Origin of the sequence: Actinocrispum sp. NPDC049592, from assembly GCF_040675465.1 — a bacterium.
Lineage (GTDB): Bacteria > Actinomycetota > Actinomycetes > Mycobacteriales > Pseudonocardiaceae > Kibdelosporangium.
In genome coordinates this window covers 217210-272528 of the sequence record NZ_JBFAPA010000015.1, presented here as the reverse complement: position 1 = coordinate 272528, position 55319 = coordinate 217210, and the positions used below count along the sequence as shown (strand labels likewise).

The 55319-nt window shown below is 67.2% G+C and carries 59 protein-coding genes and 4 tRNA genes (1 of these 63 running past the window's edge); 22 read left to right on the top strand and 41 right to left on the bottom strand.

What is annotated here, in order from left to right; genetic code table 11:
• The 5 genes in view from AB0J95_RS33335 to AB0J95_RS33315 are tightly spaced (at most 37 nt apart) and all read left to right on the top strand, a layout consistent with a single transcriptional unit that may run on beyond the window.
• Window positions 1-245: the final stretch of an SCO2523 family variant P-loop protein gene (locus tag AB0J95_RS33335; protein WP_364766882.1), read on the top strand. 667 nt of this gene lie to the left of the window's left edge; only the last 245 of its 912 coding nucleotides appear in the window; the start codon falls outside the window, past its left edge; its stop codon occupies window positions 243-245.
• Entirely contained in the window at window positions 242-1144 is a 903-nt protein-coding gene (locus AB0J95_RS33330; RefSeq protein WP_364766879.1) for an SCO2522 family protein, read from the top strand. Before AB0J95_RS33335 ends, AB0J95_RS33330 begins: the two co-directional genes overlap by 4 nt.
• A gap of 37 nt (window positions 1145-1181) precedes the next feature.
• Entirely contained in the window at window positions 1182-2159 is a 978-nt protein-coding gene (locus AB0J95_RS33325) for an SCO2521 family protein (RefSeq protein ID WP_364766876.1), read from the top strand.
• A complete protein-coding gene (locus AB0J95_RS33320; RefSeq protein ID WP_364766874.1) occupies window positions 2146-3192 on the top strand; it encodes a DUF6879 family protein in 1047 nt (348 codons plus the stop codon). Before AB0J95_RS33325 ends, AB0J95_RS33320 begins: the two co-directional genes overlap by 14 nt.
• Window positions 3189-3671 (top strand): N-acetyltransferase, encoded by a 483-nt coding sequence (locus AB0J95_RS33315; protein ID WP_364766871.1) that lies wholly within the window; start codon window positions 3189-3191, stop codon window positions 3669-3671. Before AB0J95_RS33320 ends, AB0J95_RS33315 begins: the two co-directional genes overlap by 4 nt.
• A gap of 54 nt (window positions 3672-3725) precedes the next feature.
• Here AB0J95_RS33315 and AB0J95_RS33310 read toward each other — a convergent pair whose 3' ends face one another.
• Both AB0J95_RS33310 and AB0J95_RS33305 read right to left on the bottom strand, forming a co-directional pair.
• Complete coding sequence (locus AB0J95_RS33310; protein WP_364766868.1) at window positions 3726-7289, bottom strand: discoidin domain-containing protein; 3564 nt, start codon at window positions 7287-7289, stop codon at window positions 3726-3728.
• 358 nt (window positions 7290-7647) lie between these two features.
• On the bottom strand, window positions 7648-9477 hold the full coding sequence (locus tag AB0J95_RS33305) for a glycoside hydrolase family 9 protein (protein ID WP_364766865.1): 1830 nt from the start codon (window positions 9475-9477) through the stop codon (window positions 7648-7650).
• Window positions 9478-9644: 167 nt separating this feature from the next.
• Here AB0J95_RS33305 and AB0J95_RS33300 point away from each other — a divergent pair, with 167 nt between their 5' ends.
• Window positions 9645-10115: a hypothetical protein gene (locus tag AB0J95_RS33300; RefSeq protein WP_364766862.1), complete on the top strand. Its 471-nt coding sequence runs from the start codon at window positions 9645-9647 to the stop codon at window positions 10113-10115.
• On the opposite strand, the gene lexA is transcribed toward AB0J95_RS33300, so the two are convergent.
• Window positions 10095-10748: a transcriptional repressor LexA gene (gene lexA / locus AB0J95_RS33295; RefSeq protein ID WP_364766859.1), complete on the bottom strand. Its 654-nt coding sequence runs from the start codon at window positions 10746-10748 to the stop codon at window positions 10095-10097. The genes AB0J95_RS33300 and lexA overlap by 21 nt on opposite strands.
• A 211-nt stretch (window positions 10749-10959) precedes the next feature.
• Here lexA and AB0J95_RS33290 point away from each other — a divergent pair, with 211 nt between their 5' ends.
• Complete coding sequence (locus AB0J95_RS33290; RefSeq protein ID WP_364766856.1) at window positions 10960-11898, top strand: alpha/beta hydrolase; 939 nt, start codon at window positions 10960-10962, stop codon at window positions 11896-11898.
• Window positions 11899-11989: 91 nt separating this feature from the next.
• On the top strand, window positions 11990-13555 hold the full coding sequence (locus tag AB0J95_RS33285) for an AMP-binding protein (RefSeq protein WP_364766853.1): 1566 nt from the start codon (window positions 11990-11992) through the stop codon (window positions 13553-13555).
• Here the strand turns inward: AB0J95_RS33285 and AB0J95_RS33280 are convergent.
• The 4 genes from AB0J95_RS33280 to AB0J95_RS33265 are packed head-to-tail and all read right to left on the bottom strand — an operon-like array spanning window position 13552 to window position 16767.
• Entirely contained in the window at window positions 13552-14355 is an 804-nt protein-coding gene (locus AB0J95_RS33280) for an alpha/beta fold hydrolase (RefSeq protein WP_364766850.1), read from the bottom strand. The two genes, AB0J95_RS33285 and AB0J95_RS33280, sit on opposite strands and share 4 nt — an antisense overlap.
• A 32-nt stretch (window positions 14356-14387) precedes the next feature.
• Window positions 14388-15008 (bottom strand): TetR/AcrR family transcriptional regulator C-terminal domain-containing protein, encoded by a 621-nt coding sequence (locus AB0J95_RS33275; RefSeq protein ID WP_364766847.1) that lies wholly within the window; start codon window positions 15006-15008, stop codon window positions 14388-14390.
• Entirely contained in the window at window positions 15005-15892 is an 888-nt protein-coding gene (locus AB0J95_RS33270; RefSeq protein WP_364766844.1) for an alpha/beta hydrolase, read from the bottom strand. Before AB0J95_RS33270 ends, AB0J95_RS33275 begins: the two co-directional genes overlap by 4 nt.
• A gap of 20 nt (window positions 15893-15912) precedes the next feature.
• On the bottom strand, window positions 15913-16767 hold the full coding sequence (locus AB0J95_RS33265) for a dihydrodipicolinate synthase family protein (protein WP_364766842.1): 855 nt from the start codon (window positions 16765-16767) through the stop codon (window positions 15913-15915).
• Window positions 16768-16839: 72 nt separating this feature from the next.
• Here AB0J95_RS33265 and AB0J95_RS33260 point away from each other — a divergent pair, with 72 nt between their 5' ends.
• From AB0J95_RS33260 to AB0J95_RS33245, 4 genes are all read left to right on the top strand, one after another.
• Window positions 16840-17733, top strand: a complete 894-nt coding sequence (locus AB0J95_RS33260; RefSeq protein WP_364766839.1) for a LysR substrate-binding domain-containing protein — start codon at window positions 16840-16842, stop codon at window positions 17731-17733.
• A gap of 180 nt (window positions 17734-17913) precedes the next feature.
• The gene (locus AB0J95_RS33255) at window positions 17914-19641 is read left to right on the top strand and encodes a glycosyl hydrolase family 18 protein (RefSeq protein WP_364766836.1); all 1728 of its coding nucleotides are present in this window, start codon (window positions 17914-17916) and stop codon (window positions 19639-19641) included.
• A gap of 140 nt (window positions 19642-19781) precedes the next feature.
• Window positions 19782-20036, top strand: a complete 255-nt coding sequence (locus AB0J95_RS33250; protein WP_364766833.1) for a hypothetical protein — start codon at window positions 19782-19784, stop codon at window positions 20034-20036.
• A gap of 48 nt (window positions 20037-20084) precedes the next feature.
• Entirely contained in the window at window positions 20085-20528 is a 444-nt protein-coding gene (locus AB0J95_RS33245; RefSeq protein WP_364766830.1) for a hypothetical protein, read from the top strand.
• A 2-nt stretch (window positions 20529-20530) separates the two neighbouring features.
• Here AB0J95_RS33245 and AB0J95_RS33240 read toward each other — a convergent pair whose 3' ends face one another.
• The 5 genes from AB0J95_RS33240 to AB0J95_RS33220 form a co-directional block, all read right to left on the bottom strand.
• Entirely contained in the window at window positions 20531-20842 is a 312-nt protein-coding gene (locus AB0J95_RS33240) for an antibiotic biosynthesis monooxygenase (protein ID WP_364766827.1), read from the bottom strand.
• 9 nt (window positions 20843-20851) lie between these two features.
• A complete protein-coding gene (locus AB0J95_RS33235) occupies window positions 20852-21226 on the bottom strand; it encodes a PASTA domain-containing protein (protein ID WP_364766824.1) in 375 nt (124 codons plus the stop codon).
• Between the two features lie 164 nt (window positions 21227-21390).
• Complete coding sequence (gene dmpG / locus AB0J95_RS33230; RefSeq protein WP_364766821.1) at window positions 21391-22398, bottom strand: 4-hydroxy-2-oxovalerate aldolase; 1008 nt, start codon at window positions 22396-22398, stop codon at window positions 21391-21393.
• A complete protein-coding gene (locus AB0J95_RS33225) occupies window positions 22395-23288 on the bottom strand; it encodes an acetaldehyde dehydrogenase (acetylating) (RefSeq protein WP_364766818.1) in 894 nt (297 codons plus the stop codon). The genes dmpG and AB0J95_RS33225 overlap by 4 nt, the downstream gene beginning before the upstream one ends.
• Complete coding sequence (locus tag AB0J95_RS33220) at window positions 23288-24079, bottom strand: 2-keto-4-pentenoate hydratase (RefSeq protein WP_364766815.1); 792 nt, start codon at window positions 24077-24079, stop codon at window positions 23288-23290. The genes AB0J95_RS33225 and AB0J95_RS33220 overlap by 1 nt, the downstream gene beginning before the upstream one ends.
• A 90-nt stretch (window positions 24080-24169) precedes the next feature.
• Between AB0J95_RS33220 and AB0J95_RS33215 the strand changes: the two genes are divergently transcribed.
• The 4 genes from AB0J95_RS33215 to AB0J95_RS33200 all read left to right on the top strand — a co-directional run bounded on the left by AB0J95_RS33215 (window position 24170) and on the right by AB0J95_RS33200 (window position 26403).
• The gene (locus tag AB0J95_RS33215; protein WP_364766812.1) at window positions 24170-24931 is read left to right on the top strand and encodes an IclR family transcriptional regulator; all 762 of its coding nucleotides are present in this window, start codon (window positions 24170-24172) and stop codon (window positions 24929-24931) included.
• An 80-nt stretch (window positions 24932-25011) separates the two neighbouring features.
• Window positions 25012-25329: a hypothetical protein gene (locus tag AB0J95_RS33210; protein ID WP_364766809.1), complete on the top strand. Its 318-nt coding sequence runs from the start codon at window positions 25012-25014 to the stop codon at window positions 25327-25329.
• On the top strand, window positions 25320-26096 hold the full coding sequence (locus AB0J95_RS33205) for an isocitrate lyase/phosphoenolpyruvate mutase family protein (protein ID WP_364766806.1): 777 nt from the start codon (window positions 25320-25322) through the stop codon (window positions 26094-26096). The genes AB0J95_RS33210 and AB0J95_RS33205 overlap by 10 nt, the downstream gene beginning before the upstream one ends.
• Before the next feature lie 91 nt (window positions 26097-26187).
• On the top strand, window positions 26188-26403 hold the full coding sequence (locus AB0J95_RS33200) for a hypothetical protein (RefSeq protein ID WP_364766803.1): 216 nt from the start codon (window positions 26188-26190) through the stop codon (window positions 26401-26403).
• 633 nt (window positions 26404-27036) lie between these two features.
• On the opposite strand, the gene AB0J95_RS33195 is transcribed toward AB0J95_RS33200, so the two are convergent.
• Window positions 27037-27249 (bottom strand): hypothetical protein, encoded by a 213-nt coding sequence (locus AB0J95_RS33195; RefSeq protein ID WP_364766800.1) that lies wholly within the window; start codon window positions 27247-27249, stop codon window positions 27037-27039.
• A gap of 193 nt (window positions 27250-27442) precedes the next feature.
• Here AB0J95_RS33195 and AB0J95_RS33190 point away from each other — a divergent pair, with 193 nt between their 5' ends.
• A complete protein-coding gene (locus AB0J95_RS33190; protein ID WP_364766797.1) occupies window positions 27443-27586 on the top strand; it encodes a hypothetical protein in 144 nt (47 codons plus the stop codon).
• A 15-nt stretch (window positions 27587-27601) separates the two neighbouring features.
• On the opposite strand, the gene AB0J95_RS33185 is transcribed toward AB0J95_RS33190, so the two are convergent.
• The 4 genes from AB0J95_RS33185 to AB0J95_RS33170 form a co-directional block, all read right to left on the bottom strand.
• Window positions 27602-27676 (bottom strand) — tRNA-Val (locus tag AB0J95_RS33185).
• Between the two features lies 1 nt (window position 27677).
• Window positions 27678-27749: transfer RNA gene (locus AB0J95_RS33180), tRNA-Cys, on the bottom strand.
• Window positions 27750-27796: 47 nt separating this feature from the next.
• Window positions 27797-27869: transfer RNA gene (locus AB0J95_RS33175), tRNA-Gly, on the bottom strand.
• A gap of 104 nt (window positions 27870-27973) precedes the next feature.
• Window positions 27974-28399, bottom strand: coding sequence for an SsgA family sporulation/cell division regulator (locus AB0J95_RS33170; protein WP_364766794.1), 426 nt, complete (start codon window positions 28397-28399; stop codon window positions 27974-27976).
• 345 nt (window positions 28400-28744) lie between these two features.
• On the opposite strand from AB0J95_RS33170, the gene AB0J95_RS33165 reads away from it, so the two are divergent.
• Window positions 28745-28816 (top strand) — tRNA-Val (locus tag AB0J95_RS33165).
• A gap of 113 nt (window positions 28817-28929) precedes the next feature.
• On the opposite strand, the gene AB0J95_RS33160 is transcribed toward AB0J95_RS33165, so the two are convergent.
• The 22 genes from AB0J95_RS33160 to AB0J95_RS33055 all read right to left on the bottom strand — a co-directional run bounded on the left by AB0J95_RS33160 (window position 28930) and on the right by AB0J95_RS33055 (window position 47479).
• Window positions 28930-30177 carry a tyrosine-type recombinase/integrase gene (locus AB0J95_RS33160; protein ID WP_364766791.1) on the bottom strand — a complete coding sequence of 416 codons (1248 nt, stop codon included), beginning with the start codon at window positions 30175-30177 and terminating at the stop codon, window positions 28930-28932.
• A gap of 95 nt (window positions 30178-30272) precedes the next feature.
• On the bottom strand, window positions 30273-30437 hold the full coding sequence (locus tag AB0J95_RS33155; RefSeq protein ID WP_364766788.1) for a helix-turn-helix domain-containing protein: 165 nt from the start codon (window positions 30435-30437) through the stop codon (window positions 30273-30275).
• A 397-nt stretch (window positions 30438-30834) separates the two neighbouring features.
• Complete coding sequence (locus AB0J95_RS33150) at window positions 30835-32415, bottom strand: hypothetical protein (RefSeq protein WP_364766785.1); 1581 nt, start codon at window positions 32413-32415, stop codon at window positions 30835-30837.
• 996 nt (window positions 32416-33411) lie between these two features.
• Window positions 33412-34311, bottom strand: a complete 900-nt coding sequence (locus AB0J95_RS33145; RefSeq protein ID WP_364766783.1) for a phosphoadenosine phosphosulfate reductase — start codon at window positions 34309-34311, stop codon at window positions 33412-33414.
• Window positions 34308-35093 carry a hypothetical protein gene (locus tag AB0J95_RS33140; protein WP_364766781.1) on the bottom strand — a complete coding sequence of 262 codons (786 nt, stop codon included), beginning with the start codon at window positions 35091-35093 and terminating at the stop codon, window positions 34308-34310. Before AB0J95_RS33140 ends, AB0J95_RS33145 begins: the two co-directional genes overlap by 4 nt.
• Window positions 35094-35291: 198 nt before the next feature.
• Window positions 35292-35621: a hypothetical protein gene (locus tag AB0J95_RS33135; RefSeq protein ID WP_364766778.1), complete on the bottom strand. Its 330-nt coding sequence runs from the start codon at window positions 35619-35621 to the stop codon at window positions 35292-35294.
• Complete coding sequence (locus tag AB0J95_RS33130) at window positions 35621-36643, bottom strand: bifunctional DNA primase/polymerase (protein WP_364766775.1); 1023 nt, start codon at window positions 36641-36643, stop codon at window positions 35621-35623. Before AB0J95_RS33130 ends, AB0J95_RS33135 begins: the two co-directional genes overlap by 1 nt.
• A gap of 192 nt (window positions 36644-36835) precedes the next feature.
• The gene (gene ssb / locus AB0J95_RS33125; protein ID WP_364766772.1) at window positions 36836-37270 is read right to left on the bottom strand and encodes a single-stranded DNA-binding protein; all 435 of its coding nucleotides are present in this window, start codon (window positions 37268-37270) and stop codon (window positions 36836-36838) included.
• A 174-nt stretch (window positions 37271-37444) separates the two neighbouring features.
• Window positions 37445-37882 carry a hypothetical protein gene (locus AB0J95_RS33120; RefSeq protein ID WP_364766769.1) on the bottom strand — a complete coding sequence of 146 codons (438 nt, stop codon included), beginning with the start codon at window positions 37880-37882 and terminating at the stop codon, window positions 37445-37447.
• A 602-nt stretch (window positions 37883-38484) separates the two neighbouring features.
• Window positions 38485-39093, bottom strand: coding sequence for an ADP-ribosyltransferase (locus AB0J95_RS33115; RefSeq protein ID WP_364766766.1), 609 nt, complete (start codon window positions 39091-39093; stop codon window positions 38485-38487).
• 180 nt (window positions 39094-39273) lie between these two features.
• Complete coding sequence (locus AB0J95_RS33110; RefSeq protein ID WP_364766763.1) at window positions 39274-39726, bottom strand: NUDIX hydrolase; 453 nt, start codon at window positions 39724-39726, stop codon at window positions 39274-39276.
• Between the two features lie 260 nt (window positions 39727-39986).
• Window positions 39987-42215: a zonular occludens toxin domain-containing protein gene (locus tag AB0J95_RS33105; protein WP_364766761.1), complete on the bottom strand. Its 2229-nt coding sequence runs from the start codon at window positions 42213-42215 to the stop codon at window positions 39987-39989.
• A gap of 33 nt (window positions 42216-42248) precedes the next feature.
• Window positions 42249-43454 carry a hypothetical protein gene (locus tag AB0J95_RS33100; protein WP_364766759.1) on the bottom strand — a complete coding sequence of 402 codons (1206 nt, stop codon included), beginning with the start codon at window positions 43452-43454 and terminating at the stop codon, window positions 42249-42251.
• A complete protein-coding gene (locus tag AB0J95_RS33095; RefSeq protein ID WP_364766757.1) occupies window positions 43441-43806 on the bottom strand; it encodes a hypothetical protein in 366 nt (121 codons plus the stop codon). The genes AB0J95_RS33100 and AB0J95_RS33095 overlap by 14 nt, the downstream gene beginning before the upstream one ends.
• A complete protein-coding gene (locus AB0J95_RS33090; RefSeq protein WP_364766754.1) occupies window positions 43803-44015 on the bottom strand; it encodes a hypothetical protein in 213 nt (70 codons plus the stop codon). The genes AB0J95_RS33095 and AB0J95_RS33090 overlap by 4 nt, the downstream gene beginning before the upstream one ends.
• The gene (locus tag AB0J95_RS33085; protein WP_364766751.1) at window positions 44015-44440 is read right to left on the bottom strand and encodes a hypothetical protein; all 426 of its coding nucleotides are present in this window, start codon (window positions 44438-44440) and stop codon (window positions 44015-44017) included. Before AB0J95_RS33085 ends, AB0J95_RS33090 begins: the two co-directional genes overlap by 1 nt.
• Before the next feature lie 145 nt (window positions 44441-44585).
• Window positions 44586-45029, bottom strand: a complete 444-nt coding sequence (locus AB0J95_RS33080; protein WP_364766748.1) for an SsgA family sporulation/cell division regulator — start codon at window positions 45027-45029, stop codon at window positions 44586-44588.
• The gene (locus AB0J95_RS33075) at window positions 45010-45396 is read right to left on the bottom strand and encodes a hypothetical protein (protein ID WP_364766745.1); all 387 of its coding nucleotides are present in this window, start codon (window positions 45394-45396) and stop codon (window positions 45010-45012) included. The genes AB0J95_RS33080 and AB0J95_RS33075 overlap by 20 nt, the downstream gene beginning before the upstream one ends.
• 276 nt (window positions 45397-45672) lie before the next feature.
• On the bottom strand, window positions 45673-46152 hold the full coding sequence (locus AB0J95_RS33070) for a hypothetical protein (RefSeq protein WP_364766742.1): 480 nt from the start codon (window positions 46150-46152) through the stop codon (window positions 45673-45675).
• A 4-nt stretch (window positions 46153-46156) separates the two neighbouring features.
• Window positions 46157-46474 (bottom strand): hypothetical protein, encoded by a 318-nt coding sequence (locus AB0J95_RS33065; RefSeq protein WP_364766739.1) that lies wholly within the window; start codon window positions 46472-46474, stop codon window positions 46157-46159.
• Between the two features lie 211 nt (window positions 46475-46685).
• Complete coding sequence (locus tag AB0J95_RS33060; RefSeq protein WP_364766736.1) at window positions 46686-46862, bottom strand: hypothetical protein; 177 nt, start codon at window positions 46860-46862, stop codon at window positions 46686-46688.
• Between the two features lie 116 nt (window positions 46863-46978).
• The gene (locus AB0J95_RS33055) at window positions 46979-47479 is read right to left on the bottom strand and encodes a hypothetical protein (protein ID WP_364766733.1); all 501 of its coding nucleotides are present in this window, start codon (window positions 47477-47479) and stop codon (window positions 46979-46981) included.
• Between the two features lie 839 nt (window positions 47480-48318).
• Here AB0J95_RS33055 and AB0J95_RS33050 point away from each other — a divergent pair.
• Window positions 48319-49023 carry a GntR family transcriptional regulator gene (locus AB0J95_RS33050; RefSeq protein WP_364766731.1) on the top strand — a complete coding sequence of 235 codons (705 nt, stop codon included), beginning with the start codon at window positions 48319-48321 and terminating at the stop codon, window positions 49021-49023.
• Between the two features lie 64 nt (window positions 49024-49087).
• Here the strand turns inward: AB0J95_RS33050 and AB0J95_RS33045 are convergent, their stop codons facing one another.
• On the bottom strand, window positions 49088-49924 hold the full coding sequence (locus AB0J95_RS33045; RefSeq protein WP_364766728.1) for a hypothetical protein: 837 nt from the start codon (window positions 49922-49924) through the stop codon (window positions 49088-49090).
• 87 nt (window positions 49925-50011) lie between these two features.
• Window positions 50012-50314, bottom strand: coding sequence for a hypothetical protein (locus AB0J95_RS33040; protein ID WP_364766725.1), 303 nt, complete (start codon window positions 50312-50314; stop codon window positions 50012-50014).
• Between the two features lie 335 nt (window positions 50315-50649).
• On the opposite strand from AB0J95_RS33040, the gene AB0J95_RS33035 reads away from it, so the two are divergent.
• From AB0J95_RS33035 to AB0J95_RS33025, 3 genes are all read left to right on the top strand, one after another.
• A complete protein-coding gene (locus AB0J95_RS33035) occupies window positions 50650-51189 on the top strand; it encodes a hypothetical protein (RefSeq protein WP_364766723.1) in 540 nt (179 codons plus the stop codon).
• Between the two features lie 435 nt (window positions 51190-51624).
• Entirely contained in the window at window positions 51625-51954 is a 330-nt protein-coding gene (locus AB0J95_RS33030) for a trypco2 family protein (protein WP_364766720.1), read from the top strand.
• Window positions 51955-51960: 6 nt separating this feature from the next.
• Window positions 51961-55319, top strand: a 3359-nt coding sequence (locus AB0J95_RS33025; protein WP_364766717.1) for a tetratricopeptide repeat protein, incomplete at its 3' end; no start/stop codon positions are given.

The window sequence follows — 55319 nt, the reverse complement described above, 5'->3', positions numbered from 1 at the left end:
TGCGGGACGCCCAGCTGGCCTGGCTGGAGACGTGCAACCTCGGCCTGCTCGCCGAGGCGGCCAAGAAGTCGCTGGGGCGCAGCACACTGCTGGGCGAGACGCCGCTGGAACCGGTGCTGCAGTGGCGCGAGCAGCTGATCTCCAAGGACGACGTGATCAACCACATCGCCAACCACGAGACCTGGGCGGCGTTCGACGTGCTGGCCCGCAGGCTCACCGACGACCGCGCGTGGGAAGGCCTGTGACCGCCTTCGCCGAGACGTCGGCGCAGACGCGGACCGAGCGGGAACCGTTGTCCCACCTGTCGGTCGAGCTCGGCCAGCTGTCCATTGTGGACCTGGATCCGGACCGGCTGCGGCAGCTGCTGGACCGGGCGGCGGTGTGGGCGCGAGCGGCATCCGAGGTGCCCGTCGCGCAGCCGAGGGTGAGCACCTGCCTGTTGATCGACGACTACCACCGGCCGGGCCCCGGTCCGGCCGAGGTCCTGCCGCCGCTGCTGGCCATCGCGGCCGAGGGCGAGCCGCGCATCGACTACCTGGTCCGGGAATCGGGCTTCGCGCCGCTGGCAGACCTGGTGGCCGCGCGACTCGTCGCGGTGCCCGCACCGGGCACGAACGGGTCGCTGGACCCGCCGGAGGCGACCGGCTGGGTCTGCAACGGGCGGCGGTCCCCCGGTTCGACCGACAGCGAGGCGATGTACCGCACCCAATGGTCGCCGCCCGAGGAGATCGGCGCGCGCAACCACTCGGTGTTCGTCGACGTGCGGCTGCGCGACGACGAGTCACGGTGGTCCCGCGCGTTCCTGACTGCCGTCCGCCACCTCGTGCGGCTGGGCCTGGTGCGAGACGGCGGCAAGGCCGTCATCCGTCCCCGTCCGCTGCCGCCGGAGCTGCCGCGGACGTGGGCCGGGCTGCCGCCGGTCACCCGGCTGACCCGGGGCGCCAAACCTTTCACCGCATACCGGACATTTTCCCTTCTCCCGGCCCGTGCACTGCAGGTGGAGAACGCGGCACGGATCATTCTGTCCCAGGTTTCGCTGACCCCCGAACTTCTCGGTCTAATCGAGGGGCCGGCCACCGGAGAAGGCATTCACATTCCGCCGCAATTGATCGACAGAGTCGGTTATATGCTGTTCGCCGAGTGAGCCGGCACACCGGCCATGGGCCGTACGGAGGGTGCAGATGCTCATATTGGGGGAAATACACACCTGTCTGCTGCGGAACTCTTCGCCGGTGCGCAAGACTGTCGTCGGTGAGTTGCTCGGGCTCATGCGGGGTGAACCGGTGCCGATGTCCGAACGCCCCATAGCGCACGCCGTTTCCCCCGATCTGATCAGGGGTGTGGATTGTTGGCTGCCGACCGGATCAGGCGCCAGAAGCAGAGGCGTCGGCACCATTGCCGCACATGCCGTCATCACCGCGGGCCGTGTGCTGCAGGGTTCGGCGGTGACCAGGGCCGTGCCGGCCTCATCGACGCACCGGCAGCCGTGGCCGCACTATCTGAGCCGGCCCGGCGTTGTTGAAATGATCGGAAAGGCAGCAGCCACGGATGTGGCCGATGGATTTGCCGCGCAATCGCGCGATCCCGCCGCACTCGATCTCGGCGGGATCTGTGAATGGATCATCGACAAGGTCCAGCTGAGCCCGAGGCTCGATCACCGCGCGCCTTTCACCTCCCGCCGGACAACCACGCGCTGGGTCGCGAACATCATCGACCAACCGGCCGAGGCAACCGTCCGGTTCACCGTCGAAGAAGACATATCAAGGTCAATTGTCCTGCACGTCACCGAAAAGGACATTCCCGCGGCGGTCCGTTTCTGTGAGGACCTCGCGCTGCACGACTGGGTGCTCACCACGGTGCTGCGGATCGTGGACCGCACCGACTTCGGGTCCCGCGACGGCAGGCAGGTCGTGACCAGCCTGCAGCCCGCGGTCGACCACCTGATGCACGTGTGGATGCCCGGCGCGCACGTGCCGGACTCGATGACGCCGCTCTGGCGCGAGCTGGAGCGGCGACCGGGATTCACCAGACAGTGGGACGCCACGGTGAACCGCGTCCGTGACCAGCTGTCGATGCGGACGCTGCGCGCGTTCCACGGCATCGACCTGGTGGCGAGCGGCCAGCCGCAACAGTTGGGAGGCATTGGTGCTCCACCATGACACCCGGGACACCCGCGACACCCGGGAAACCCGGGAGATCCGGCAGTCCGTGCTCCGCAAGATCGTCATCACCACGCTGGTCGGCGGGCTCACCTTCCCGGTGACCAACCTGCTGTTCGACTCGACCACGGCGCAGCTGATCGCCGCGTTCAGCGTGGGCGCGGTCATCCTGATAGTGCAGTTCCTGGCCGACTTCGAACGGCGGCTGGCGGCGGTCGAACTCAGCCAGCAGGACCAGACCACGGACATCCGGGTCGCGGTGGAAGAGGGGTTCGCCAAGGTCAGCACCGCCACCCAGCTGTTCGCCCGGCTGGAGGCGGCGGGCACCAAGACGACCGCGATCGACAGCCTGGTGACCCAGGCGGCGGCGATGGAACCGAACTCCTCCCCGCTGCTGCTGCGGTTCGTGCAGGCCGAGATGAACCGGATGACCGAGTTCCTGCACTCGCTGGCCGAACAGGAGGCCACCTACAACGGCGAGGACCGGGACTGGCTGCTCGGGCTGACCCGCAACACGACCGGCTCCATCGACGCCATCAGCACGTCCACTGTGGACGCCGGGCGCACCGAGTTCGAGCACGGCTTCTGGGGGTCCGACCTGGGACAGCGCTACCTGTCCGCGCAGCAGGAGGCGATCGGCCGGGGCGTGCGGGTGCGGCGGGTCTTCGTGGTCAAGGCGCCGGAGCACTTCGACGACCGCAGCCTGCTGTCGGTCTGCCGGTCACAGGAGTCCCTGGGCATCGAGGTACGCGTGCTCAACACCGCCGAGATGACCAGCGCGACCAAGAAACTGTTGCAGCTGCACGACTTCATCCTGTTCGACGGGGCGCTGAGCTACGAGGTCATCCCGTCAACGCCCTTCGACGACAGCTCCGAGCCGTCGATCCTGTACACCCGCCTCGTGCTGCGCCCCAAGGACCTCAAGGAGCGGACCGACCGGTTCCAGCGGTTCTGGTCGTGCGCCACCCCGTTGCCCGGTATGGACATCCCGGCCCAGGCCAGCCGGAACACGACGGCGGGCGGGCGGCGATGATCCCCGCCAGCCAGAGCGTCGACCAGGACGTGCGCATCCGGGCGGCCCGCACCGATGACCTGAACGCCTTGGTGGAACTGGACACCGCGGTGTTCGGGCGGCTCGCGTACCAGTATTTCGTGCTGCGGCAGCTGTTCGACCTGCACCGCGAGTGGTGGCTCGTCGCCGAGCATCCCGAAGGTCTGCGCGGCTACTCGCTCGGCGTGCCGACGTTCGACCGCAGACACGGGTGGCTGCTTGGACTCGGGGTCAGGCGTGAGTTCCAGCGGCGCGGCTATGGGCGTTCGCTGACGGTCCGCTCGATGCGGCTGCTCGCGGACGCCGGGGTCCGGGAGGTGTCGCTGACTGTCGAGCCTGCCAACCATCGCGCCATCGGCCTGTACAGCGAGCTCGGGTTCGAGCGCGAACGCCTGGCGCGCGACTACCTGGGCCCCGGCGAGCACCGGCTGATCATGACCGCGGCGCTGCGGGTGCCCTGAGTGTGGGAGCCTCGGTGCGGCGCAGGCGGAGGAGCGCCGCACCGAGGAGGTTCATCAGGTGAGTTTGGCCGGGGCGTTGTAGGCCTCGACGGCCAGGCGGGGGTTGCTGACCTGGCGTTGGGGGTTGATGGTGACGGTGCGGGTTTCGTCGGGCAGGAGCCAGAAGTAGTTGTCGCCGTAGAGGGTTGGCAGGACGCGGTCGGTGCCGTTGCGCTCCCGCAGGGACAGCCGGACCATGGCCGCGACGGACTTCCCGGTGTTGCGGATGGTGGCGGTGTAGGTGTTCCGGCCGGAAAGTGTTGCGGTCAGCTGGGTTTGGGCCAGCTGGTTGAGGGCGTGCATGGCGTTGTCCGTGCGGTAACGCCAGTAGGTGTTCTCGGAGATCACCGCACCCGCGCTGTCGGTCATGGTGAGGCGCAACAAGTGCAATGCGGGCAAGGTGTCGGCGAACGGTACGGTGAAGGCTGAGGTTGTCGACGAGGCAGCGACACTGAGCTGCTGTTTGGTCACGTCGCCGATCGGCTTACCGTCCAAACCGTACAGTTGCGCGGCGACGGTCACGCCGTTCATCGCGGCTGGAGTGTGGTTCACCGCGGTGACCTGCCAGGTGGACAACGAGGCCTGAACGTGCCGGGCCTCGCAACCCTTGCGGGAACCGTAGTAGCTCCCGTTGACGTCGAGGTCGTAGTCGTAGGTCTGCCACACCGTGCTGTGCCAGGCCGGGTGCGACATCCAGAGCAGCACGCCGGTGGCGTCGTTCCACAGCTTGGCGTTCCACGCCTCGAAGATCGCCCGCATGCTCTCGTAGTTGACGAACTGCGCCTTGCGGCAGAACTCGGCCAGGCTGGTGGACGGCGCCAGGCGGGCGTCGATCGCGGCCTGGTAGCCCTGCGGTGACTGGTTTCCGTTGGTGGACCAGTCGTGCATGAACCACGCGCCGCCGATCGGCCAGCCGGACTCGCCCGGGCCGACGAGATTGCGCATACTCTCCACAACGGACACGGTCGGCAGGCCGATCTCGCTCCAGAACCCGGCTTTCCCGCCGGTGGCCTCGCCGGTGAAGTACTGCCGCGGGTCCAGCCAGCGGTACGGGCCATCGCCGGTGATCACGCCACCCGCGGAGTTGCTCTGGTAGAGCATGTCGGTGTTGCCGTGGACGATGTCCCGCAGCGCCTGGTCGATCACCGTCGGCGGGTTGCCTTCGTTGCACCCGAACCAGACCGCGACCGACGGATGTGCCCGGTACCGCAGCACGGTGTCCTTGGCCTGCGCCAGGTAGATGTCGTGGTTGCCCGGGTCGGCCGACCAGCCGTCCCAGAACTCCGTCCACAACAGGATTCCATACTTGTCGCACGCGTCGAACAGCTCCGAGCGGTACGACGAGCCGACCCAGTTGCGGATCATGGTGAAGTTCATGTCGCGGTGCATGGCCACCACGTTGTCCGTGCGCGACGCGGGCATCCGGCGCAGCAGCTCGTCCCAGCCCCAGCTCCCGCCGCGGCAGAACACCTTGACACCGTTGACGATGAACGTCAGCGGCTTGGGCGAGTTGTCAACCGAGGCCACATCGGTCCAGGAGTTCCCGTCCTGCGAGACCTGGATCTTGAACGTCGCCGCGTAGGCCGTCTCCCACAACAACACCACGCGGTCGAACGACATCGCCGAGCCGAGGTCGACCTGGAGCCACTCGTTGTCCTGGTACTGCGAGGACCACCGGCTGTTGCGGTCACCGTCGAAGGCGCGCTCCGGCGGGTTGCCGTCGCCGACGGACGACGCGGAGCCGGTCTTGCCCTGCGCCAGGTCGGTTCCGGCGTTCGCACTGTCCACAACGGACATCGTCCACAGCGAGAAGCCCCAGCTGGTGGCCCGGCGGCCACCCTGCATCCGGACGTACTGAGCCTGCTGGCGCGGGAAGTCGACCGTCTGCTCGGCGTGCCCGTCGACGACCGTGATCGGCTGGTCGTACAGGTACTGGATCTGCCGGATGCCGAACTTCAGCGACTTGCGGTCGCTGACGTCCTTGCCGATGGCCGCGGTCAGGGTCAGGTCGTGCAGGTTCGGGTCACCGTACCCGTTGGGCCACCACAGCTTCGGGTTCTTCAGGTGCAGCTGTGGGAAGGCCGGGGGCGCGAAGACCACAATGGACTCTTGTCCGGCCGGAACGGTCACCGTGCTGGACAAGGTGAGGCCATCGAAGGCTGCGGTGACAGTGACCCGCTGAGCGGTCGGCGCGACGTTGCGCACCGGCACCGAGATCGTCACGTCGGCCTGCGAAGTGTCCGGCAGCTTGGGCAGAACGGTGTCCACCCGGGCGTCGCCGACGACGATCGCCCCGGTCGAGCGGAGCCGGACATGGTTCCAGATCCCGGAAGCACGGTCACGGACGGCGGGCATCCAGTCCCAGCCGGACACCGCCAGATAGGTCGGCGAGTTCTGGAACATCGTGCTGCCGGCGTCCACGAAGGCGTACCCGGCCGGGCCCTTGTCCCCCGGGCTGCCCGGGAACGGCATCGGCGAGATCTTCACCGCCAGCACCTGGTCGCCGGACCGGCGCAGCGCGGCGGTCACGTCGAGGGCACCGCGGCCGAACGGGTTCTTCAGGTTGCCGACCTGAGCGCCGTTCAGCCAGATGTCGGCCTCGTGGTTGATGCCGTCGAACTCCAGCCAGATGTGCCGCCCAGCGCCGGTGTTCAGCCCCGACGGCAACGAAAACGTGCGCCGGTACCACCACGGGTGCCGCGACAGCGCCTCGGGGATGTGCATGTTGTTCATGCCGTACACCGGGTCCGGTAACTGTCCCTGCTCCACCAGGGAACCGAGCACGGTGCCGGGAACCGTTGCGGGCAGCCAGTTCCGGGTGTCCACCGACGGGCCGGACAGCACCGCGCCGTCCGGGCTCGGCGCCCAGTCCTGCATCGTGAGCACCCAGCCCGACTCCAGCGGGACCGACCCGTCGGCAGCAACGGTCAGCGCGGGCGGCGTGACGTTGTTGCGCACCGGGAAGTTCGTCCAGCCGCGCACCGCGGGCCGGTTGTCCCGGCTCGACCCGTACACCTGGAACCCGTTGAGCCCCAGCGGGTTCGACGTCGACCGGCCGGACATGGACAACCGCATCCAGCGGGCCCGGGCGCTCGGCGTCAGCGCGATGTTCACCACGCCACCGGTTCCGGACGCGGTGCTGTAGACCGTCCGCCAGGTGGCGCCGTCGTCGGACACGTCCAGGTCGAACACCGACGGGTAGCTGGACTGGACCTCGAAGCCGGACGTGTGGCTGCGGGACCCGCCCGCGTCGAACGCGGGGTCGCCCGGCTTGGCGTCGAAGGTCAGCACGACCGAGGTGATGTCACAGCGGCCCTGCAGGTCGACCATGATCCACTGCGAGTCGCCCTGCGCCGCCCGCCAGCCGGACCCCTGGACACCGACCTGGGCCAGGCCGTCCACCGCGAACTCGGCGGGGGTCGCGGCGTAGTCGGTGGAGGACACCTTGACCGGCCGGAACAGCGCGAGGTCGGTGACCTGCCGCTCGGCCGGGCTCAGGTCCGGCGCCGCCGACGCGGTGCCCGGGATCATGGCGGACAGGCCGAACCCGGCCAGCAGACCGGTTCCGGTCGTCAACACCCGACGTCTCGAGACACCGTTGCTCGGGTCCTGCGCCATTGCGTGCTCCGATCTTCACGTGACACACGACCCGGGGCCCTGCGTCCACACCGACGGCTGACAACGTTGCCAGGAAGCTTCTGCGCCAGCCAGCCGCACGTCAAGACTTCAAATAAGACAAAAATCGAACAGGATGACATCGATGTCGACAGCCGGTGGCACGATCTCGCCAGGCAAGGCCGCACTTGCTCGTTTCAGTCGTGTCCCACGTTCACCGCCGCCGTGTCCCACATTCGAGCACCCCGAGTTCTCCCCTCAGTGTGGATTTCGGGGTCGGCGAACGTGGGACACGGGGGCGGTGAACGTGGGACACGCGGGGCTAGGCGGTGACCGCGTAGAGGTACCAGGTCGCGTGCGGGAGCCACTGCTCGAGCCAGCGCCAGTCGGTGTTCGGGCCGGTCGAGGCCTGGCCCGGGTCCCAGTGCAGGCCGCGGCCGTCATCGCCCTTGCCGGTGATGCCGTTGATGATCCCGCCCGCCGACCGCAGCCAGCGCCAGGAGCCGGCCGGATCCGCAGGGTCGTACTCCAGGTAGAGCGGGACCGTGCGGCCCGGGCCCTCCATCATGCAGGTGCCGAACGGGTTGACGCCGAGGATCCAGTTCAGCTGGTCCTGCGCATAACCGGTCAACCGGGCCACGAACGCCTTGTCCTGGGCGAAAACTCGTGCCGCGTGCCGGGCGGCCGACGCCAGCGACGCGATCCGGGCGTTCTCGCCCTGCCACCAATTGAAGTCGCCGGGCTTGGAGATGTCGTGCGGCATGAAGAACCCGCTGAACCGGCTGCCGCTGCGGAGCTGGATCAGCTGGCGGGCGTAGCCGAACGGATTGGGCACCTCGCTCGTGATGGCCAGCTCGAACTCCAACGACCGCCGGACCGCGGCGAGCACAGCGGTCTTGTCTGTCGCGATGTCCAGATAGGCCAACAGGCTGACGATCGGCAGGCCCGCGTCGGACGGGTGGAAATACGGCCGGTCGGCGTCGTCGGCCCGCCAGTAGTCGCGGTATTTCTGCCAGGTGGTGAGCCGGGCCAGCAGACTCGCGGCGCGCTTGTCCGCGGCTTGTTGGTAGCGCGGGTCTTTGGTGGCCTTGGCGAGTTCGACCGCTGCCAGCAGGGCGTTGTAGTCGTCCTGGATGTTCTCCTTCTTGTCGTTGGTGAGTTCGACGTTGTGCGCTTGCAGGTAGGCGTACGCATCCTGCGCGGCGGCGAGGTAGTCGGCCTTGCCGTACTCGCCGCTGACCGGATACGTGCTCGCACGGGCGAGCGCGGCGATGGCCAGTCCCCCGCCCTCCCGGAAGTTCACCTGGTTCGTGCTGAGCTTGCGCTGGGTGGGATCGATGCTGAGGTCGTCCGCCTCGGGCTGGTGGACCGAGCCGTAGAAGGACTTCTCCTGAACATGCATGCGCACCAGGAAGTCCGCGCCGAACAGGCCCTCGTCCAGCAGCCAGGACATCGCGGCGACATAGTTGGAGTTCTTGCGCTGCACCAGGTTGTCGTGCGCGGCGAACAGAACCCAGGCGGTCAGCGGGATCGACAGCGTGTTGAAGTAGGACAGCTGCGACAACTGGGTGAAGTGCTTGCCCCAGTCGGCGGCCGCGTCGTACCAGCCGCCGTGCGCGTCCCAGGTCTTGCCGGTCGTGCCGATCGCGAGCTTGCGGTCGGCCTTGTCGTACTGGCCGTCCGACCGGGAGTCCTTGAAGAAGTGGACCACCTGGCCGAGCGTCATGTGCTCCAGGACGTCCTGCTCGATCCGGAACGGCCAGGACCTGACGTTGCCGAAGGCCACTGTGTACTCGCCCGGTGTGGACAGTGCGCTGAAATCGGCCACCGCGAAGTTGCCCGGACCAGCCGGAAACCTGTCGTGCTGCCAGTCCTCGACCTGGATCGCCGGCTTGGTCACGCCCCGGAACACCGCCGCACCGCCCGCGTTCACCACCGTGAACGGCAACGGCGTGCGGGTCCAGTCCTGCGTGGCGATGATCGCCCGCTTCGGCCCGTTCACGTCGTAGCCGACGTTGTTCACGTAGATCTCGCCCTGGCGGGCCGGATCCGCGCCCGCCGTCCCCGGCAATGCCACCGCGCCCGCGATCCCCGCCGAGCCGACCAGGAAACCCCTGCGTGCCAAGGCACGCTCCGGCCGGTCTTGAGTCATCTGCCGCTCCTCCCGCGAAAGTTCAGGCATTCCATGGACTCGCAGGGCAAGCCAGTCACAGTCACCCTACCGACGGTGACAATGCCTTCCCGGTGTGCGGGACATTTCTCCGGTACGTCCGGAGAATCCCTTGTGCAGCAAGAGAAAACGCGCGCTAAGGTGACGGCATGGGGGATCTTGTGGCGTTCAATGCCGTCCTGATTGCCGGGATCACCGCGTTCGTCGTGGTGCGTCAGTTCACCGTTCGCGAGGTGAACTCCCGGATGTACATCTGGATCGCGCTGCTCATCGTGCGCGGGGTGGTGCCGCCGGGGCCGGCCCGCATGACCGTCGCGGGCATCGCGTTCCTGGTGGCGGCGCTGGTGATCTCGGTGGTGTTCGGGGTGTTGCGCGGGACCACCATGCCGATGTGGCGAGGCGAGGCGGGCAAGGTGCTGCGCCGGGGCGGCCGGGTGACGCTCGTGCTCTGGCTGGCGACCATCCTGGTCCGGCTGGCCCTGGGCGGATGGGCACAGGTCCAGTTCGGCGAACCGTTCAATGTGGACGCTCTGTGGCTGGGCATCGGCGTCACCCTGGCCGTTCAGCAGTTCGTGATGACCCGGCGCGCGGGCCGGCTGTCACATGCTGCGCAGGACTGACACCACGACGCCGAGCACCACCGCGTTGTCGCCGTCGATGACCTCGTACGCGGGGTTGCGCGGCTCCAGGTAGACGTGCCCGTCGCGCCGCCGGTAGACCTTGACCGTGGCCTCCTCGTCGATCATCGCGGCGACGATCTGGCCGGAGTGCGCCTCCTGCTGCTGCTTGACCACCACGATGTCGCCGTCGCAGATCGCGGCGTCGATCATCGAGTCACCGCGCACGCGCAGGCCGAACACGTTGCCCCGGCCGGTCAGGCCGCGCGGCAGCGTGAGGATGTCGTCGACGTGCTGCTCGGCCGCGATCGGCACACCCGCGGCGATGTCGCCGACGACCGGCACGCTCACCGAGTCCTCCGGCTCACGCGCCTGCGGCTCAGCCAGGAACCCGCGGACGTCGATCGGCCGGGTCACCGCCGGGCCGCGCCGCAGGAACCCCTTCTCCTCCAGGCTCGCCAGGTGCTTGGACACCGTGGACGACGACCGCAGCCCCACCGCCTCGCCGATCTCCCGGGAGCTCGGCGAATACCCGTGCCGGACCACCCAATCCCGGATCACCACCAGGATCTGCTGCTGCCGCTCCGGCAGCCCCGCCCCATCCAGATCATCGAAAACCTCATCAAACCCCGTCACCCCCCGAATCCTAGAGATTCGCGGCTGATACCCGATCGGGGGATCCGGTTACGTGTATTCCGGCGGACGCTAGACGATTGATCGAACACCCCGCTAGCTGGGAATACGTGGTTCTTCTGGCGCGTAGGACCATTCGTGGAGTTCGCATTGGGAGGTTACCGTGTCCCGAATTATCGCCTTGGTTTTGCTGGCGACTTTCTGTCTGTCCCCGATGACGGCTTCGGCGGCCGAAGCGCCGTGCCAGACCGTCGAAGTCCCGGTGTCCACCGCGACCGTGCAAGGCGTCATCCACGGCACGCTGTGCACGCCGCCGGGCGCGACCAAGGTGATGGTCCTGATCCCGGGCGCCACTTACAACTCGACGTACTGGGACTTCCCGTACCAGCCCGACACGTACTCGTTCACGCTCGCCATGAACCGGGCCGGCTACGCCACGTTCGACCTGGACATCCTCGGCACCGGCGCGAGCAGCAAGCACCCCAGCGTCCTGCTGACCTCGTTCGTCCAGGCTGACGCCATCCACCAGGTGATCCAGCACCTGCGGGGCTCGTTCGGCAAGGTCATCCTGGGCGGGCACTCGCTCGGGTCAGCGATGGCCGTGCTCGAAGCCGCCACGTATCACGACATCGACGCCCTGCTGGTGACCGGCGAGGCGCACCGGGTGAACGCGGTCAACACCGTCCGGCTGTTCAGTACGGACCTGTCCCCCGCGCCGCTTGACCCGGTCCTCGCCGGCCGCGGCTACGACCTCACCCAGCTCACCACCACCGTCGGTCAGCGCTACGACGCGTTCCACCGGCCGGGCACCGTCGACCCCGCGGTGATCGCGCTGGACGAGCAGACCAAGGACGCATTCGCGCTGGCCGCCGCACCCGACGCGATCGGGGTCGCGATCCTGACCACGTATTCGAACAGCATCAACGTCCCGGTCATGATCGCGATCGGGGAGCGCGACCCGTACTGGTGCAGCCTCGTGCTGACGTTCTGCACCGAGTCGGGCATCCGCCACGACGAACAGCCGTACTACCAGTCCGCACCCAGACTGGACACCTATGTCCTGCCGACGTCCGGCCACGACATCAACCTCCACCCCCGCGCGCCCGAACTCCACGCCGCTGTCACCACCTGGGCGGACACCGTCGTGCCGTAGCCGAAAGCCCAGCGTGCGGGCCTCCTTGACATGCCCTCGATGTAGAGAGAGCATGACGATCGTCACAAGAGTGACATGGAGGTGGGTGCGCATGGGGCACTCGGGACATCAGGACGGGTTCTGCCGGGCGAACCTCCCGGCGACGGAGTTATGGCCGGAGTTCCGGTTCGATCTGCCGGAGCTGGCGTATCCGGAACGGCTGAACTGCGCGGCGGCGTTGCTGGATCCGGTCGACCCGGACCGGCCGTGCCTGCGGACCGACACCGAGACGTGGACGTACGGGGACCTGCAGCGGCGCAGCAGCCAGATCGCGCACGTGCTCACCGAGGACTACGGGTTGGTGTCCGGCAACCGGGTTCTGTTGCGCGGGCCCAACAATCCGTGGCTGGTGGCGGCCTGGTTCGGGGTGGTGAAGGCGGGCGGGGTCGTGGTGACGACGATGCCGTTGCTGCGCGCGGGCGAGGTCGCGACCATCACCGAGATCACCCAGCCGATGCTGGTGATCTGCGATGCCCGGTTCACCGAAGACCTTCCGGACAACGACCTGCCGGTACTGACCTACCCGGAGGCGCTGGAAGCACACAGCAGCACCAAAAGCGAGACGTTCGCGCCCGCGGACACCGCTGCGGACGATGTCGTCCTGCTTGCCACGACATCGGGAACCACCGGCCGTCCTAAAGCGACAATGCACTTCCACCGGGACGTCCTGGCCATCGCCGACACGTTCGGCAAGCACGTCCTCAAGCCCACCACCGACGACGTCTTCACCGGCACGCCGCCGATCGGGTTCACGTTCGGCCTCGGCGGCCTGGTGATCTTCCCGTTGCGTGCGGGCGCCTCAACCCTGTTGACAGAACGAGCAACTCCCGCGGAACTCGCCGACGCGATCGCCCGCCATCAAGTGTCCGTCCTGTTCACCGCACCCACCGCGTACAAGGCGATGCTTGCCAGCACTGGGAAACTCGGCAGCCTCCGGCGTTGTGTGTCGGCGGGAGAACACCTTGCCCAGCCGGTGTGGGCGGAGTTCCAGCACCGCACCGGTATCCGGATCATCGACGGCATCGGCGCCACCGAGATGCTGCACATCTTCATCTCCGCGGCCGACGACGACATCCGCCCCGGGTCCACCGGCAAGGCCGTGCCCGGCTACCAGGCGGCGATCCTCGACAACGACGGAAACCCGGTCGAGGACGGCGTTGCAGGGCGGCTGGCGGTGAAAGGCCCGACGGGGTGCCGGTATCTGGGCGACCCGCGTCAGCAGACCCAGGTACAGAACGGCTGGAACCTCACCGGCGACACGTTCATCCGGGACGCCGACGGCTACTTCTGGTACCAGGGCCGGACCGACGACATGATCATCTCGTCTGGTTACAACATAGCCGCCCCGGAGGTCGAGGAGGCGCTCGCCGGGCACCCGGACGTGGCCGAGGCGGCGGTGGTCGGCGTGCCCGACCCGGACCGGGGCATGATCGTGAAGGCGTTCGTGGTGCTCAACCCGGACGTCCCGGCCGGACAGTCCACAGTGGCCGGTCTGCAGGACTACGTCAAACAGGCCATCGCCCCGTACAAGTACCCGCGCGCGGTCGAGTTCCTGACCGCGTTGCCCAAGACCAGCACCGGAAAGGTCCAGCGCCACCGCCTGCGCACCTTGGGCTAGCCGAGAAACTCGTCGATCAGCTCGTTGACCCGGTCAGGGGCCTCCAGGGCGGCCAGGTGTGCAGTGTTGGGCAGGACCACGAACCGGGCGCCGGGGATCGCGTCGGCCATCCGCCGGGTCTCGTCAACCGGGAAGGTCGCGTCCTCCTCCCCGGCCACCACGAGGACCGGCGCGGTGATCCCGGCGAGCAGTTCGTGCTGGTCAGGGCGCCGCGGGACGACGCTGGTGACCGCCCACCCGGCCGACCGGACGTCCGCCGCGCGGATCTGCCGCTCGATCCGGGCCATCACCTCGGGCTTGGAACGGCGGGCAGTCGGGCCAACGAAAGCATCCAGCGACGGCTTGACCAGTGGACCGCGGATCCCGCCGAGCCAGCCGGCGACGGTCCGCAGCAGCCCGTACTCGACCCGCTGGCGGAACCCGGCCGCGGATGCGGTGCAGTTCATCAGCACGGCCGACGCCACCCGATCGGGATACCGAGCGGCGAACGTGCCGCCGATCATCCCGCCCCACGAGTTCCCGACAAGGTGGACGGTCTCCACCTCGAGCGTGTCCAAGATCTGCACGACACACTGGGCACACTCGTCGAACGTGAACAGCCGGCCCAACGGTTCGCTGGCGCCGTGGCCGGGCGGGTCGACCAGGAGCACCCGATGGGACTCGGCGAAGTGATCCGCCTGGGCCGTCCACATCGAACCGTCCATCAACAGGCTGGGCCAGAACAGCATCGCGGGCCCCTGCCCGCCGGACCGCACCCGCAACCGCCCGAGCACGGTGGGGACGTCCTTGTCTACCAGCATAAGGACACCGAACCCCACCGCGGCCCGGTTGTCTACTCCGAACCGAGGCGGGCGAAGCTGTCGAGCATCGCGGCCAGGCCGAGCTCGAAGTGGTCGTCGACGCTCGTCGAGTCCGCCGCCTCGGCCAGCACGGTGTACGTTTCCGACTCCGGCGCTGGCTTGCGGCTGCGGCGTTCCCCGAGCTGCACCACGGTCAGCGACAAGGCATGCCCGATGATGAACTCCCGCAGGCAGCGCATGATCCGCAACGCGACCGCAGGCGCGAACCCGGCGGCGGTCATCAGCTCGATCATGCGGGTGCCGGTGTCGATCGCCGCCGCCGACCGGACCGGCCGGGTGGCGAAGATCGTGACCGCGTGCGGGTGCGCGAGCAGCGTGTCCCGCAGCCGGTGCGCGTACTGCTCGGCGAGTACACGCCAAGATCCTTGCCACGGCAGCGTTTCGGTGTCCAGCTCGCGGAACAGCGTCTCGGCGATGCCGTCGAACAGCGCCTCCTGGTCGGCGAAGTACCGGTAGACCGCCATCGGGTCGAAGCCCAGCTCGGCGCCGAGCTTGCGCATCGAGAACTTCTCCCGGCCGATGGTGTCGACCAGCTCCAGGGCGGTGGCCGCGATGTACTCACGGGTCAGCGTCGGCCGGGTGGGTTGTTTCACAGGTGGTCCAGGATCTCGGTCAGGCGTAGGGCGAACCCCTCCGGGTGCAGCTGGAACTCCGTGTGCCCACCCGGGAAGTCCACGCAGGGCAGGCCCAGTCTGGCAGCCAGCACGAACGCCGGCCGATAGTAGGGCCGCCCAACGCTCTGTTCACCGACCGCGAGCCGCCACGGCACCCGGACTTCCCGCAGGCGCTCGATGTCGGGTTCGTACAAGGAGAACTCGGGCAGTTCACGGCGGAACAGGATCTCCGCGTTGCCGGCCAGCCGGGACATTCCGGCGGGCGCGCGTCCGGTGATCCGTTGCCGTACAGCGCTTGTCGTCAACGCGGCCTTGAGCATCGCCGCGAACGCGATCCGGCCGGCGCGGGTCTCGAAGACCTTGGGCGGGTTGGACATGGTCATCGCACCGAACGCGACGAACCCGCGCAACGGCCCCTCGTTGTCCGCGATCTTGCGCAGTTCGGTGAACCGCCGCTGCTCCGGGCTGCCGGGCATCAGCTGCACCAGCGGCGGCTCGTGCACCACCGCGCCCAACAGCCGATCCTCGTGCCGGGCAAGCACTTCGAGCGTGATGATCGCGCCGCCGCTGTTGCCGAACACGTACGCCTTGTCGATGCTGTAGTGGTCGAGGATCGCCGCCACATCGTCCGCCTGCTCGGGGAGCCCGATCGGTGTGGCCGCGTCGTCGAGTTTGCTGCGGGAGTTCCCGCGCCGGTCGTACGTGATCACGGTGTACCGCTTTGCCAGCAGCGGCACGACATCCGCGTACATCTCCGCATCGCCACCCCCGCCCGAGATGAGCACGAGCGCCGGTCCGGTCCCGGTCTTCTCCGTGTGCAGCCCCACGCCCGCGGCGCGGACCAGCTGACCCCCAGTCGTCATGTCTACACTGTAGCCAGAATCTACATCGTAGACAACATGCTCTGAACTGCCGCTTCACTCGCGGGCAGGAGCGGCAGGCGGACCTGTGCGGTCGGGATCCGGCCGAGTGCGTGCAAGGCGCCCTTGATCACCGTCGGGTTGGGTTCGACGAACGCAGCGCCTGCCAGGCGCGCGAGTTCATGGCCGAGTGTCCGGGCATGCATGACGTCTCCCCGCTGCCACGCGGTCCAGAGCCCGGCGAACCGCCGCGTGACCAGGTGCGCCGACGCGGTGATGCCGCCCTGCGCACCCAACGCCAGCAGCGCTGACAGGAGGAAGTCGTCACCCGCGAGGACGGCGAAATCAGGCACGCCGAGCAGGTCGATCGCCTGCTGATCAAGGACCCCAGTCGCCAGCTTGATGCCGACCACATAGGGCAGAACGGCGATCTCCAGCAGGGCGGCCGAGCTGAGCGGCTGTGCCGTCCTGGGCGGAACGTGGTAGATCAGCACCGGAACCGGGCTGTTCAAGTGCCGGAAATGTGCCACCACACCGCGTTCACCAGGTCGGGTGTACGACGGCACCGGCACCAGCGCAGCGCTGACGTTGGGCCCCAGCTCCGCGAGCGCGGCCCGCGTCGCCTGGGTGTCGTTGCTGCCCGCGCCGACCACCAGCGGGACCTCCCGCTCCTGGCAGACCTTGGCGCACAGATCGACCACCTGCCGACGCTCGGCGGCGTCGAGGGTCGCGGCCTCGGCGGTCGTGCCCAGGGCCACGATCCCCGCGGCGCCGTCGTCGATGACCTGGTGGGCGAGGTCGTGAAGTGCGTCGATGGCAATGGATCCGTCGGCGGCGAACGGGGTGACCAGCGGGACGAAGATCCCTTCGAGCTTCATGCCGACGAGCATGACCTGGCTTCGCTGTGAAGGTCCATTTCGCTTTCGCACCCCAACGCTTAAGCTGTACTTATGCTCGACGTCCGACGCCTCCGCCTGCTCCGCGAACTCGCACACCGGGGCACCATCGCCGCCGTCGCCGAATCCCTGAAGTTCACCGCATCGGCTGTCTCACAGCAGCTCAGCGCACTGGAACGGGAGGCAGGCGTGCCGCTGCTGGAGCGCACCGGGCGGCGGGTGACGCTGACGCCCGCCGGGCAAACGTTGGCGCAGTACGCCGAGACCGTGCTCGGCCAGCTCGAACAGGCCGACGCCTACCTGGCCCGCGCCCGGCAGGGCCTGGGCGGTGCGCTGCGGATCGGCGCGTTCCCGACCGCCGGGCAAGCGATCATCCCGGCCGCTCTGCTGGAGCTGGCCCGTGACCATCCCGGCGTGGAGCCGATGGTGCGCGAGATCGAACCCGCGGACGTCGCCAACGCCCTGCGGTCCGGCGAACTGGACGTGGCCCTGACGCACGAGTACTCGTTCGTCTCCGCGTCTGCCGAACCCGGCGTCGACACCACAGCACTGTGCACCGAAACGATGTTCCTTGCGACACTGCCGGGGCCGACATCGATCGCCGGCTGTCACGCCGAGCCGTGGGTGACCGCGATGCCAGGAACGCTGTGCCACCGGATGACGATCCGGGCTTGTCAGGCCGCCGGGTTCACTCCACGAGTCCGCCATCAGGTCGACGACTTCACCGCGACGCTGGCGCTCGTCCGGATCGGTCAAGGAGTCGCGTTGGTGCCCCAGCTCGGCGCCACCAACCCGCCGCCCGAAGTCGTGCTCACCCCGACACTTCTGCACCGCCGGACCAGGATCGCTTACCGCAGTGGCGCATCGGAGCACCCGGCGGTCACCGCGATCACCCGGGCACTGCAGGCGGCCGTCCCAACCGGACTCCTGGAGTCCACAGTGGATTAGAACATTTCAGACACAACAACGTCATCGGGTTCATGGATGCGAACCGTTGACCCGAGTGGCCCATGGAAACCCGGATGGGCACTTGACTTTTGAGTGGTCTAGTCCAATGGTGGGGTCATTCCACTCCGCGGGCGGGGCGCGACGCACGCGGCGTCCCACCCCTGCCCCTGGAGCACGCCCATGCGACTGACCAAACGGCTGTTGTCCTTAGCCACGGCCATTTCCACCGGCCTCGGCCTGGCGGTGGCCACCGCGGGAACGGCCCACGCGGCCCTGCCCACGCACGTGTTCGCGCCGTACTTCGAGGCCTGGACGGGTGAAAGCCCGGCGGCGCTGGCCCAGCAGTCCGGCGCGAAGTACCTGACCATGGCCTTCCTGCAGGCCGCCACCAAGGGTTCCTGCACGGCGTACTGGAACGGCGACACCGGGATGCCGATCGCGTCCTCGACGTTCGGCGCCGACATCAACACCATCCGCGCCAACGGCGGTGACGTGATCCCGTCGTTCGGCGGGTTCACCGCCGACAACACGGGCACTGAGATCGCCGACAGCTGCACCAACGTCAACTCGATCGCGGCGGTCTTCCAGAACGTCATCACCACCTACAACATCAGCCGCATCGATCTGGACATCGAGGACAACTCGCTGACCAACAGCGGTGGCATCGACCGGCGCAACAAGGCGGTCAAACAGGTCGAGGACTGGGCCGCCGCCAACGGCCGGTCGATCCAGTTCTCCTACACCCTGCCCACCACGACGCAGGGCCTGGCTGACAGCGGGCTTGCCGTGCTGCGCAACGCCGTGAGCAACAACGCGCGCATCGACGTCGTGAACATGATGACCTTCGACTACTACGACAACCAGCCGCACCAGATGGCCCAGGACACCCAGACCTCCGCCGAGGGCCTGGTGCGACAGCTGGGTTCGCTCTACCCGGGCAAGACCCAGGCGCAGCTGTGGGCGATGGTCGGCATCACCGAGATGCTCGGCATCGACGACTTCGGCCCGGCCGAGACGTTCACCACCGCGGACGCGACGACGGTCTACAACTGGGCGGTCAACAAGGGAGTCAACACCCTGTCGTTCTGGGCCCTGCAGCGGGACAACGGCGGCTGCCCCGGCACCGGCGGCCAGGACAACTGTTCCGGCATCTCCCAGAGCACCTGGCAGTTCACGCACACGTTCGCGCCGTTCAGCGGCGGGAACCCCAACCCGGGCAACGACTTCTCCATCGCAGTGAACCCTGGTTCCGGCGCGGTGAACCCGGGCGCCTCGACCTCGGCGTCCGTCGCTACCGCCGTCACCTCCGGCACCGCACAGTCCGTGACCCTCAGCGTTTCCGGCGCTCCCGCGGGGGTCACCGCGACGGTGAGCCCATCTTCAGTCACCGCAGGCGGTTCCGCGACGCTGAACATCGCCACGACCTCCGCCGCGGTGCCGGGCAGCTACCTGCTGACCGTCACCGGACGGTCGGCGGCCGCGACCCACACCGCCACCTACACGTTGACAATCAACGGAAGCACGCCCACCGGCGGGATCGTCAACGCGGGCTTCGAAGCCGGGATCCTGACCCCGTGGTCGGCCCCGGGCGACTCGATCGTCAGCTCCCCCGTCCACTCCGGCACACACGCGTTGCAGGTCACCGCGACCTCTTCGCAGACCGGTGAGGCCACCCAGGCGGTCAGCCTGCAGCCCAACCACAGCTACACCCTGAAGGCTTGGGTGCAGGGCAACTTCGCCTACATCGGCGTGCGCGGCGGCGCCAACGCCACCACGTGGACCTCGTCCAGCGGCTGGACCCAGCTGTCGGTTCCGTTCACCACCGGCACTTCCGGCGCGGTGACCGTGTTCGTGCACGGCTGGTACGCGCAGGGCAATGTCTTCGCGGACGACTTCGCGATCAGCTGAGTCGCCACCGGCCGAGTGGTCCAGTGGGCCACTCGGCCGCATTTCCTTACCTGGCAATGGTTTGCCAGGGACGAGCAGCGGTGCGCCCCAGCGGGATATGTTGGTCGGGTCATCATGTCCCGTTCGCCGAGGAGTCCACCATGGACCGCCGCACACTGCTGCGCGCTTCCGCTTTGTCGATCGTGGCCGGCGTCGCGTTACCCGGCACCGCCCTCGCGGGCACCCGGTTACCCGATGTGCCAGGCATGTTGGGCGACCGCAAGGCCAACGAGTTCTGGTACGTGTTCGACGACCGGTCCTTCTACAACCCCACGGACGACCTGCTCACCAAGTACGGGGCGCTCCAGGACCACTTGGGCGCCTTGGACTTCAACACCGCGCTACGCGACAAGTGACAGGAATTCGTCGCCGCCCCAGGGTATCCGTACACGTTCACCGAGTACATGGCGCCGCTGCGCTCGGACCTCGCGTTCCTTTCCCAGTTCCAGCTGAACCTGTTCGACAGCTTCTACCGCCCGAACAGCCCCGAGTTCGTCGACGCGTTCGCCTGGTTCGGCCAGGGCGTCCTGTTCGACCCGCGCCGCGCGGACGTCGAGGCGGAAGTGCACACCATGAACCGCACGCCTCCTGTGGCGTATCACGGTTGGTATGTGTTGCAACGCGCGATGATGCTGCTGGGGATCTCGCCGTTGCGGTGGGCGCGGATCAGCCCGGTCACCGGGTTCGCGTGGGCACTGCAGTCCATCGCCAAACCCAGTACCCGCACACCCAACCCAGGTCTGCCCGCGTCGACCGTGTACCAGCTGCGGGCTTCGTGGCTGCCCAAGTCGATCGCCCGGCTGGACCAGGACTTCCGTTCCATGCCTTACCCACCCGGCATCAGCTGACCTCAGGGCCCGAGATCAACGGCGATCTCGTGGTGGGTCACCTGTTCATCCCAGCGGCTAAGGGCCTTCCTCGCGGCGTCCTCGACGACAGCCTGCTCGTAGTCGTCACCGGCGAAGCCACGAACGTCGTCGATGCTGTCGAAGAGGGTGATGGACGTGAACATCACCTCGCCGCCGTCCTCCCGGCGCAACAACCTGGCGCCTTTGAAGCCGGGCACCTGCCGGAGATGCCCGGCCACCTCGGACTCGTAGTGACGCTGGTAGTCGTCGGCCGTTGCCTTCGCTGCCCATCCCTGCCAGATCCGCGCGATCACGGTTCGAGCTTACGGGCAGGACTCCTCGTTCTTCACCGCGCCGAAGTCGATCGGCGAATCCAGGGTGATCTGGGTGCCGGGCGCGACGCTCTGGCTGCACACCTTCCAGTTCTTGTCCAGGACCTGGTGGCGTTTCTGGCCGGTGGCGTCGTGCGAGGTGGTGAGGAAGACCGGGTCGCCGGTGAGCTTCTGCATCTGGTCCTGGGCCTGCTGCAGGTTGCTGCCGACCAGGTTGGGCATCGCCCACTGCTTCGCCGGTTTGGGTTGCTGGGTCTGCTGAGTGTGGGCTGATGTCGTCAGCGTGCCGCCAGGGGTGGTGACTTGGCCGCAACCGGCCGCGACGAGCATCGCGCAGGCCACCATCAGCTTGATCGCGTTTCGCACGGGCGCCCCTTCTGCTGTCACACGCTCAGGGTCGCTGTACAGGTACCCACTGTTACGGGTTTTCCACCACCCGATCGTGTGTCAGCCTGCTGTCACGGTGTCGAGCAACTGCGCGGCCACCTCGAGTCGCTGTCCGGCGGTCAGGTTTTCCGGGATAGCCCAGTTCAGGTCTTGGACAGTTCCAGGGCGATGTCGATGATCATGTCCTCTTGGCCGCCGACGTAACGGGCCTCGCCGACGCGGCGGAGGATCTCGTGAGCGGGGACGCCGTAGCGGGCGGCGGCGCGTTCGGCGTGCAGCAGGAACGAGGAGTAGACGCCCGCGTAGCCCTGGACGATCGCGTTGCGGCCGGCCCACGGCTGCCGGGGGATGAAGGGCAGGACGATTTCCTCCGCGGCGGCGAGCAACGCGGGGACGTCCAGTCCGGTGTGGACACCCAGTTTGTCGAACACCGCTGCCAACACCTCCGTGGGGGCGTTGCCTGCGCCGGCGCCGAGGGCACAGAGGGTGCCGTCGACTTGGTGGGCACCGGCGTTCCAGGCCGCGAGGGAGTTGGCGACGCCGAGGCTGAGGTTTTGGTGCGCGTGGATGCCTACTTGGGCGTCGTCGCCCAGTTCGCCGATGAGGGCCTCGACGCGGGCGGTGACGTCGGCAGGGACCAAGGCGCCCGCCGAGTCCACGACGTACACACACTGGCAGCCCGCGTCGGCCATGATCCGGGCCTGCGCGGCCAGTTCGCCGGGCGAGATCATGTGGGACAGCATCAGGAAACCGACCGTCTCCATGCCAAGATCCCGTGCCGCACCGAAATGCTGGATCGACACGTCCGCTTCCGTGCAATGGGTGGCGATCCGGGCGACACGCGCACCGGCGTCGTACGCGCGGTGCAGGTCGTGCACGGTTCCGAGGCCAGGCAACAACAACACAGCGATCCGTGCCTGGGCAGCGGTTTCGGCCGCCGCGGTGATCAGCTTGATCTCGTCCACCGCGGAAAACCCGTAGTTGAAGCTGGAGCCGCCGAGGCCGTCGCCGTGCGTCACCTCGATCACCTGAACCCCAGCGCCATCCAACGCCGCCACCACGGAACGCACCTGCGAAAGCGTGAACCGGTGCGACATCGCGTGGCTGCCATCGCGCAATGTCGTGTCCGTCAGCCTGATGTCGGTCTTCATCGGGTCACCGCCCCGGTCGCGATCAGGTCGCCGACCCGTGCGGCGGCCGCGGTCATGATGTCCAGGTTCCCCGCCCACTCCGGCAGGTAGTCGCCATTGCCGCGGACCTCGAGGAACACCCCGATCCGCGCGTTGCCGCCCCAGTCCTCGCGCGGCGAGTCGTACTGCGGCTCGGCCCGAAGCGTGTAACCGGGCACATACCGCTGAACCTCCGCCACCATCTCATGGATGGACGACGCGACCGCGTCCCGGTCCACCTCCGGCGAGACCGCGCAGAACACGGTGTCCCGCATGATCATCGGCGGCGTGGCCGGGTTCAGGATGATCACCGCCTTGCCCCGCGAGGCCCCACCGACCTCCTCGATCGCACGCGCCGTGGTCTCGGTGAACTCGTCGATGTTCGCGCGGGTGCCCGGACCCGCGGACCGGGACGCGATCGACGCGACGATCTCCGCGTACGGCACGGGCGTCACGCGTGAGACCGCGTGCACGATCGGGATCGTCGCCTGCCCGCCGCACGTGATCATGTTGAGGTTCGGCGCGCTCAGGTGCTGGTGCAGGTTCACCGGCGGGCATACGAACGGCCCGACCGCCGCCGGAGTCAGGTCCACCGCCTGGATCCCGGCCTGCGCGTAGAGAACCGCGTTGGCCTCATGGGCTTTCGCGCTCGTCGCCTCGAACACGAGGTCCGGCAGCTCCTGTTCCAGCAGCCATGGCACGCCCTGCGCGCTGGTCTGGATGCCGAGTTCGGCCGCCCGCGCCAGCCCGTCCGACGCCGGGTCCACCCCGACCAGGTACCGCACCTCGATGACGTCACCGCGCCGAAGTTTCGCCAGCAGGTCGGTCCCGATGTTGCCCGGCCCGACAATGGCCGCGGTCAGCCTGGCCATCAGCCGCCCACCTTCCCGAATCGTGCGGTCACCGTGCCCAGCCCGTCGAACGTCGCGGTCACCACATCACCCGAGGCAACCGGAACAGCGGCCGTGATCGACCCCGGCAGCACAACGTGCCCGGCGTCCAGCTTCGCTCCACGCTCACCGAGAACGTTCGCCAGCCAAGCCACCGCGTTGAGCGGGTTGCCCAGCACCGCTCCCCCGGCACCGGTCCCGACCAGTTCACCGTTGCGGTACAGCACACCGCCCAGCAACCGAACGTCCACTTCGGACAAACGTCGGACCGAACCGCCGAGCACAACCCCACCCGAGGAAGCGTTGTCGGCGACGGTGTCCACAATGGAGATCTTCCAGTCCCGCACCCGCGAGTCGATGATCTCCAGCGACGGCATCACCCATTCCACCGCCGAAGCCACGTCGGCGACCGTAACCCCCGGACCGGCCAACGGTTTGCCGAGGACGAAGGCGATCTCCGGCTCCACCCGCGGCTGCAGGAACCCGGCGATGTCGATCGCCTGCCCCTCCGGGTGGAACATCCGGTCGGTGAGGTGGCCGAAGTCGGGCCGGTCCACGCCGAGCTGCTGCTGCATGGCGGCCGAGGTCAGGCCGACCTTGTGCCCCTTGAGCACCGCGCCGTCGGCCAGCCACTGCTCGACCTGGGCCAGCTGGATGGCGTAGGCGCCGTCGATGTCGAGGCCGTCGAACCGCGGCGCCAGGGGCTCGACCGGCTCGCCGGTCTGGTACGCCCGCAGCAGCCCCGCCGCCGCGGCCGCAATGTCCACACTCATCGGTTGCTCCCTGCGATTAGCCCGGTGCCTGGGAAAACCCGCGCGGCACGGTGATTGCAGGCTGCGCCCCGGCGGGCGACAATGCAACGCATGCGTTCCACTGAGCTGAACGCTCGCAGCGTGCTGGACCGGGCGTTCGCCATCCTCGGCGCGTTCACCGCCGACGACCGCGAGCTGGGCATCTCCGAGCTGGCCCGGCGGACGGGGATGGCCAAGTCGACCGTGCACCGCCTGGTCACCGAGCTGGAGACGCACGGGATGGTGGAACGGCGGGGCACCGCGGTCGTGCTCGGCCTGCACCTGTTCGAGCTCGGCGAACTCGTGCCACGCAAACGGCGGCTGCGCGACGCGGCGCTGCCGTACATGGCCGACCTGCGCGGCGCGACGCGCCAGACCGTGCACCTGGCCGTGCTGGACGGCACCGAGGTGGTCTACGTGGAGATCCTCCGGCACAAGGACGCGCCCGCTCTGCCGTCACGCGTTGGCGGCCGCCTGCCTGCGCACGCAACCGGCGTCGGCAAGGCCATCCTGGCGTTCTCCCCTGCTGAAGTCGTCGACTCTGTCATGCGCGCAGGGCTGCCCCGCCTGGCCGAACGCACCAAGGTCGTCCCCCGCATCCTGCAACGCGAGCTGACGACCATCCGTTCGACCGGAATCGCCTACGACTACGAGGAATCCGGGGCCGGACTGGTGTGCGCGGCCAGCCCGGTGACCGGCCCCGACGGTCAAGTCGTTGCGGGACTGTCGGTTTCCGGCTGGACCGGCCGCCTGAACGTGCGCCGCATGGCCCCCGCGGTCCAAACCGCCGCCCTGGCCCTCTCCCGCGACCTCGGCGCCCCCCAACGCTCGTGAGTGGTTTGCCGGCCGCGAATCCCGGCCAGACAACTTCTCGCCGCTCGACTTCGCGGGGAAGGGCATGCCCGATAACCGGCATGACGGTCGGCCAGGCCGAACAGATCGAGATCCAGTCCTATGTGGAGTTCGCGACCAGCGGGCCGCGTGAGCCGCTGGGCATCCGCGCGGTCCAGGCCGGTAGAGTCCACGGCCTGGCGATCCGGTCGGATCCCAGCAACTTCTTCAACCGGGCCGGCGGGTGTCTACTTCGCCGGGACGGCGCGGCCATGGTGCGCCTCGGGTTCCGGCCGCTGTACGAACGGGTCGGCTGGCGCCGGCAAGCCGGTTCCCAGGTGGTTGACTGCGTGTGGACGGGTACTCATGTCGACCGCGAGGAACGGATGAGATGGCAGTGAACGATCGTGCCAGCAGACTGCTGGAGCTGCACCAGGACGCCAAACTCCTGACTGTGGTGAACATCTGGGATGTGGTCAGCGCCAAGGTGGTGGCCGCCATCCCGGGAACCGAGGCGCTGGCCACCGCCAGCCACTCGATCGCCGCCTCCCGGGGATACGAGGACGGCGAGAACATCCCGGTGGACGAGATGATCGAGGAGGTCCGGCGGATCGTGGCCGCCACCGACCTCCCGGTCACCGCCGACCTCGAGGGCGGCTACGGCAACGCGCCGGAGACGATCCGCAAGGCGATCGGCGCGGGCGCGGTGGGCGCCAACATCGAGGACCAGATGAAGCCGCTGGCCGAGGCGGCCGCGCAGGTCGAGGCGATCATGAAGGCCGCCGCGGCCGAGGGCGTGCCGGACTTCGTGCTGAACGCGCGCACAGACGCGTTCGCGCGCGCCGGCGACCGGCCGCGGGACGAGGTCCTGGCCGACGCGGTGGCCCGGGGCAAGGCTTTCCTCGACGCGGGCGCGCCGGTCGTGTTCGTTCCCGCTGTGCTCAATGAGGACGAGGTGTCGACCCTGGTCGACGCGTTCGGCCCGCAGCGGCTGACCATGATCGGTATCCCGGGCAACCCGTCACAGGAGCGGCTCACCGCGCTTGGCGTGGCCCGGATCTCGTTCGGCCCGTTGTCGCAGCGGGTTGCTTTGACGGCGCTGGCTTCGCTGGTGGAGTCGGTCCATTCGGGCGGCGGCGTTCCCGAGGGCACCCGGCCGCTGAACTGACCGCTTGCTCCCGGAGGGCGCCGATGTGCCCTCCGGGGTGGCGATCTTTCTTCCGCGCACGCCAGACTGAGCGGTGTCAAGGGAGGCGCACATGCCCACAGCCGTCGAATACGCTGTCATGAAAAGCCCTTCGCTCGCCGCCGATCTGTTCCACACCCAGAACGGCTGCGGCGGCGGCCCGCCGGCCGAAGCGGCCGCGGTCCAGCCCGAACCCGCCGCAGCGGCACCCGAGTTGCTCATCGCGGGACCGCTCTTGCTTATCCTGACGGTGTTTTCCGTCATCCGAAGGCGGAGATCGCTGAGATAGCCATCGGCACGGCCGCAATAGTGTGCCGTGCTGTGAGAGCAGTGGTGTACGACCGGTTCGGCGGCCCGGCGGTTCTCCGAGTCGCCGAGGTCGTCAAGCCCGAGCCGGGTGACCGCGAAGTCCTGATCCGGGTGCGCTCGTCGACGGAGCCACAACGGCCCTGTACTTCCTGCGCGACGCTGGAAGGCAAGGCGCGCGAAGCGCCCACGTGGGGGTTGGGGGGGCTCGGCTCCCAAACATGACGAAGGACGACGCTGCGAAAGTTCGAAGCACTGAGCAGAGTCGTCCAGAGTCCGAAGGATGGTCCTGATCGGGGCGGTGCCGTCCCTGGGCCTGTTGAGCGTCTGGTTGCGGACCGTTGATGGCGCCTGGCCGGGGGTGGTCAACCCATTCGGATGGCGTCACGAAAGAGGATTCGTGAGAGCGTTGCCGACGTGTGCGTGTCAGGCCGCCGAGGCGAGTGACACCCAATTCGACCTGTTTAGGCAGGGCGAGCCGCTGGGCGGTGATTGGACCGTGTCGGTAAGAAGAAGCCTGGCGAGAGCCTTCGTTTCACGAATCTGCATTTGAGCTGTGATCAGCTGATATTGCTTAGCTTAGAACGTCAAGTTTGCCATGTGGTGAGCGGTTTGATTACCAGCCGCCGTAGTGGGCGTTTCGATATCGGAAGATCCAGGTTCCGTTGGCGTCCTGGCCGTCCAGCTCGTAGACCAGCAACGGGCACCAGGGGATTTCCATGGCCGGCCACGCCATCGGCGAGCACGGTGTACCTTCCTTGGTGAGTAGTACTTGCACTATTTCGCCGTGCCGCCGTCCGCCCACAAGCTTGACGTCAACTGTTTGCATGGTGTGGAGGTTACGACACTTCGCCGAGTTTGGCGATGCCCCTGACCGAGTGACAGCTCTCCCGGGTGTTTTGATTGGAATTACGAATTCAAGAATCCGGATAGCTATTTCATGGACCGTGCCGGTCTGGTCTTTCAGTGACGTCGTGATGTGCATTGACGTGCACCGAGCCCGGTCGGCTCCGCGGTGGACCATGGAGATCGACATGGGCACGCTCGCCAGTGTTGGTGAGGGCCCAGGACGGGTGGGCACGGCGGACCGGCGCGCGTCGATGCCGGATGCGATCTTGGAGATGCAGAAAGACCCTTCCTCGCTGATCGCAAGAAAGGGTCTCTGACCTGGACAAACGTCCTGGTGGGCGATACTGGGATTGAACCAGTGACCTCTACCGTGTCAAGGTAGCGCTCTCCCACTGAGCTAATCGCCCGAGGCGCAGGCGGGAATCGAACCCGCGTACAGGGCTTTGCAGGCCCTTGCCTAAGCCACTCGGCCACTGCGCCGTTTTCCTGTCAACTTCCCAGGAGTCCGGCCCGAGGGGCCGACGCCGAGCGGACGACGGGACTCGAACCCGCGACCCTCACCTTGGCAAGGTGATGCGCTACCAACTGCGCTACGTCCGCCTGCCCCAGCTTTTCGGGGATTGTGTCCCGTCCGTGTGGTGCGAGGAGAACTCTATCCGACTGGGGAAACGGGTTTCAAACGGGGGTCTGGTTGGGATGTTTGCTCAGGTCAGGTCGTTGGAGATCAGGTGGGTGAGCGCCTCGTCGACGTTGACCCACATGTGCTCGTTACCCGGCACGACGACGTCGTAGGTGCGGTCGAGGAAGTCGGCGAGCTCCTGGGCGGACGCCTCGAACACGGCGTGCCCCGACGGGGAGCTCAGCTCGATCACGACCACCTCGGGGTCGTCGATGGCGGGACGGATCCGGACGTCGCCGTCACCCGCCTCGGCGATCAGGCCGTCGGCGAGAAGGTCGCGTGCGAAGACCCACTCCACCCAGCCGGCCCGGCCGGTGCGGAACGCCGCGACGACCGCGTACGGGTCGCGGGTGTCGTACCGCAGCTCGACCTTCACCGGCACCGCGGGGGTTCGCGGTGCGAGCAGGTCGAAGACCGCCGTCGAGCGGAGCGTCACGTGATCGTTGCGCATCGTCGCTACCCTTCTGCTCCCTTCCCAGTCATGGAACGACTGAGTCCCGGTCCTGTGACGCCGCAGCATGGCCCCCCGACCACATTTCCGCCGATCTTCACCCTTTTGGGGTCCCCAAACCGACGTACAGCGATCGACTGACTCCGCCCTGTAATCACCTGATGGACCTACGGGTACATACTGCTTGCTCCGGCCCCAACTTGGTAGCGCCAACGCGTGAATCTTCCGCGTGAAGTTCGTCCCTCCAAGCCCGCCACCAGGACAGACCCGCAGGTCGACCGGCAAACCGGGGGTGCATGCGAGCGAGGAAAGTCATCCTGTAGTCTTGACTCCGTCAGCAAGCAAGGGTGATTAGCTCAGCGGGAGAGCGCTCCGTTCACACCGGAGAGGTCACTGGTTCGATCCCAGTATTGCCCACTCGCGACTGATGGGGCCTGACCAGCATGGTCAGGCCCCATCAGCGTTTTCGGACACGCCGTGACCTTGCTGCCACACCCGGGCGGTAGCTAAAACGGTAGCTACGCACGTACCTACCCTTGGTCGTCCAGGCCGGTTTCGGGCCCCGGTAGGAATAGACCACTGATGTCTTCCGCAGCCTCCCGATCGAGGCCGGGGATGTCCGCGGCGTAGACATCGAGTGTGAACGCGACGGTCGCGTGTCCAAGTCGAGCGCTCACGATCTTCGGGTGTACTCCAGAGCGCAGGGCCACCGTGGCGTACGTGTGGCGCACGTCATGGAGCTTGATGTGTGGGAGGCCGGCGCGATCCACGATGGCGTTGAACGTCTCGGTGATCGTGTCCGGGTAGATCGGTTTGCCGTTCTCCCAACAGAACACCAGCCCGTGATCTTGATAGCCGTTGCCCCACTCCTGCTTGTTCCTGTTGCGCTGGGCCAGATGCTCCCGCAGCACGGTCACCGTGAACTTGTCCAGCGAGAGCAGTCGGCGGCTGCCGGCGGTCTTGCCGTCCCCGTCCTCCACTGAGCCCGCGGCCACCACGCGAGTCGACGTCATTTGAAGCGTCCCCGCGGTGAGGTCCAGACTGCCGACGGCCAGTCCACAAAGCTCAGACCGACGCATGCCCGTGGTCGCCACCAACACCCACAACGCGTAGAACCTGTCCTGTCGTGCGTATTCGAGGAACCTGGTCATCTCGTGTGGTGTCCAGGTGCGGTGTGGCTTCTTCTTCACTGCCGGCGGCTTCACCCGGGCGATCGGGTTGGCTCCCACGTAGGACCACTCCACCGCCGTGCGGAACGCGGAGGAGAGCATGATGTGGACGGTCTTCACCGTCTTCCGGTCGATACCAGGACTTGTGGCGCCTCCTGGTACCCGCCCGGCCTCGTAGCGGCGGATCGCTTTGTAGGCGCCGTTTCGCGTGATGCCGATCTTGTCGGACAACTGCCGCGACGAGATGCCCGGATGACTCTTCCAGACCTGGTACATGTCCCAGTTGGTGTCGGCCTTCCGCCGCCCGCCTTCCAACAGCTGCTGGTACAGCGCCGCAACGACCGAGGGGGTGATGTCCTGCAGTGGGCGATGACCAATCCATGGCAGCACATACGCTTGAGCGTGAGCCGCGTAGTTCGCAGCTGTAGTCGATTCGGTCGATGTCTTGACGTACGCGAGCCACTCCCCGAAGAACTCGGCAACGGTCCGGCGCGAGGGCTTCACGTGCGTGCCCGCTGGGATGGCTGCTTGCGCCGCGACCATCGCATCCCGAGCGTCATCTGCGGTTTCGAAGCCGCTCTTGGTGATGGTGTCGTTCTTGCCGGTCAACGGGTCCGGGTTCGCGTAGAACTTGTAGGCCCACTTGTTGCCGCGCTGGAACACGCTTCCCTGGTTGCCTTTGCGGCTGTTCTTGCGTCGGGGGCTCATGCCGCGGCCTCGTCTTCCGGTGGCAGCATGTCCGTCAACTTGGCGCGTACGACGTAGACACGGCGACCAAATCGGACGGTGGGCAGGTGCCCAGCCTTTGCGTACCGGTAGGCGGATGCACGTGGGAGACCTAGCAGCTTGGCGGCCTCGTCGACGGTCATGAGGGCAGGCTGCGGTTGAGTGTTCGGATGTGTCTTGTCCATTGAGGGTGGTGCTCCGTTCTGGCCGGGTGATCAACCCGACTTTCGAACAATGCCGTGTCAGGCAGGGAGTCTTGGTCGGGCTGGAACGGTCTCTCTCCCCCTCCGGTTACAGCCTCTTGGTTGTGGCTGTAACCGGAGGGGGCAAAACAAACCCGCAAACCCGCAAACCCGCTTTTAGGGGTGGTGACCAGGGAAAACCTGTGCGGGTGTTGCATTGTGGACAGTCAGGTCAAACCCGCGAAACCTGCGGGTTTGCGGGTTTGGTTCCACTGTCCACAACACCAAACCCGCAGGTGTTTATGCAGGTCAGGGTTGGTTTTGCGGGTTTGCGGGTTTGGCGGGTTTGATTTGCGGGTCAGTCCGGGCTGTCTGCGTCTTGGCGTTCGACCCAGTAGGTGCGGGCACCCAGGTGGGTGTCCACGGCGCTGCGCAACACGACATCACCGCGCCACCGGTCGAGTTGGCCGGTGAGCAGTTTGCCGAGGGCGCGGACGGTGTAGGGCATGCCGCTGGGCCGGGCCGGGAAACAGCCGCCCCAGGGGTCGCTGCCGCTCATGCCGACCTCCGCGGTCTGCCGTAGCTGGTTGGCCGACAGACGCGCGCCGCAGTGCAGCGTGTCCCAGCGCAGCAGGAAGGCACGCCATTCGGCGGCGTCCTCATCGAGGCTGCGTGAGGTTTCGGCGTTGGCCAGGAACGCGGGAATGCCGTGGTGTTCGAGGAACCCGCCGACCATGCGCGCCCAGCGGGTGAACTGCCGCATCACCGGCACACTGGTGCTGACCGGCGCGCCGTGGGCGGTCCAGTCCAGGATCAGGATGAGCACGTGCCGCAACACGACCGCGCGGTTGGCCGGATCGAGGATCCAACTGTCCAGGTTGGGGATGGTGAACCCCGTGCGGGCTTCCGGCCGGGGACAGTCCGGATCGAGTTGCACCCACACGGTCCTGCTGGCCATGTCCCCGCCGACGCGGAGGTTGTTGCCGGTGGCCAGCCACAGTTTGTCGTTGGGGTAGGTCGCGGCCGAGTTGGTGCCCAGCCGCCGGTCGGTCCAGGTCTGCTCGGTCATCAACCGGGCCAGGTTGGCGGAGTTGACCACGGTGCCCTCTTCGAGGTTGTCGAACACCACCGCGCCGACCTGGTCTGGCATCACGGTGGTGATCGCCTTGCGTAGTTCGTCCTCGCTGTCGGTCCAGGTCAGTACCCGCTGGCCGATCATCAGGCCGACGCAGCTGGTGAGGATGGTCTTGCCGGAGCCGGGCATGGTCGCGTCGATCACCCCGAACGGTGACAGCGCGCGGGTGTAGGGGCGGATGATCGGGGTGACCAGCAGGGCCAGGTAGTTGGCCCGGTCGGCGTCGGTGCGCCAGGGGAAATCGGCCAGGAACTGGTCCAGCAGGAACGCGCATGCCTCGTCCACCTGGGCGGGGGTGGGTGTGTCCGGGATGGGGTCCAGCGGCTGGCTTACCGTGAGGAAGTAGCCGGTGGCGGGGTCGTAGCCGGGTTGCTGCAGCAGGGTGCCGTCCGGGCGCAGCATCGGGGTGGAGATGATCCGGCGTAGCCGGGGCAGGCCGGGCCAGGATCGGGGAGCCAGCACGGAGGCCAGTACTTCCCGCTTGGGCGCGACTTCTCCTTTGTCGTCCACGACGTCGACGTGGCCGGCGAGCAGGCTGGCCAGCAGCGGGGGCCGGAGCACGGATATCGCCTTGGGCAGGGGCGCGTCCTCGTCTCCGGCGGTCACGTCCCCGGCGCCGGATACCTCTTCGATCACGACGGGTTCGCCGTCGGTGACGTAGCTGTCCGGGATGATCCGGTCGTTGAGGGCCTGGCCCAGCACGCGGATGGTTTCCGGGTCGGACCCGACGCGGATCACGGGTCTGCCTGAGGGCCCGACGGGGTGCAGGTGGCTGGGTTCCGGCCGGTGGTGGGCGGTGGTCATGCTCCCTGCCTTTCGGTCGGGTGCCGTACGCGGGGCCGTCCGTGGCACACGGCGGGCGTGTGTCACGGGCGGCGGTGGGTCAGAGGGTGCGGGTCAGGCGGTGCGGTTGATCCGGATCACCACCGCGGTGGAGGTTGTCGCGCGGGCCGGGCGGCAGTGGCCCAGGGTCCTCGCCGCGGCTGAGGCGCCCGGTCTGTCAGGCCTCGCCGTCGCCAGGGGTGTCACGTCCCTGGTTTGTCCTGTGTGGACGTTGCGGGGGTGACGATGGCCCGTGTGCGGTTGACGGCGTGGCGCAGTGTTTCCATGGTGTGCGACGGTTTCTGTACTGGTTCGTCTCGCAGGTAGCGGCCTAGGACAGTTATCCCTTCCCGGCAGGCGGTCAGAATCACCATCTCGGGTTCGTGGATGCCGGTGTGTCCGTAGCGAGTCACCAGGACCGACATCCCGATGACAAGATGAATCAGTTCGATCTGCCACCGGACGGCCGGGACGGTCAGGTATTCGACGGCCGCGCCGAGTGTGTCGTGTGCGGCCCGGCTTTCCCGTACGTCCTGGTCGGTATCGCGTGAGTCGGCTGGTGACGGGACCAGGTGCCAGCGGGCGATGGTGGCCGTGTACCGCTGAAGAACTCTGAGAGCGGCGATTGCCTCGTCAGCCCGCGCCCGCCCTCGTTCCAGGACGCTGGTTTCCCGCTCGAAGGTGTGTTGCCGCCGTTGGGTTCGTCCGGCGTGGCGTCCCCCGATCCAGCCGCCCAGACCCGCTGTGATCAGTGTTCCGATGATGGTTCCTGCCGGGACCAGCCATTCCCATGCCATCCCTGTCCTTCTTCCTCTTCGGTCTGATGTGGCCAGATCGATCGGCACCGGTCAACTCCCCGGCCTTTCGAGGCCGTGCGCAGGCTGCCCGCCGCACACGGGGTGTGCCGCGGCAGCGGTAGTGACGATGGCTTCGGCCAGCGCCTGTGGATCGCGCCGGTGGTCATGGATGAGGGGCTGTTTAGGTCATGCACCAGCCGGAATCACACCCTTCGTCGGTGTCTTCCAGCGGGAGGAGTTGCACACCGGGATCGATGAGGTGGCGCAGGGGTGTGCCGAATCGTGTGAGGTAGATCGGGTCTTTGCCGAGTTCGGCTCTGCGGGCGATGAGGGTGTCTTCGAGCTGGCATGCCTTGTTGAACAGGTCGGGTTCTTCGGCGCGTTGGGTCATCCACACGCTCAACCGGTGGAAGGGGCAGAAGAAGCAGGAGGATTTCGGCGGGACGGGCAGTCGGGTGAAGTTGCTGCGCCGCAACTGCGTCTGCACGGTGGGGTGGTGCTGGTCAACGACCTCGCGTAGACGATCTGCTAGGTCGGTGGGGAGGGGTTGCGCGGTGATGATTCGCGCGCAGTCGACGCGTCGCAGTCCGAGGTCCAGCAACGGGTAGGCGATGTGTTCGTGGGGTTCGACCCGACGGTTGTTGGCGCGCTCGATCTCATCAAGGCTGATTCCGATGTTGACGGTGGCTTTGCTCTGGGCGGTAGCGCCGTGTTGTTTGAGCCATGTGCCGATGACGCGGATCTTGAAGTCGGCGGTGCAGGAGCGGGTTCCGGGTGCGCCGTTGGACATCCGGACGGGGATGGGCAGGGAACGCGAGCCCTGCTTCATGAGGCGTCCCCAGAGTGTTTCGCGGGTGCCGTCGCGGCGGGTGCGGTGGAGTTCGTGCACAGCGGTGCCGTGCGCGGCGGCCCACGGGATGGCGATGTCTCGCAGGTAGCGCAGGGTCGCGGGGTGTTCGGAATCGTCCCCGACGTTCGCGAACAGGGCGGCGTCAAGGGGGATCTGGCCGGTGGCGGCCAGCGCGAGAAGGGCGGTGGATTGCACCCCGCCGCCGTAGGAAAGTATCTGCAGGCCGGTCATGCTGCCTCCTGAGGGGTGAACAGATCGAGTTGTTCCGGTGTGCTGGCCGGGGCGTGCAGTGCGGTGAGCAGCCGGGCGCGCCACTGCAGGGCGTAGGGCAGGCAGTTGGCGCAGTTCTTGGCACCGCGTGGATGGACGGTGCCGCAGGCGGGACGCTTCTTGCGGCGGGCGTCTTCTGACCAGGCCAGCGAATCGGCCGAGGTGAGCAGGTGGCCGTAGCGTTGCAAGCCCAGTGTTTTGACGCCGAAGCCATGCAGGTGTCGGATGCCCCATGCGCGGAGCGCGTGGATGATGTCGTGGGCTTCCTTGGTGCCTTGCCGGCGGCAGACCGATCCGAGGCCGACCAGGGGTTGCTGGGTGAGGTCGATGCCGGCGGCGGCGTACATGTCGGCGCAGCGCAGGTACTCATCCTTGGTGTAGCCCTGTAACACCCTGCGCCAGGGCAGATCAGCATCCAGCATGGACAGTTCGACGGCGTTGGTGACGGTGCGCCGCTGGTGTTCCTGGACGGACAGTTTGGTGCCAACGAATCGCAGTCGCCCGGCCCGACCGCCAGCGATGACGATCGGTTCGCACATCCAATCTTGAGGCGCGGCCCAGTGCATGTTGCCGATCTCGTCGTGGTAGCGCCGGACCCGAGCGGCGTACTGCCGAGGGGACACGGTCCATTCGCCGAACGTCTGCAGTTCGGTGAATCCGCCGGAGTCCTCCGCCCACGGAGCCGTTGCGACGGGCAAGGTTTTGTACTGCCGCAGGCGTCGGTCGGACACGAACAGCGGCACGCCAGCCTGCGAAAGCCAACCCGCCATGTGCGTACCCAGGAAAAAGGTTAGAGACGGCGCAGGACTGGTATCAGCCGATCGCATCACAGTCACGTCCCCTTTTCCTGCAGCCGACCGACAAGCGCTTTCAGTGGTGGAAAGTGAGGGACGTCCTGAAAGGACACGAGGACCTGACTGCTCGATCTCCCCACCGGTTCGCTACGCAGCCGTCACGTCCCCCTGTATTGCAGGGTTGTCGCGCTTGGCGGCAGAGCGTTCCTCAGGGGTGAGATATTCGTGGCCCCACTCGGTCCACTGCGCGGTGGACACGTAGCGCCAAACGCGCGTCAGCTTGTTGGCCGTGGTGGATGTTTCGGTGGTGGGTGCGTAGCAACGGGACGCGCCGCACGGGTGGTCCAGCGGGTAGCGGCCCAGGCGGCTGGATCGGCGGGTGGCCAGCCAGTCCCGGTAGAAGTAGCCGCGCTGATCGCGCGGGCCGCCGGTGAGGATCACGATGTCGCTGCTCGGGTCGGTCCACGCGAAGTCCATTACGCGGCCCTCCCTCCACCACCAGTGGGTGTCACGTCCCCTCGCACCGCTGGGGTTGTGGAGCGTGGGATGCGGGGTTTGCGGGTGCCGGCGCGGATTCCGTTGGTGATGGTGCGGCGGATCTCGCGGTCGGTGCAGTCGCAGTCGGCGGTGAGCATGTGCTGTGCGGCGGTGTACAGCTCGGCTTCGGCGTCGCCCCAGGCGAGGCTGCCCGCGCCGACGTGCTGTCCGAGGTTGCCCGACGCGCTGAACAACGTCGTGGTGTGGCTGCCCGGTTGAGCGGTGGCGACCCGGGCGCATTCGCCGCGCACGGCGGCGGCTGTGTAGGCGCCCAGCCGTGCCGATGAGCGTGGGGGTGCCGCTGTGGTGGGCGCGACCGGTTGGGGCGTCAGCAAGACTGTCAGCCATGCGGGAAGCGGTGTCAGCGGCCGGTCGTCGGTGAGGGCGTAGATCCCGTCACGGGTGATCGAGCCGGGGGCGACGATGTAGCCGCCCCACGCGCGGGTGTCGATCTTCCAGCCCAGCCCGCCGCCGCGCTCTCCCCCGGTGTTGCGCAGCCGGATGCCGAGCGGGGCGGTGAAGTAGAGGTGCCAGCCGCCGCGGGCTGTGCGGCCGACGGCGGTGTCCCATGGGAAGGGCTGCTCGTGGTCGGCGCAGATCGCGGCGAGGTGGTCCAGCCCGTCGGTGATCCCGGTGTGCGGGCAGCCGGCCGGGGGCCGCTCGGCCGGCGTCTTGGGCAGGTCGAGGTCGACCACCACCAGGCCGCTGGGACCGGTGGCGATGCCGATGTTGTACGGGGCGCGTGCCCAGGCGGCCCGGATCCGGTCGGGGTCGGTGGTCGCGCGCTGTTCCCACCCCTGATGCCCTTCGCGGCAGATACCGGTGCGAGGGCAGGGTTTGCGGAGCGTGTCGCCGTGCAGCGCGGGTGGTTTTTTCAGACCGGGCTGGATCGGGAAGACGTGCCAGCCGCGCGCGGCGGCGGCCAGCGCGGCGGTGAGCAGCCGCTGGTGGGTGGTGTCCACGGCCGGTGTCCTTTCGCGGATCGGGAGTCGGCAGGCGATCGGCGGTGACCCGCATGACGGGCTGACCGCCAGGGGCAGAGGGCGGCGGCGCAGCCGCTCCGCTCAGGCTTGCGTGCCGCGCGGCCGGAAACGGGGCAGGCGCCGCGTCTCCTTTTGGGGTGACGCGGCGCCTGGAAACCCTTGCGGGGCCGGTCAGAACGGAGGTTCGTCGCTCTGCCACCGGTTCGTGCTCGATCCGTTCGCGGCAGTGCGAGCCGGTTCGCGGGTGGCCTTGGTGACAGTGACGGTGGCCCACCGCAGGGAGGCGCCGATCTCGGTGACGTCCAGTTCGAGCACCGTGCGCTTCTCACCGCCGGTGGTCTCGTAGGAGCGTTGCCGCAAGGTGCCAGTGACCACGACCCGGGCGCCTTTGGACAGTGAGTTGGTGACGTTTTCGGCGACCTGGCGCCACACGGTGGCGCGCAGGAATGTCGCGTCGCCGTCGGTCCAGCCGCCGGTGTTCGAGTCGAAGCGGCGTTCGTTGGCCGCGACGGTGAAGTTGGCGACCGCGGTGCCAGTGGCGGTGTAGCGCAGTTCCGGGTCGGCGGTGAGCGTCCCGGTCACGGTGACCTCGGGAAGGCCTGACATGACAGATCTCCTGTTGTTGTGAGGTTGTCGGCGGGTATGCCTGTGCTTGCCACGCAGACGGGTGGTGTGCTGGGCGGCTGCGTCTGCGGTTGCGCGGAGGAACGGTGGGGATTCCTGGCGCCGGGATGCGTGACCGGCCGCCTGTAGGCGACCGGCGGACTGTCGCGAGATCGGTTACTGCTCCAGGAACTCGATCGGCTTGCCGTGCGCTCGTGCATAGGCGATCTCGTTGCGGGTCGACTCACCGATGTAGCCGCCGACGTTGAGCACCATCACCCGATCGGCAAGGTCGATCTTGCGCAGGTGAAGTTCATCGAGCCTGACCTTGCGCTGGGGATCGACGTTCTGCGGATCTTCGTCGGCCGCCTGGGTAGTGACGATCTCGATCGACAAGACGATGTGGCCAGCGTAAGTGAGGCGCTTGCGCCACTCGTTGAAGGTGTCCACGAATCGGGTCGATCCGCAGAGGACAGTGATGGTGGGCTGGGGGCCGTGGAAGTCGCGGACAAGGGTGGCCGCGGTGAGCGGCTCGCCGTACTGGGTCATGCCGGGCGGGATGTGCCCGGCGGCCAGAAGCGGGTCGGCCGCGAGGGTGAAGGAGTGCTGGCTCACGAGAAGTTCCTCCTGTCGATCGAATACGGGGCGAAGAGGGACAGCTGCGGTGTCGGCGCCTGTGAGGTCAGTGCTCTCAGCGGTGATGCCGCCGGTGTTCCCGCCAGGCGCGAACGGCACGGTTGACGGCGCGTAGTTGTCGACCGGATCCGTTGCAGCGTGGGCATATCCTCAGGGCGCGAAGGATGGATGAGCGGAACTGGCCGTGTCCCTGGCAGGTTCGGCAGGCGCGGTACGGGTACAGCAAGCAGGACGCGGCGTATCCGCAGAGCGCGACCACGGCGACGAGAACGAGAGCGTTCACCAAGGGACTCCAAGAAGACGAGGGACGTGACAGACGGGCGCGGGGTGCCCAGACGCACGCGGGAGGGGAACGTGCTTGGAGTCCTGGTGCGGCCCGGGGTGGTGGTCACCGCGCCGCACCAGGAATGTCGGCCGGGATTGCGGGGCCGGGGGACGTCAGACCTTGCCGAATCCGTTGCAGGTCGGGCATGCACCGGTGCCGCCTTGGCTGACCGGGGTTCCCTTCCCGGATCCCTTGCAGGTCTTGCACGTCGTGCCGCTGACCTGGTCATGCCAATCTGACTTTTGCTTCATGGTGCTCACTTCCTGAGGGTGGTATCGCGCCCGGCTGTTGCGGGGGCGTTGTCGGCGTTGGTCATGTGCAGTACGCGCCGGCCGTTCACGATCTGGTCGGAGGTCACCCGGAAGGGTTGGTGCGGCCCGAGTAGCAGTTCGTTCTCGTCCTGCTTGCAGGGCACACCGGAGGCGTTGACGTCCAAGGCTTTCGTGCCGGCCGCGAGGTCGTAGTGGATGGTCACGTTCCCGAACCCGTCCAGTGGTGTGTCTCCCTTGGTGGTGCTGGTGAACCGGGGTTCGGTGATGGTCTGCCCGATCTGGGATCCGATCGGGCCGTAGACGCGTTCGGCGGTGTCGGGGTGGATCGCCCGGGTGGCGGTGGCGGGTGCGTCCAGCCGGGAGCGGTTGACCGCTCGTTCGAGCGCACGCGCTTGCTGGCGCATCTGGTGCGCGTAGTCCTTGTCGTCGGCGGCATGCGCGGGCGGCTGGTTGCCGTTGGCGACATACTCGTTGATCGTGCGGAACGAGCCACCGGTGTAGGCGGACACGGCTTCCCGTTCTGCGCGCCGTAGTCCGGCCTGGTTGGGCTGATCGGGTGTGTCGGTTCCGGCGATGACTTTCAGGGCGTCCACCGTGTCCTGGGCGTCCTCGACACGGTCGCGTGCTTTCCCGATCGCGTCCGGGTCACCGCGGGCTTCGGCTCTGGCGAGGGCTTTGCGTGCGCGGCAGAGCCGTTGCCGGGCGGCTTGCGCACGTGGACTGCTGCTGTGTCCACCCGGACACCGACGCCCCCGGGTCCGGCACACCTCCGGTCACGTCCCCGGGGCGAGCACGTCGTGCGCGCGGAGCGTGCCCAGCGCGTCGGTGAGAATGCGGGCGTGGTCGAAGGCCAACGGCCGGTCCAGCGCGATCGGGACGGGCACCCATGCGGCGGCCCGGGCATCATCCCCGGCTTGTGGGGTGGGCAGGTGGTCCAGCAGCGCGGTGTAGGCGGTACTGATGACCTGTCCGCGGGGGTCGCGGCCCGGGGTGTCGTAGACACCTACCAGGGCGAGCGCGGGCGGGGGGGTCAGGTGGGTCTCTTCGGCCAGCTCGCGGCGGGCGGCCTGCTCGCTGGTCTCACCAGGATCGAGATAGCCGCCGGGCAGGGCCCAGCAGCCGGCGAACGGTTCCCAACCCCGTTCGATCAACAGCACCGCCAGCACGCCATCGGCGCGGCGGGCGAACAGCACGAGGTCGGTGGTGTTCTGGGCAGGTGTCGACACGGGATCTACCTCCAGCAAATCGATGACGCACGGTGACAATTGAGTAGGGCGTGTGGGCGCCGTGATCTCCATGGGGAGGGAGCCGTCCTAGCGGCGGGAGAACCCTCGAATCCGGCGTGCGCGGCGCGCTGACGGGCGCACCTCCCTGCCTCCCTCGGCACGGGTTGCCGCAGGTGGAGTGAGGGGGGCGGGGGTGAGGGAGGCGGGTAGGGAGAACTCCCCGCCTCCCTGCCCGCCTCCCCTGGGTTTCGGCCGGGTTGTCAGTCCGTCTCGTCCTCGTCGCCGTCGACGGTGTTGTCACGGTCGGTGAGTGCTTGGTGGACGAGGTCGGTGCGGACGTGCATCTCGCCGAGCGTCTTGTATGGCGCGGCGTCGTAGCCCAGGAGGTACTTCTTCAGGTCGGCGAACCCCCAGTCGCCGTAGGTCGGGCGGTGTAGTTCGGTCAGCCGCTGCAGCACTTCCTGGGTGCGCATCCGGGGCAGATCCCCCAGCACCGTGGCGATATCGGCGAGCGGATCCCGCTGTGCCACAGTGGATTCGTCGGCCGGGCTGGCGGTGATACCGGCCTGGGCGCGCAACTGCAGCGCGCGCTGGGTGACCCGATGCACGTCGGCCTGGGGGACGTAGAAACTGCGCAACAGCCCGGGTTTGGTCATGAACCCCCGCGCCATGCAGGTGCCCACGTCGCCGGGGCCCTCGTCGGTCTTCGGATCCAGGCCGACCGCAGAGATCCCGGCCTTGTAGGAGCCGGTGCCCAGCACGGCGTCGTTGCCCAGCTGGTCACCGATCGCGAAACAGGCCTTGTTCGTGGCCACGCTGATGATCTTGCGCGGGAGCGCGTCCTTGGAGGGTTCTGGGGTCAGGAACATCAGCGTGATGGCGTACTTGCGGGCGGTGGACATCACCTTGGACGCCACCTCCATCGCGGACTTGCCCTGGCTGCCGATGAACAGGTTCTGGCACTCGTCGATGATCACGATGCGCGGACGCAGCCGCGGGTCACGTTTGGCCAGCTCACGGGTAACGAACCGGGCATCGTGCTCGCGCAGGGCCTCCCCACGCAGCGACAACTCGTCATACAGCCGGTGCAGCAGCGCCAGGCAGGTGGCCACGGTGTCGTCGCCGGCGCCGGTGACCAGGGAGCGCAGCCGGGGCCGCATCGGCTCGTAGTCGGCGTTCTCGGCCATCACCACCACGTCGACCTCGACCAGCGGATCGAGGATCGCGCCCGCGGTGAGGGTGATGACCAGCGAGGACTTGCCGGACCCCATCATGCCGCCGACCACGTAGTTCGCCTCGGACAGCCGGCCGCGCACCACGTCGCCCTTGATCGTGACCCCGATGGGGACACCGGCGAAGTAGTCACCGGTGGCGGTGTCCAACTCGTCCAGCACCGGCCAGGGATCCACCGGGCCGGACAGGGCACCGGGCTTGGACACCCACAAGTCCAGCACGCTGGCCTGTGGTTCGGTCGGCCACACCTCGTTGGGGAAGCGGACCAGGTTGTGCGCCAACAGTTTCTTGCGTTTCACGATCTCTTCCACCGGGCAGGCCGGCGGCAGCGCGAGCTGGGCCCGCCAGCCCTTGCCGTCGATCGTCGGCGGCATCAAAAACCGGATCTTCCAGCCCTCTTTCAGGGCCTGGGTGAACCCCGGGATGCGCAGGTTGCGCAGGGCGTTGAGGATGGTGCCCTCGTCGGGCAGTTCGTCCATCACGTCCCCCGGCTCGGCGGGCATGGCCGCCCACGTCGGTTCCCAGGTGGAATGCGTCTTGCCCAGGTGCCACAGCCAGGCCAGCGTGCCCACGGTCGCGGCGGTGAGCATGAGCAAGCCATAGACCGTCAGGAACCCCACGATCCAGCGGATCGCGCTGATCACGGCCATGATCGGCTCGATCACGCGGCTGATATCGCTGTCGGCCACAGCCAGGATGACGCCCAGGACCAGCAACAGCGCGGGCGGCGCCACGATCAGCACAGCCGCGGCCTTGGCCAGCTGCAACGGCGAGCCGACCCAGTCCATGATGCGCTGGTGGCGGCGCTGCTTCTCCGCGACGTCGGCTTCCTGCCAGTAGCGCAGTCCTTCCTGGTCACCAGCCGCTTCCGCGGCGCGCATCATCCGCTCGTAGCGGCTGCCGCTGTGCGTGTCGCGCCAGCGCTTGTACGCGATCCCGGCCCCGGCGACCGGGTACCAGACGTTGCGGACCAGGGCTTTCCCGGTGGTGCGGGTGCGCTGGTGGGTGACCGCGGTGCGCATCAGGTGCACGACCACGGTCACGTCCTGGCGGTAGCCGTCCCACCGTTGCAGCGCCTGGCCTTTTTGGCTGGTCAGCCGCTGGTATTCCTCGTCGGACAGTAGTTCGCCCTCCAGCACCTCCCCGGTCGGCTCGCCGGGGGAGGTGTCGTGGCGGGTGGTCAGGTAGTGCACCTGGGCCAGATCACCGGCCGGGTCCACCGGGCCGGACTCGTCTGGGTTGGTGTGGGTGGACATGGTCGGACACCTCCCTTTCCGGGATCCAGGGGGTCAGCGGTTGCGGTAGTAGTCCCGCAAGATCCGCGCGAACTTCGGCGCACAGCGCAGGGCCTGACGGATCGAGTTGGCCGACGTGAGGTCGATCGAGCCAGGGTTGGCCGCGATCGCGGCTTCCAGTTCGGCCCGCAACTGATCCAGCCCTCGATGCGGCCGGGCACGCTTGCGCGGTCGTCGATCGGGGTTCGATTTTTGCTGCTCAGACCCCGGATTCATGGTCATGATCGGACCCTGCTCCGGGCCGTGAGTCGACGTGTTCGAGTCGGGCCGGTGGGGTCGATCCGTCGCCGCGTCGGCCAGCAACGCGTGCAGCTCACGATCGAACTCCGGCCACGGCGTGCTCGACACGTCCTCCACCGGCAGGCCGGACACGATCGAGGCATCCAACCGGCCGCGCCAGGTGAAGCCGCGGCGGTTGAGCTGGTAGCGGCCCGGGGCGAACAGCAGCCGCGCCTGCCCGTCGGTGTCGATCTCGGCGACCGCCGCGTGCACCGCCGCCCGCCGGATCCGGGCCAGCTTGCGCGCCGCCAACCGGGCCGCCCGCATCGCGTCCCGTTCGGCTTTGCCGCGCCGTGGGCTGGCGGTGACCAACTGGTGGGCCACCACCCCGGCCACACTCGCCACGCCCCGCACCACCGCCGCGTCCACGCCGTACTCCAAGCCGTGCAACGCGTTGATCCCGAACGCGACCGCCGAGAACGCCCACACCCCCACCAGCAGCGCCCACACCGGCCGCTCCGGATGCCGGCGGCGGGTGACTTGCACCGCCAGCGCGAACGCCCACATCCCCAACTCGGTGATGTAGAACAACGCCGAACCGGTCACGTCCCCGTACACCTGCAACCCGTAGGCCGACATCGCCGGAATCGACATCACCGCCGAGACCACCGCCAACGGGTAGATCAACAGATCCACCAGGTGCGCATCCACCCACGCCCGCAACCCCGACACCCGCGCCCGCCACCGCTGCGACCGCGTCGCGCGCCGGGCGTCCCGCTCGGCGCGCCGCACCGCGCGGTCGGCACGGTGCGCAGCGTCGGCCTGCTGCTGCTGGGCGAACGCCAACTGTGCCGCTGCCAGCTCGGTCTCCGATCGAGTGCGAGCTACGGTCGCCTCGATCTGGGCCGCGGCCACGGCGTCCAGCCGGGCCTGTTCCTGCTCGGCGGCCTTGTCCTTGCGCCGCTCGTCATGCCATCCCACGGCCGTTCACCTCCTTCCTGCCCTCGTCGTCGTTGTCGCTGTTGTGTCCGCCCAACTGCCGACGGTCCGCGCGGGAATGGGTGTCCTCGGCCGACGGCAGCGCCGCCTGAACCGCGCGGCGCGCACGCGCCAGACGCAGTTCATGGGAGACCCACCCGGCACCCGCTCCGACGGCCAGGACCGCCCACCAGCCGTTGCTGGTCACCGCCAGCACGCCCGGCACGCCCACCCCGGCCAGCTCGATTACGTGCCACCCCAACCAGGACACGACCCGCACCGGCCACGACGCGCCCGGCGTGGGCGACGTGACCGTGGGGGCGGGTGGTGGTGCCCAGGGCTGGTGCTCGGTCATCCCCATCCCTCCTTTCCCGTGTGCTGTGTGCGGGGCGGCAGTGCGGTGGTCACCTGCGCGTTGAGCCAGCGCATGCCCTGCATCAGCAGCCAGTCGGCCAACCGGAACGGCTGCCGCGCCAGGTGCAGGGCCACGAACAGCAGCAGCACCACCAGAAACCGCAGCAACGCCGCGGTCCCGACCCGATCCAGCGCCTCGAACATCGACATCACGTCACCGTCCCGATACCGGTAGCGGCCAAGGCCTCCCGCAGCGCCGACGGGGCGATGGTGATGCTCGGGCTATCCGTAGTGATCGGCCGGCGCAACGCCGCGCCCAGCTCGTAGGCCTGGCCACTGTGCAAATCCACCCGGATCTGGGCCGGGTGTCCGCCCAGCTCGAACGCGATCGACGCGCTGCCCGATCCGCCGTAAGACAATTCGATCAGGATCGTGGTGCCCAATCGGTCGGCCCACGCGCACAGCTTTGCCAGCTTGATCTCATCGCGCGGATCGAACTCGTACGGGAAGCCCAGAATCACCCGCATGGACCCAGCGGTGGTCACGTACGCGCTGTCCACATCGGGCACATCCGCGTACGCCTCCAACGCGATCGAGACGTCCGACAGCGTGCGGCACAACGTCTTGGTGCTCATGGTGTTTCGCCTCCACAGGTACACAAGTCAGGGGTGGGATCCGGTTGTCGAGCACGCCACAACCCAGAGGAATGCGGACTGTTGAGACGGTCCAGCGGGTCCATCACGTCCACATCGGACGCAACTCGGCGGGTGGGTGTCGCTGTCACGTCGGCTCACCGCCGCACAACAGCAGCAGCCGATCCCAATCGATCCGGCCGGCTTCGTCGCCGAGCGGCACCCGCTCGGCAGCCTGCGCAAGCACCGCCTGGACGTGCCGGCGAGGCAGCCACACCGTGGCGGCGCCGGTCGGGCTGGACAGGGTGATACGCAGCTCATCACCGTCCGGCGCCAGCCACACATCCCCGCCCGGGGCGTGCGCCGGGCAGCGCAGCGCGTCGGTGAGCATCTCCCGCGAGACCAGCCAGGTCGCGTTGTTGAACTGCACCTTGATCGCGAACGGATCGGCCGGGTCGAAGCCCAGCCCGGTGCGGCACAACGGCACCGCCGCGGCACGGTCAACCCGCACCGCGTCGTGCGCGGGATGCGGGTACACCCAGCCGGTGAGGCACAGCCACACCACGGAGTCGTCATCCGGCCGGATAGTCATCGCCATGTCCCCCTTCGCGGTTGTCTGCGGGTGAAGTGGCCGCGCCCGGAGGGGAGCCGGGACGCGAGTCGGTGAGCAGCGTGCTGGCCCGCCGGGCAATGCTGTGTGCCCAGCGGTCCAGCGCGGCACGCGTCTGATCCGGCAGGCCGACAACCTTTCCGCTGAGGCGCATGCACGCGGCCAGAACTTGATATCGGTGCCCGACTTCCCGCCGCGCGGTGTCCTGGGCGATCTCGTACACCACTACGGCCAACTCGGTCAGCCGCACCCGGATCTCGCCGTCCTGGTCATCCAGCCAGCGAGGCATCTCCAGTGCCAGACGGCACTGGATGGCGCTCACCTCAGCCGCGACCGGTGTGTCTGTCATGGGGGTCTCCTGACTGATCTCGCATCGGTTCGGGGAACACCCGGCCGGTGGCCTGTCCGTCCACGAACGCGCCGCCGGGGCGGGGCCTATCGCCTAGGGGCCGGGGTCGTTGATGACCCGGGGCAGCGGGCGCGCCATGTGCCGCAATGCACCCGCACCGTCTGCCCGGCCTCGGTGACGCCCACAACGGTCATCAACCCGCAGCCGAACCGGCAGTTGCGGGTGGTCTGTTCGGGGTTGGGAAACCTCATCTTCCGTATCCTTTCCACAGTGGACTCACACCGCGAGCGCGGTGATCGCGCCCGGGATCGCGACCGGGGGTACTACGGCTTCGAGTGCCGTGGTCTCGCGGGTGAGCCGGTCACGCTCGGCGGGATCGGTGCTGTCCCACCATTGATCGGTCAGCGCCCGCAGCCGGTAGGCCGCCGCCAACCGGGAATCGAGACGGACTCGGTCCGGGCGCGGCCGGACACCGCACAGTGGACAGCGGCGGGCGGCGCCGCCCATTCGCTTGATCTGCCGTTCCCGCAACCGGGTTCCCGGCCAGGTACGGGCCAACGTCCAGGTAATGCCTTCGGCGCGCACAACCTGCAGCAGCCGCGCGCCTTGTCCGGCGTCGTGCAACGCCAGCCGGGACGTGACATTCTTGGCCCAGCCGATGTAATGCCGGGCATGCCGATACGGCCGGTCGAAATGCAACAGGTACACCGTGCCCACATACCGGCCCGGCACGGCCAGCGGGTCAGAACCGCCCATCCCGTCACGCCGCCATCCGCCGCTGGGCGCGCTGCACACTGCCCCGCGCCGGATGGACCTGAGGTGACGTGACACCGGATTCGCCGGTGATACCCCGGTTTGCAGTCCCCCTCGCGGTGGCGGACATCGGGTTGATATCGCCGAACGCCTCCAGGCAGTAGGCGTCCACAGCGGCGTTATCAATGCTGTCCGGGAAGTGCGGCGCGAGATCGAGCGTGGCCAGGAGGTAGGCGTCCAGGTCGCCGCGGGTCAACCCGGCCGGCAAGCCGTCCCAGCCGCTTTCGGTCACGTCCCCCAGGAAGTCCCTATCGTCCCCGTGCATCGGGCACACCCCAATCCTTAGTAGACACAAGAGGCGCCTCACGCAGTGACGAGCAGGCGCAAAGACTGTGCGGGTTCGTTGATCCCCGACACCCCCACCCCCGCAACCAGTGCAGGGATGGGGGATCGGCGCCCAACGGCGCGAGATGTCCGGCCAGCAAGCGGGAGAGCGTCGTGACGAAAGAGCCCCCTCGCTGGGGCCGCGAGTGGCGTCAGCGGCGAGCGACGTGCTTCGCCTTCTTGCTACTGCCGAACGGCGCGAAGATCCCGCACAGGAGCGCGATCCCGCCCATCACCACGGCGGTGGTGTAGTCGCCCATGTTCACCGCCTGCGCCGACAGGATCACAAAGACAACGAACGCAGGCCAGAAAATCAGACCCCTCAACATGACTACCTCCATTGTTTTTTCTCTGGTATGCAACACTTTTCACACCCCGGGACCACCGGATGCGATGATCACGAGGCAGGACAGAAGAAATAGGGTGCAGCGCTGTTCGCGGACCCTCACGATTTGGTGCAACCGGCACCCTCGACGGCACCCACGAGCGAGCGAGCGGCTTTCTCGTGCCGCGCATACGCGTTGGGGAAACCCGACCGCTGGACCGCCTGCGCCGCGGCGGTCACGCTCATCCGCTCCCAGTCCGGCACAGTGCGCAGCCGCTCGTAAAACTTCCGGGCGCTGTAGGCCGGCGTCATCACCTGCGCCGCCGAACCCCACCCCATGCTCGGACGCTGCTGAAACAACCCCAGCGAATCCCGGTCACCGTAGTTGAGATTCCGTAACCCGGACTCCTGCATCGCGGTCGCGACCGCGATCACCCGCCCCTGCTCGGGAACACCCATGTCCCGGCCCACCGACACGATCGCCGCCGCGTTAGCCATCTGGTCCGGCCTGTACCCCGGCACGGCACAACCCTCGCCGGTAGCCCCGGTCTTCGGACCCGCCAGGTACCCCACAACCGCGACACCGGCCAGCACCCCACCTGCCTTTGCCAGAACCGACATGACAATTTGTCCTTTCCGGACAGTCGTCCACATGTAGCGCGATACCCCGACCATCAAATCGCCCACGCTGGTACGGCACGGACCCGTAGTTCCATTGGACAGATTGGAAATCAGGGTCAGGAATCTGCACTGTCCCTGTCTCGGCATTTCGTTAGCGCACGTTCACGCGCCACCCGGGGGAATCGAACCCCGTTGGTACATAAAAGAAAGACGGACCCCCGTATGCGCTTCCGCGTCAGGTCCGTTCACCTGTACCGGCTGCCTAGCCGGGTGGCTACCTCCACCCCGTATGGGTATACAGAGTGCCCATCCTTGCTTGCCACGCCGTCAGAATTACTGATGCCGACCATCTCGGAGTCCCACCATGCTGTGAAGCGGACTACGTCCGGTCCGCATGGCCCCTTCGGCGCGAGGATCTCGGGTCTTCAGTTAGTGACCTCGCCAGACAAAGGTCTGGTCGGAGCGGACTCGAACCACTCAACAGGCCGAAAAAGAGCAGCCGCTATCCAAACTTGTGACAACACAAGGGATTCAAGAGTTCAGCGGCTTCGAGCCACCCGGGACGACAGAAACCGGGGGGAGAACGCTGGCGTGTCTACACCGAACGAACAAACACCATCAGTGAAGCCCAGGCTGAACGCGCATCCAGCACCGAATCCTCGGATCGCCCGGATCCTGTAACCCTTCAAGTAGGACTAGAAGGTTCCGCAGCATGGCTTCTCCATCGGGTAACGGTTCGCTTGGTAACCTGTCATCGACTTACGTACCTAGTACACTACAACGTACCTGGTACGTCAACAGGTACCAGGTACGTCACCCGTTTGGACCAAGGAGAACCGTTGGCATCTAACGACAAAGGTCAAGCCCGCAAGCGGCTCCCCAAGTACATGGAGATTGCCGCTGACATCCGGCAGAAGATCAAGACCGGTGAGTGGCCACCCGACCACGTGGTACCCAGCGCCGCTGCACTTTGTGATCAGTACGACGTAAGCATGAGCGTGACCAAGAAGGCACTTGACCTGCTCAAGTCGGAAGGGCATGTGTATGCCGTCTTTGGTGTTGCGACATACGTCGCCAATCGGCCACGCCTCGTACGGATTTCGCCAGAACGGCAGGTTGAGGGCGCTGAAACAAGTTTCCGCAACGAGTCCAATGCAGACGCTCACATTGATCGCGATACCAACCAAGTGGTGGCTACAAGTGAGGTTGCAGAGGGACTGGGCTTGTCGTTGGGTGACGAGATTACCCACACCGTCACTCGGGCATCCGTAGATGGTCAGCCCGTGTCAATCTCGGACACGTATCAGCCACTGGGCCTCACAGACATATCCGGCGCAGCTGAGCTAGAGGAAACCATTGCGGACGAACTTCCCTCACCCGCGCACGCAGAGTGGCTGAATATCGCACCTGGAGACCAGGTAAAAACCATCCGTCAGAGGTTTATCGCGGCTGACGGGCGTGTAGTTATGCTGTCTGACGTGTCTTACCCGCGGGACAGGTACGATGCGTTCATTTTCCGGATGAGCCTACCCGTCGAGTCCTGATAGTAAGTATTCGCGGTAGTTGAAGGCTGGTTGAGCTTGACCCCGTTGTCGAGCTTAACCAGCCTTACCGCTTTATCCAGCCTTGTGCGACGTCCTTCTGGTTCCACCATGACACGTAATGAGTGTCCTCGGATACCAGTTGCCAGCGTGTCTTCAATGTTTCAAAGAAAGTGTCGTCCCCGGTCTTGCCACCTTGCGGCTCTCCCACGAATATGAGCCGGTCGCCTCCAGAATTTTCGAACCTCGTTAGCATTTTTGATGCCATGTCGTTGCCCCATCCAGGTGGCCAGCAGAGAAAAAGAACATAGTCTGCGGCATCTGTCGTTCGAGCTGTGAACTGCTCCATGTCGCCGACATCGTGCCACACGTCTTGCTGACCAGCCGTTGAGGGGAAAGAGATGTTCGCGATCTGGTTCGGTGGCTCTACATCGTATGCGTCAACCGAAAGCCCAGCACGTGCCAACTGTGCGGCCCAGTACCCCCTACCAGCCCCCAGTTCTACGATGGAGCGTCCAGCGCAATACTGCGAGACCCATTCGACAGTCTCCGGCGAAGGAACCGCGTACGCGTAAATGGCCTGCAATGACATCTGAGCGTATGCGAGACGAGCACTTCCATTTGGAACTCCACCGTCAATGACGCGGCGGCCTTCATGTTCGGATACGGACGGCGCGACAATATCCCAATAAGGGTTCGCGCTTTGGTCGTCGCCGCCGGTCACGTAGTGGACAAACCTCAGATCAAACGCTGCATCAGCGCGGTCGTTGCCTGTTCCTTGCAACCTGGGCGCCATATCCAGGTACTCGGACACCGTAGGGTATTCGGCCCTCAAGCGTTGGTCATCATCCAGCAAGTCCGCCAGTTCATTGCGGCGCTCTTCTGTCAGCACGAGGTCTGTCACGCGTTCCATTCTTGCAGACCTCCCCGGATCCATGCCCCCGTGCCAGTCTTTGCTCTTGGTGACAACAACCCGTAGCCGGTTTCCTGGTCAACGATTGATCACCGCATGATGACGCGGTCGCAGAGCTGGAGCTAGCACCCATTGCGACACGCGGCTTGACTCGCCTCTCCCATCTTGGATCGGGAAGGTGACGAAGCCGGCCCAGTGTCCCGTGGTGGTGCGTTTCCACATGCGGAGTTGCCCTGGCACCTCGGCCTGTAGATCCAGACCATCGGACTGTGGTTCGGCCGGACGCCCGATCGGGTAGACCACGCTCAAGCTCACCCACACATCCAACGGTTGCTTGAGGTACTCGGTGTTGCCGTTGCGCCAACGTGCAGGGTTGAACATGTGTTCGATTGTGGAGTGTTGGTTTCACCAAGCACAACCGGGGGGAGCGACACTTGCCGTGCAGGTCATCGCCAAGCCACCCCCACTTGGCCTCACGGCGGGGCCTCCCGGCGCCGGAGCGGCCCCGGTGAACCCCATCGCCACCAGCCGTGGGTACGCCACATCGCGCGGATCTTGCCCGCCGAGGCCTCCACCAGTCTTCGACGTTGGGCATGATCATCCGCTCCCTTCAAGGGGAGGCGGTCCGGGGAGTAGACAGCCGCACATAGACCTGCGGTCGTACGGTGAGAGCATGAGCGCGGGTGCATGTATGCAATAACCTGGAAGGGGTGGAGATGGGCGCTGCGGAGTGGATCGCGTTGGGTAGCGCAGTAGTTGCCCTCCTGGCTGGAGGATTCGCCTTTTGGCAAGCGCTCAGTGCTCGCCGTCAAGCTGCTGCCACTGAGCAACAAGTCTCTCTCATGCAACGTCAGATCGACGCTGAGATGACAGCGCGTGATGAGGCTGCGGGTCCCACATTCAAGGTGGAGAACGCCGTCATTTTCTACGATGGTCAACGGTTCGCGACAGCATCGTTGACCATGACCAGTGGAACTCCTCTGTCATTGGTAAAGGTGCGAGTGCGCGGCGCCGAAGTGGAGGGCCTGGTTCCTTTCTCTGGCAGTCATGACCGCTTGGACGAGAAGGAGTTCACGCATCTTTCCGAAGGTGGAAGGATTGAGATTACCGCGATGATGGACTACAACGCGGCCACGCCAGCGAATTTGACAGTGGACCTGGAATGTTTCGAGGAGGGCGAACGGCAGCGCAAGTGGATTCGTTCATGCACCGCATCTGCAACGGAGCGGCCGGAAGTTATGGGCACTTGGCGCTGAGCGCTCGCCCTGCATTGGTCTGGTGCAGTGCGTCCGCAGCGTCTCGATGGTGTCCATAGTAGACGCTCGGCTGATCACGGCGGGGCAGTAGCAGCCGGGGGATGGTCACGAAGACGGCCTCGCCGCGACCATCGAAGCGGTCCAAATCCGCAGGGAACTTGCTGACAAACGGCCTGCACCTCCATGCACCGACGCTGACCAACTTTCCTGACCTGCGGTTTTACGCTTGACTGCTGGTCGGAACCTATGCCGTACCTGGTTGTGGTCCAGGAAGTCGCGGGGTCGAGTCCCACCACGCACCGGTACCACTCAGAATCCGACATGCAAGGTGTTGAAGCTGCCGCTTCGCCAGCGCGCCAAGGGGTCGGTTCACTCGAACGGGCTACTTGGTTGTGTGGGAGGTAGCGGAGGGGACGTGACACTCGATAGGGCGGCATGGACATCGAACTGGCCGATGCGGTCGCTGTTGTGCGGGATGAGTTGCTTGCCGCTGCTGCGCGGGGTGTGGGGCAGGACATCGAGTTCGTGGTGGGCCCTGTCGAACTGGAGTTCTCCGTCGAATTGCGCAGGGATGCCAAGGCCAAGCTGGGGTTCAAGGCGTGGGTGGTGTCGGCGGATGCGGAGGCGAGCGTGGCGCAGACGCGTAAGCACCGCGTGCAGATCTCGCTGACGCCGCGCAACGCAGATGGCAGCGACGTGAAGGTGAGCAGCCAGAGCGCACGTCCGGTGGGGCCTGGCGACGTTTCTGGACACATGGGTCGCTGATCGCCGGTGGAGTGGGAACGGGTCTTCGCGGTTGCCGGTCCGGGTGGTGCCGGTTCCGGCTATGTGGTCGCGCCCAGGCTCGTCCTTACCTCGGGGCATGTGGTCGCCGCCAAGGGGGCGTCGGTGACGTTGTTCCGGCCAGGAAAGCCTGACGTGTTCACCGGCAGTGTGGTGTGGTTCGGGAGTGAGGACGCCGCATTGGTGCGCATCGACGGGGACACCTGGACGCCCATGGACGGTGCGGTCGCGTGGGGCCGGTCGGTCACCCACCTGCCGGGAATCCAGTGCTTGTCGTGGGGTCGTGCTGATCTGGCCCAGCGTCCGGGACGAGCGATCGATGTGGCACAGCCGTCCGGGACACTCAACCCCGGCGACAGGATCGTGGGCGACCGGTACGTGATGCACCTGAACACCCCCCCGCCAGTCCCGACCAAGAACGTTCCCTCGCCGTGGGGCGGGTTGTCCGGCGCGGCGTTGTTCTGCGGGGACCTGCTGATCGGTGTGATCGCGATGGATCTCGCCGGTGGGCAGCATGCGGCGTTGGAGGCTGTGCCGGTCTACGTGCTGCTGCGTGATCCGGAGTTCCGCGGCTTGCTGGGGTCGTATGCGGGACCGCTGGTGGGCATTGAGGTCCGGCAGTTGGCTGACCCACATGCGCGGGCGCCGCTGGCGCGGGTGATCGCGTCTCCGGCCGGGTTGTTGCCTGCCCGGCGGGCTGTCGTGCCCTTCCGCGGCCGGGACGAGCTGCTGGCGCGGTTGGACACCTGGTCCAGCACACCAGGGGTAGGGGTCTGGATCCTGCACGGCCCTGGCGGTCAGGGTAAAACCCGCCTCGCGCACCAGTTCGGTGACCAGCTCACCGAACAAGGCTGGGAGGTGGTGTGGCTCGCGGCAGACATACCGACCGAACAGGTGAAAGTGCTGGCGCACACCGTCGTTCCGCTCCTGGTGGTGATCGACTACGCCGAGTCCCGCACCCAGCAAGTCACGGGCGTGCTCAATAGTCTGGCCGCACGGCGAACCGGCACGCCCGTCAAAATCGTCATGCTAGCCCGGACGGCAGGGGCGTGGCTGGATGAGCTGGCCAGCCAGAACGACGCGATATCCGACCTGCTCACTCGACACGTGCACCACGGTGCCCGTGTCGAGCCGCTTCCGGTGCTCGATGCCACCACCGTCGGCCAACAGGATGCGTATCGGTCGTCGGTGGCCGCGTTCGCGGCGGCGTTGCCCCGGGTATCGGGCATGGACCATATGAGTTGGCCGGCGGTGGCGGCATCGCTTCCCGACCGGACCTGGCCGGCGGGAGCACAACCCACTGTGCTGGCCGTGCAGATGTCCGCAGTGGCTGATCTGCTCGACGCCGCCAGCAGCGACACCCAAACGAGCCAGGTGCCGGACGGTGAACAGAAAGGGCCCGAAGACCGGCTGCTGGAACACGAGAGCCGCTATTGGCGCACTACAGCCAAGGCCTTTGGGGTGATGCCTGGATTGACCATGGCTACTCTCACCGACGCGGTGGCCGCGGCGATACTGCTGGGCCCACCCTCATCTGCCGATGCCGATCAGTTGTTGAGCAGGGTTCCCGGATTGTCGGACCGGTCCTTGCAAACACGAGACGCGGTACGGCAATGGCTGGCCAGGCTGTACCCCAGCAGTGACAAGGACATCGCGTTCGACAGTCTCCAACCGGATCGGCTCGCGGAACGACTCATCGGACGGTTGATCCTTGATGACACGCGGGTGTGCCTGGTCGAGGTACTTGCCGCCACGGTCACCCCCGCAGAAGCCGGCAGGCTGCTGACCGTGTGCGTGCGGGTCGCGGCGCACACAGTGCTCGGTGAACAGGTAGGCCAGGCCGTCAGCCGGTGGTGCGTCCGCTTCGCTCACACACTTGCCGTGGCCGCCATCGAAGTGGCCACCCAAGCAGAGGTACCCGCTCCCCTGATCCGCGCACTCAACGAGATCGCTGGCGACAACGCCATCGACACCGATCTACTCATCGAGCTGGCATCGGCACTTCCCCAGCAAACTCATGCACTGGCCGAGATCGCAGTCGCGATCACCGAAAGTCTTGTCACACAACACCGGCGAGCCAGCGAGCGAACACCAGACAACCCCAGTCCGGCTCTCGCCGCCAGTTTGAACAATCTCGCGGTCCGGCTGGGTGATCTGGGTCGGCACGAGGAGGGCCTCGCCGCCATCACCGAAGCAGTCAACATCCGCCGGCGGTTGGCAGCCGAGCGACCCGACGCCTTCCTGCCCGACCTCGCCAGGAGTTTGAACAACCTCTCGGTCCGGCTAGGTGCCCTCGGTCGGCGCGAGGAGGGCCTCGCCGCCAGCACCGAAGCAGTCAACATCCGCCGGCGGTTGGCAGCCGAGCGACCCGACGCCTTCCTGCCCAACCTCGCCATGAGTTTGAACAACCTCTCGGTCCAGCTAGGTGCCCTCGGTCGGCGCGAGGACGGCCTCGCTGCCAGCACCGAAGCAGTCGAGGCCTACCGTCAGTTGGCAGCCGAGCGACCCGACGCCTTCCTGCCCGAGCTCGCCACCAGCTTGAACAACCTCTCGGTCCGGCTGAGTGATCTGGGTCGGCGCGAGGAGGGCCTCGCCGCCAGCACCGAAGCAGTCAACATCCGCCGGCGGTTGGCAGCCGAGCGACCTGACGCCTTCCTGCCCGACCTCGCCACCAGCTTGAACAACCTCTCGGTCCGGCTGAGTGCCCTGGGTCGGCACGAGGAGGGCCTCGCCGCCAGCACCGAAGCAGTCAACATCCGCCGGCGGTTGGCAGCCGAGCGACCCGACGCCTTCCTGCCCGACCTCGCCACCAGCTTGAACAACCTCTCGAACCGGCTGAGTGCCCTGGGTCGGCACGAGGAGGGCCTCGCCGCCAGCACCGAAGCAGTCGAGGCCTACCGTCAGTTGGCAGCCGAGCGACCCGACGCCTTCCTGCCCGACCTCGCCGGCAGTTTGAACAATCTCGCGGTCCGGCTGGGTGATCTGGGTCGGCACGAGGAGGGCCTCGCCGCCATCACCGAAGCAGTCAACATCCGCCGGCGGTTGGCAGCCGAGCGACCTGACGCCTTCCTGCCCGACCTCGCCATGAGTTTGAACAACCTCTCCGCGGACCTCGGTGATCTGGGTCGGCGCGAGGACGGCCTCGCCATCAGCACCGAAGCAGTGGAGGCCTACCGGCAGTTGGCGGCCAAGCGACCTGACGCCTTCCTGCCCAACCTCGCTGGCAGCTTGAACAACCTCTCGGGCCAGCTAGGTGCCCTCGATCGGCGCGAGGAGGGCCTCGCCGCCATCACCGAAGCAGTCGAGGCCTACCGGCGGTTGGCAGCCGAGCGACCTGACGCCTTCCT

What these genes read in the sequence shown, in the direction of transcription:
- AB0J95_RS33325 (WP_364766876.1), top strand. Translation starts at nt 1,182, where the DNA reads ATGCTCATATTGGGGGAAATACACACCTGTCTGCTGCGGAACTCTTCG.
- AB0J95_RS33315 (WP_364766871.1), top strand. Translation starts at nt 3,189, where the DNA reads ATGATCCCCGCCAGCCAGAGCGTCGACCAGGACGTGCGCATCCGGGCG.
- AB0J95_RS33305 (WP_364766865.1), bottom strand. Translation starts at nt 9,477, where the DNA reads ATGACTCAAGACCGGCCGGAGCGTGCCTTGGCACGCAGGGGTTTCCTG.
- AB0J95_RS33300 (WP_364766862.1), top strand. Translation starts at nt 9,645, where the DNA reads ATGGGGGATCTTGTGGCGTTCAATGCCGTCCTGATTGCCGGGATCACC.
- AB0J95_RS33290 (WP_364766856.1), top strand. Translation starts at nt 10,960, where the DNA reads ATGACGGCTTCGGCGGCCGAAGCGCCGTGCCAGACCGTCGAAGTCCCG.
- AB0J95_RS33285 (WP_364766853.1), top strand. Translation starts at nt 11,990, where the DNA reads ATGGGGCACTCGGGACATCAGGACGGGTTCTGCCGGGCGAACCTCCCG.
- AB0J95_RS33280 (WP_364766850.1), bottom strand. Translation starts at nt 14,355, where the DNA reads ATGCTGGTAGACAAGGACGTCCCCACCGTGCTCGGGCGGTTGCGGGTG.
- AB0J95_RS33270 (WP_364766844.1), bottom strand. Translation starts at nt 15,892, where the DNA reads ATGACGACTGGGGGTCAGCTGGTCCGCGCCGCGGGCGTGGGGCTGCAC.
- AB0J95_RS33265 (WP_364766842.1), bottom strand. Translation starts at nt 16,767, where the DNA reads ATGAAGCTCGAAGGGATCTTCGTCCCGCTGGTCACCCCGTTCGCCGCC.
- AB0J95_RS33260 (WP_364766839.1), top strand. Translation starts at nt 16,840, where the DNA reads ATGCTCGACGTCCGACGCCTCCGCCTGCTCCGCGAACTCGCACACCGG.
- AB0J95_RS33255 (WP_364766836.1), top strand. Translation starts at nt 17,914, where the DNA reads ATGCGACTGACCAAACGGCTGTTGTCCTTAGCCACGGCCATTTCCACC.
- AB0J95_RS33250 (WP_364766833.1), top strand. Translation starts at nt 19,782, where the DNA reads ATGGACCGCCGCACACTGCTGCGCGCTTCCGCTTTGTCGATCGTGGCC.
- AB0J95_RS33245 (WP_364766830.1), top strand. Translation starts at nt 20,085, where the DNA reads ATGGCGCCGCTGCGCTCGGACCTCGCGTTCCTTTCCCAGTTCCAGCTG.
- dmpG (WP_364766821.1), bottom strand. Translation starts at nt 22,398, where the DNA reads ATGAAGACCGACATCAGGCTGACGGACACGACATTGCGCGATGGCAGC.
- AB0J95_RS33225 (WP_364766818.1), bottom strand. Translation starts at nt 23,288, where the DNA reads ATGGCCAGGCTGACCGCGGCCATTGTCGGGCCGGGCAACATCGGGACC.
- AB0J95_RS33220 (WP_364766815.1), bottom strand. Translation starts at nt 24,079, where the DNA reads ATGAGTGTGGACATTGCGGCCGCGGCGGCGGGGCTGCTGCGGGCGTAC.
- AB0J95_RS33215 (WP_364766812.1), top strand. Translation starts at nt 24,170, where the DNA reads ATGCGTTCCACTGAGCTGAACGCTCGCAGCGTGCTGGACCGGGCGTTC.
- AB0J95_RS33210 (WP_364766809.1), top strand. Translation starts at nt 25,012, where the DNA reads ATGACGGTCGGCCAGGCCGAACAGATCGAGATCCAGTCCTATGTGGAG.
- AB0J95_RS33205 (WP_364766806.1), top strand. Translation starts at nt 25,320, where the DNA reads ATGGCAGTGAACGATCGTGCCAGCAGACTGCTGGAGCTGCACCAGGAC.
- AB0J95_RS33200 (WP_364766803.1), top strand. Translation starts at nt 26,188, where the DNA reads ATGCCCACAGCCGTCGAATACGCTGTCATGAAAAGCCCTTCGCTCGCC.
- AB0J95_RS33195 (WP_364766800.1), bottom strand. Translation starts at nt 27,249, where the DNA reads ATGCAAACAGTTGACGTCAAGCTTGTGGGCGGACGGCGGCACGGCGAA.
- AB0J95_RS33190 (WP_364766797.1), top strand. Translation starts at nt 27,443, where the DNA reads ATGGAGATCGACATGGGCACGCTCGCCAGTGTTGGTGAGGGCCCAGGA.
- AB0J95_RS33170 (WP_364766794.1), bottom strand. Translation starts at nt 28,399, where the DNA reads ATGCGCAACGATCACGTGACGCTCCGCTCGACGGCGGTCTTCGACCTG.
- AB0J95_RS33155 (WP_364766788.1), bottom strand. Translation starts at nt 30,437, where the DNA reads ATGACCGTCGACGAGGCCGCCAAGCTGCTAGGTCTCCCACGTGCATCC.
- AB0J95_RS33150 (WP_364766785.1), bottom strand. Translation starts at nt 32,415, where the DNA reads ATGACCACCGCCCACCACCGGCCGGAACCCAGCCACCTGCACCCCGTC.
- AB0J95_RS33145 (WP_364766783.1), bottom strand. Translation starts at nt 34,311, where the DNA reads ATGACCGGCCTGCAGATACTTTCCTACGGCGGCGGGGTGCAATCCACC.
- AB0J95_RS33135 (WP_364766778.1), bottom strand. Translation starts at nt 35,621, where the DNA reads ATGGACTTCGCGTGGACCGACCCGAGCAGCGACATCGTGATCCTCACC.
- ssb (WP_364766772.1), bottom strand. Translation starts at nt 37,270, where the DNA reads ATGTCAGGCCTTCCCGAGGTCACCGTGACCGGGACGCTCACCGCCGAC.
- AB0J95_RS33105 (WP_364766761.1), bottom strand. Translation starts at nt 42,215, where the DNA reads ATGTCCACCCACACCAACCCAGACGAGTCCGGCCCGGTGGACCCGGCC.
- AB0J95_RS33095 (WP_364766757.1), bottom strand. Translation starts at nt 43,806, where the DNA reads ATGACCGAGCACCAGCCCTGGGCACCACCACCCGCCCCCACGGTCACG.
- AB0J95_RS33090 (WP_364766754.1), bottom strand. Translation starts at nt 44,015, where the DNA reads ATGTCGATGTTCGAGGCGCTGGATCGGGTCGGGACCGCGGCGTTGCTG.
- AB0J95_RS33085 (WP_364766751.1), bottom strand. Translation starts at nt 44,440, where the DNA reads ATGAGCACCAAGACGTTGTGCCGCACGCTGTCGGACGTCTCGATCGCG.
- AB0J95_RS33080 (WP_364766748.1), bottom strand. Translation starts at nt 45,029, where the DNA reads ATGACTATCCGGCCGGATGACGACTCCGTGGTGTGGCTGTGCCTCACC.
- AB0J95_RS33075 (WP_364766745.1), bottom strand. Translation starts at nt 45,396, where the DNA reads ATGACAGACACACCGGTCGCGGCTGAGGTGAGCGCCATCCAGTGCCGT.
- AB0J95_RS33070 (WP_364766742.1), bottom strand. Translation starts at nt 46,152, where the DNA reads ATGGGCGGTTCTGACCCGCTGGCCGTGCCGGGCCGGTATGTGGGCACG.
- AB0J95_RS33065 (WP_364766739.1), bottom strand. Translation starts at nt 46,474, where the DNA reads ATGCACGGGGACGATAGGGACTTCCTGGGGGACGTGACCGAAAGCGGC.
- AB0J95_RS33060 (WP_364766736.1), bottom strand. Translation starts at nt 46,862, where the DNA reads ATGTTGAGGGGTCTGATTTTCTGGCCTGCGTTCGTTGTCTTTGTGATC.
- AB0J95_RS33055 (WP_364766733.1), bottom strand. Translation starts at nt 47,479, where the DNA reads ATGTCGGTTCTGGCAAAGGCAGGTGGGGTGCTGGCCGGTGTCGCGGTT.
- AB0J95_RS33040 (WP_364766725.1), bottom strand. Translation starts at nt 50,314, where the DNA reads ATGTTCAACCCTGCACGTTGGCGCAACGGCAACACCGAGTACCTCAAG.
- AB0J95_RS33035 (WP_364766723.1), top strand. Translation starts at nt 50,650, where the DNA reads ATGGGCGCTGCGGAGTGGATCGCGTTGGGTAGCGCAGTAGTTGCCCTC.
- AB0J95_RS33030 (WP_364766720.1), top strand. Translation starts at nt 51,625, where the DNA reads ATGGACATCGAACTGGCCGATGCGGTCGCTGTTGTGCGGGATGAGTTG.